Here is a 56,439-nt window from a genome sequence, read left to right on the forward strand (position 1 = left end):
GCATGCTCCGGTAGGCTACAGGCGACGGAACGCCTGGTTTCCTCCTTGCCGTTTCCGGCAGTGAAACAACAAACTATGCGACCTCACGTCGCACCGTCACGGACCCGCCCTACCTCGTCAATTTCCGCGATCGGAGCGGGCGCTCGATCGCGAACGACGTTAATGGCGACTGGCTTGCGCCGGCGTTCGCCGAAATGTTCCGCGTGCTCAAGCGCGACGCGGTATGTATTTCGTTCTACGGCTGGAACAAGGTCGATCTGTTTTTCGACGCCTGGAAGGCCGCCGGCTTTCGCGTATGCGGCCACATCGTCTTTACCAAGAACTACGCGTCGAAAGCCGGCCTTGTGCGGTATCAGCACGAGTCCGCGTATGTGCTGGCCAAGGGCCGCCCCGCGGCCCCGGAAAACCCCATTTCCGACGTGATGCCGTTCCAGTACAGCGGCAACCGCCACCACCCGACCGAAAAACCAGTCTCCGCGCTGCGCACACTCATTTCCGCTTTTACGCAGCCCGGCGACGTCGTACTGGATCCGTTCGCTGGGTCGGGCTCGACGTGCGTCGCCGCCCGCGAACTGGGCCGTCGGTACATCGGCATCGAACTGGACGCCACCTACTACGCGGCCGCCAAGTCGCGCTTGTCGGCGCCCGTCGCCGGCGCCGCATTGGCCGCCGCCGCCTAAGACCCGAACGGAGGAAATTCACCATGCGACTGATCGTTTCAGCCTATTCCGGTCTTGAGCAGCTCGACCATCCCCGCACGAACGAGAACGGTGACCCCGTCGACGTGTTTTGTGTCCGCCTCGACGCCGCGGCGCGGTTCCCGCGCCGCGCCAGCGACCTGGACATGGCCTGCATCTATCGGTACCGGAATTCGTTCGAATTCGGCGCCGGCACCTACGTCATGCACGACATTTTCCGCGAGCGCCTGGCCGAGATCGCCAACTACCCGGCCATTTCCATCGGAGCCTCGCGGATCTGCCATACGAACGGCGCGATCGCGGAAGCGTCCGGCCCGTTCAAGGAACTGATCGATTTCTCGATCACGTCGGGAACGATCGGACCGCGGGCCTGCGCGAAGCTTGCCGACGATTTCAGCCGGCTCATTGGGGCCGTCGACGCCGAACACGATCACCTGTTCGCGGAGCTCTACCGAAATTGGTATTTCGCGTTCTGCCTGGCTGAACACAACGGCGCAGTGCAGCTTTCTTGACGACACGAGCGCCGGCCGCTCGCCGCGGCCGGCATACCTGGAGAACAGTATGCCCCGATATTTGATCGACGCGATCTTGTCCGCGATCGCAGCAAACGCCTTCGGCCCGGAGATCTCGTGTGTATGGGAATCCGACACGGAAATTGAAATCCTGCCGACGTCGCTGCGTTACGCGATGCTGGAAGCGTTCCAGGCCGGCCAGTGCGCGCGGCGATAAATGCACCCGCCGGCGCCGGCTTTGCCGGTGGCCGGCCATCCACGAGATAGCCATGACGAAAAACGAAATCGAAATGTTGCTTTTCGCGGTCGCACGCATCCATCTGCATATCGACACGCTCGAAACACGCCATAGCGACCGGCTGGACTTTCACGATTGCGCGGTCTGGTGCATCCGCGACGCGCTCGCGGCCGCATTCGATGCCGGCGTCGCGCACGGCCGCCGTAACGAGGCGAAGTGACACGCGGCCGCCGGCGACCGCCTGGCGCCGGCGGCAATTGCCGCGCGACCTGTTCCACGACTCGCCTGGCCCGGCGGGCCCGGGCGGCCGCTGGAACACGGTCGCCTGGTGCTGTACCACGCAACGTCCCACCCAGTCCTGGTGAGCCCACCCCGGCCGCATCGAGCGGCCGGCGCGGGCGGCGATCGCGCGCCCTGGCGCCTCGAGGCGACCTCACACCGTTCCTCTTCGCCAGCCGGCGCGCGGCACCTTGCCCGCCCGGCTACGCCAGGCACGCAAGCCGCCCGCGTCCGCGCGCCGAACACACGGGCTGTCCGCTCCTGGGGCTCGGCCGCCGCTGGCGTCCGGCCCCGGCGCTGGCCGTCCCGCCAGCCGCGCACGCACGCGTGCGCGGAGTTCGCGCTCGGGCCGCGCGAGCGGCCCCGCGCCGGCGACGTCCGGATCTCGGTAGCCGTCGCTGCGTTCCACCTCCAGCCGTCGGCGAATCGACTGCCATCGGGGCCGCCTCATCCCGACGCATAGCGCTGCGTCCCGTCGTTGCAAGGGTGCGCTACGCCGCGTGCTGCGCCCGGTCGGTGCGCCCCCTGCGGGTTCGCACCGCTGCGGCCTTGCCCGCGCCCCTGCAACGCCTCCCCGCGAGCGCTTCCCATGCGTCGAGGCGGCTCCCAATGGCAGCAATTTTTCACCCCGACGCAATGGAGGCTATATGAACGCAGTGACCACCGAAATCCCGGCCCTCGCCCACAACGCGGGCGTTCCCCCCGCACCCCCCGAGGCTCACCGCCAGGCAGACGAATTCCGTCTGATTCCACTGAAACGTCTGGTCGATTCGCCTTACAACATCCGGCGCAAAGAGCCGTCCGGCATCGAAGCGCTCGCAAACAACATCAGGCACACCGGCGGGCTGCTGCAAAACCTTGTCGTCCACGCGATGAAGGTCGGCCCCAAGAAGGCGCAGACGTATGGTGTCGCCGCCGGAAAGCGCCGCCGTCGCGCACTGAACCTGCTGGTCGAGCAAGGTCATTTCCCGCTGGATTACGAGGTCCAATGCCGCGTCATCCCGATCACGGACGCTGTGCTGATGAGCGTGGCCGAAAACGGCATGCGGGAGCCTGACCATCCGGCCGACGCATGCGACGCCTATCGTGTGCTTGTCGACGCGGGCCGTACCGTGGGCGAGGTCGCGGAAATCTACGGCATCAGCGAGCAGACCGTGCAGCGTCGGCTGAAGCTTGCCCGCGTCTCCCCCAAGCTGGTCGAGTTGTTCCGCGACGACCAGATCGGCGCGGATCAAATGATGGCTCTCGCCCTCTCCGATAGTCACGACGAGCAGGAGCGGGCGTGGTTCGACGCGCAGCCGCATGACCGTCACGCTTCGGCGATTCGTCGCAAACTGGTCGCGGGCGAGCGCGACTTCCAAAACAGCCGCGTCGCGCTCTATGTCGGCATCGACGCATTCGAGGCCGCTGGAGGTGTCGTGCGTCGCGATCTGTTCTCGGACACCGGCACTGCATGGTATTCCGATCAGACGTTGATGGAGCGCGTCGCCGTGGAGCAGCTTGGCACCATTGCCGCCGAGGTGCTCAATGAGGGGTGGGATTGGGTCGAACCGGTGATCACTATCGACTACAACGTTCGTACCCGCTTCGCGAAGATCGCGCCTACGGCTGTCCCGCCGACCGACGAGCAACAACAGGAGATGGATGCGATCGACGCGCGCGTTGCCGCCATCAGCGAGCAGCAGGCCGAAGCCGACACCGACGAAGAAACCTACGAGCGTCTGTGTGACGAAGAGACTGCCCTGTCGGAACGCTATGCCGTCATCGAAGAATCGCTGTCCGTCTACACCCCCGAGCAGATGGCCGGTGCTGGCGTGATCGTGACCATCGAACAAGGCGGCATCCTCTCAGTACTGCGCGGCTGGGTCAAGAAGCCCGACGCGACCAGCGCAGTGGCCAACCATTCCGCCGATGACCCGGGCGACGACTCGGACGACTCCGGCGACGGCGCGACGGCGCGCAGTCCCGCGTCAGCGCCCGCACCGACGGAAAAAGGCCCGCATTCCGGTGCGCTTACGCAGCGACTGAACGCGCGGCGGACCGCCGCCATCGCCATGGCGCTTGCGCGCCAGCCGCACGTCGCCCTCGCCGCGCTTGTCCATCGCTTCCTCGTCTCCGAGTACGCGGCGGGTTCCGCGACCAGCGCCGTCTCCATTCAGTGGCACGACAAGACCGGTACCGTCGAGCGCGGCGCGTCCGAACTCGCCGACGATCTCGCCTATCGCCTCCATGGCGAGCAACGGTCAGCGTGGGCCGGGATCATTCCCGATGACAGCGCGGCACTGTTCGACTGGTGCGTCGAGCAGACCGACGAGCGGCTCATGCTCATTCTCGCGCAGTACGTCGCTGCCAGCCTCGACAGCGTCACCATTGACGAGCAGCCGCACGCGATCAACGGACTGATTCCTGCGCTCGGCCTGAACATGGCCGACGAGTGGAAGCCGACACGTGCGAGCTACTTCGATCACGTGTCGAAGGCACGTATTGCCGACGTGGTGGCTGCCGCCGTTTCTCCCGCAGAGGGTATGCGCCTCGCCAAGCTCAAGAAGGCCGATGCCGCCGCCGAAGCCGAACGCCTCACAGCCGGGACCGGTTGGCTTCCCGAGCATCTGGCGCACGCGGAAGTCCGCACGGACACCCTCTGGCAGTTGCGCCGGGGGCAGGACGAAAACCCTGAGCAAGATCCGGATGACGACGACCAGTCCGACGCAGCCGACGCCGCTCCTGTCGAGCAGACCGAGCAAGCCGAGGCGTGATTGATGCAGGAGTCCCGCGCGATGCCCCTGCGGCGGGACTCCTGTATACGCTCACCATTCTTCCCGTAAAGACTCACCGTCCCTGTCGCCTTCCCCTGAGCGCTCCCCTTCCAACGCTTGGGCGTCTCCCTCCGCTTCGCTCCGGGCCGGGCTTTCGCGCTGCGCGTCGAGCCTCGCTGCGCGAGTCTCGCCCCTGACGGGCTTCAATCCCTGACGTCTTCGCGCCGTCCCGGCGCTGCGCGCTCCGCTTGCTCGCGGGTTACGCGCCCGCTGCGCGCGGGCGAACTGCAGGTACAGCGGCCGGCATAGCCGGCCGAGAGGACGCGGGGCAGATGCGCCCCGCGCCGTGTGGGTGGTTCGGCCGGGGAAAACGTGTGGTTGCGCTCCATCCTTTTGCGCCGGGTTAAGCGCGTGGATCTGCCATTGGGTGCCGCCCCTTTTCGACGCATAGCGCACGCCGGCCAGGGTGCAAGGGTAAAGGCTTCGCCCGCGTTCTCCACCCGTTCGGTGCTCGCCTTCGGCTGCGCTCCGCATGCGGCTTCCGCCCGCGCCCTTGCACCCTGGCCGGCGTGCGCTAAACCCGCGTCGAGGCGGCTCCCAATGGCAGATCCACAACCCGACACAAAAGGATGAAATCGTGAGCGCAACCACCCCCGACCAAACCACCCACACACGCGCGGGCGTTCCCCCCGCACCCCCCGAGGCTCACCGCCTGGCAGGCATCCGTCAAACCTCAAATCGGTTGCGTGCGACGGCCGCGCACTGGTTCGGTTGCCCCGCTGACGCCTCGATTCGTGTCCTGCATCGCTGGATTCGTCCTGACGACGACGCGCGCGCGGTGCGGCTCGAAACCGTGGTCGACGGCACGGCCAAGCGCATCACCCTTTTTCGCCAACCGTCCGGCGCATGGGCGCCGGTTTGGCAATGACCGGAGAACCAGACATGACCACTCAAGCTGACGAAACGGTACTTGACGGCATCACGGAAGGATTTTTTGCGATCGCACGTCCGGAAGGTGCTGCACCGTATGTCGCGGTTCATCACGGCGACGACGGCGAACTCGCGTTCACGCTTCCCACGATCAACTGGACCGCGTGGCAAATCAATGTCGCGATCAACGTCTACGAACGCGCGTACGCGCGCGGCGAGCGCTTCGGTGCTGCCCGCGCCCAACGTGGCATTCGGGAAGCGCTCGGCATTTTCCACTAACTCGCGATAGGCGCGCCGATACGGGCGCGCTCCCCATTCTTCAATTGACGGAGTACCACCATGCGCGGCCTTGATATTCGTGTTTCGTTTGCCCTTGCCCGGATTGCCGCAATCACCGATCCGGAAAAATTCGACATGATCGAGGTTCAGATCGACACCGAAACTCTTGGGCGCAACGATTATTGGAATGGCCGTCGCGAGCTGCCGACGATGTTCGCAGACGAACCGTTTCTCCGGGAGGCATGGGAGCAGGGGCAAAGCGACTCGGCGATGTGCGACGAATTCGAAAACTGCTCGCTCTGCATTGCTGCGCGGGGCGACCCCTGCCCGATTCACGGGTGAATTCACTTCGTCGCCGGAACCCGGCGGCTCACATGGAGAATGTGCGATGAACACGACGACCACGTTGCGCATCGAGCAACTCGAACGCGCGATCAATATCTGGCGTGCGCGGCAACCGGCCGCAGATGGCGATCCGATCCTGTGCCGCGAAGCGCGGATTCTGGCCGAGCCGTACGCGCTGATGATTTTCAAGCACGAATCGCAGATCGACGCCGCGCAACTCTCGACGGCGCAGCGTGCCGCTTTCGACGGCGCGTTTTCGCAATAACGCGTCATCGACGCAACCCGCGTCCGTTATAGCGGGACTTCACGAAGGAGATTTGAGATGCACGCACAGTGGGCGATCACCTACAAGACGGAGACTGGATTCGACGTCGAGATCATCGACGCAGGCAGTTACGAAGAGGCTTGCACCCGTGCACGCTTGCGCTTCGGGTCGAACGTTATCGAGGTCGAGCGCGTGGCCTGAACGCAGGACGGGCACCGTGTGCGCGACGACGCGTGGATTTTCGCGCGGCGTCGCGAGCACCCGCCAGCCCGCGACCAATGCTTTGTCCAGTTTGCGCACAGCGCAAACAAATCGGGGCAATCCTGCTCAGCGCATACCGCGCGCTTCGCCGGATTGCCCCAACGATCACACCGACGCGCCTTCCGCCACCGCAGCAGCTGGTGCCGCCGGCGGGTCTTTGGCCTCCGGGAACGTCTCACCGGAAACCGCGAGCGCCGCTTTCACCGCATCCAGTCGCACCTTCCACTGTTCCGCCGGAATGACGTCTAGCCCTTCCGCACGCAGCAGCTCGAGCACATCTTTCTGATTACGCTCGCGATCCTTCCGCGCCCTCTCGCGTTGCTGCTCTTGCAACCGCTTCAGCTTTGCCGCAGTTCTTTCGATCTCGTCTTCGATCGATCGCGTCTTGCGCACGGTCTTTCCCAATTCTGCCGACATGGTCTTCAGTTCTCCATCGTGGCCCTCCCCCTTGCGATGGAGTTTAACGGAAACCGCCCCCTTCTACCCCGGCTCCGTTTTCCACTTATTCCAATCGTCTCCGCGTAGCGCAGCACTCGGCGCCGTCGCGCCGGGCGTCCGGGTCGCGTTCCGCAACACGTCACCGCGATATTCCTGCAGCTGCCGCGCATGCCGGCGTCGGCCCACCGCCGCGGTCACCGCCACGCGCGGGACGCCCAACCTGAGCGCAATGCACGCGTTGCGCTGTACTGGCCAGGCGGCCGCCACCGGCGCGCACGCCGGATCCTCCAGCCGCTCTCGCTTCGCGTCCTCGCGTTTCCGTCGCAGCCGCCGCGCGAGCCGGCGCCCGCGAATCTTCGCGGCCACCGGCTCGCGCGGCCAGTCCATCCAGAACGCAATGCCCGCATTGCGCTAACCACGCACGGCGGCCGCCACCGGCGCGCCCGCCGTACCGGCCACCCCTTCGCCGTATCCTCTCCCTTCGCAAATTTTCTGCAGCGGCCGCGCGACCCGCCACCCTCGAACTGTCGCGGCTAACGGCTCGCGCGGGACGGCTCTCGAGGGCGCAATGCATGCATTGCGCATGCTCACGCCCGCCGGCCGCCACCGTCGCGTCCGGCGTGACTGCCACACCCTTCGACTTACCACCGTTCTCGCGATTCTCCCGCCGTCGTGGTTTGTCCGTTCCCTCACAGCTTTTCACTTCCCTCGCTGCTTCTCGGCCTTTCCCTCAACACCAACTGTCCGTTTCCGAAAATCCACGCACGGGGGCAGGTTACCCACATTTCCACCGGCCCCCGCGCTTCATCCGTTAACCACAACACACACCGTTGTGGATAACGGCGCGCGGCCGACGCTCTTGCGATGCGCAGACATCGCGGCGTCGGTACGGACCCGTGGATATGTGGATAACCTGCGTGGCATAACCACCGCCCGCGCTCCGAATGTCTCCCTGTCCACGCCCTGCCTTCGGTCAACCTCGCTTTTCCGTTTTTTCCCTGTGCTGGACGGATCGACGCTCGCCTACCTTTTCTGCTTTTCTCGTCTGTATCTCGTGCGTTCGAAATTCTGCAAATCGCGTCTGTGCCTCAACCAGGCGAACGCCTCAACGGAGACGAAATCCTCGCTTTTGCTGGCTGCGATGCTGATCGCGACGCCTGCTGAAAAAACGGTTCCGTCCGGACGTGGCCGGTCTTCACCATCCAGATACCGTCCGTCCGGGGGGCGACCCGTGGGGCAAGCCCCACCCCCCGGCCAGACGGTCACACACCACGCAACTTCGTTGCAGGTGTGTAGAGCCTTGCTGCGCAAGGCTCTACGGTGGCAGACACCGAAACGTATTCGCGCCGACACCGAACGTCGAGTCGTATCGCTACGCGCCTTGCTGCGTATGGCCGGAACGTGGCAGCCAAACGTCGCATGACCGGGAACATTCCGTCAGACCGCTTGCGAAAAGACGCCAAAAAGACGTGCGCGTCATAAACATCGGAATCCAAAATGGCAGACACCGAAACGTAAAAAACACGATAAGCAATTGAATTGAGAGCGGAATTTTGAATGAATATCGGTTCGAATATTGAACAGCAAACGGCAGACACCGAAACCCGATTTCGTCCGCTATAATGGTGTAACTATTTGATTAGCTGGCCTCTTTAGAAGGCCGGTCGGGGAAAAATGGGGTGATGTGTCTGCTGAGGCGCACATGCCACGTTCCAGTCATGCCAGCAAAGGCAAATCTGATCGTATTACCCTTCGTTTCGACAAGCCAACCAACGACTTCTATCGCAGAAAGGCGAACGAGGCCGGAATCCCGGTAGCCGAGTTTTGTCGGCAAATCCTCGTTCGAGGCATCGTCAGCGAGAACGTCGAACAGATCGAAAAACGGCTCAACGCACTGTTGGCCACCATCCCGAATTCCGCGCAAACGTCGAACGGTGGGCCGCCACCAACAGGCGGAAGTTTTGCAGCTGAACTGCCCCTCGATCTGGTTCGAGCGGTTTTTTTCTGTCGCGAAGTCTTGACGACGATCGTCAGCGACAGAAACATCCAATTCGTACATCAGGCGCAAGATCGGGCCGAGGCTGCCACCAACAAAGCGCTGGGAGGTGACCATGGCTGATCAACGCTCGCCCAGCGGCATCGCCACTTTCTCACGTGGCACAGCGCTCTGGTGGCAGCAGGCCAAGCTGCTCACCAGTGCGATCGTCGCCGTCGTGATCGGCGCGATTCTCGTCGGCGCCATTGCCGGCGCGCTCTACGTCTACTTCGTCACTTCTGCCGAATCGCGCTATCTCGCCGTCAAACACGTCGAGGCCGAAATCCTCACCGTTGTGCCGATGGCCAACCCGAACGTTTCGTTCCATCTTGGCAACGACGATACCGAGTTGCCGCCGGCGGCTGCGCTCTCTTTTACCCAGGATGCTGCTGACGAGTTTTTCGTCTACGTGCGCAATGCGGTGCTTTACGCCGTTCTCACTGCCATCGCCGTGATGTTTCTCTCCGTCTTGTTCTGGATGGAGTACGGTCGCGGAAAACTCACCGATAAGCAGGTTCGTGGGGCAAAGCTCGTGAAGGCGAAGGAACTCGTGAAGGAGCTAGAAAGCCGGGACGACGCCAGCCCGTATCGCATCGCTGGGGTGCCCATGCGGAAAAAGGCTGAAGTGCTCGGCACGCTCTTTTCCGGTGCGCAGGGCAGCGGTAAGTCTCAGCAGTTTTTTGCCCTGATGGACCAGGTGCGTGCCCGAAAAAAGCGCGCGATCGTCTATGACCCGTCAGGCGAATTCACGGCAGCGTATTACCGCGAAGGCAAGGACATCATCCTGAATCCGCTCGATGCCCGTAGCCCCAACTGGAATGTCTGGCGCGAAATCCAGAGCGAGATTCACTACGAGGGCCTCGCCGAGGGGCTCATCCCGATTCCGCCGAACGTCCCCGATCCGTTCTTCGCCATCGCCGGGCGAATGGTTTTCAAGGGCGCTGTCCGCGCGCTCGGAGACGACAACAAGCGAACCAATGCCGCACTGTACAAGGCCATTGCCCATAGCAATCTCGAGGAATTGCATGCCATCCTCGCGAACGAGTCTGCCGCGACTTACGTTGATCCGGTCACCGAGCGCACGGGCATGAGCCTCAAGATGACCGTGCAGAACCAGCTTGATTGCTTTCGCTTCCTGCATGACGAAGGCGAGCCATTTTCGATCCGCGAATGGATCCAGAATGAAGATGAAGACGACGATTCCTGGTTGTTCATCACAGTCAACGAGGAGCAGAAAACTGCTCTACTTCCGCTGGTCAGCCTTTGGTGTGATGTCGCTATCCGCGCGTTGCTGACCCTCAAGCCGATTCATCGTGAGCGCCTCTGGGTTTTCTACGACGAACTCCCGACCCTCCAGAAGCTCGAGATCATGAAGCTTGCCACTACGAACATCCGGAAGTACGGGGGGTGCTTAGTTATAGGCATCCAGGACTACTCCCTACTCTTTCAGATTTACGGCGAGCATCTGGCGCGCACGATCATCTCTGGATGTCAGACCAAACTCCTGTTGCGCGTTACTGATGGCGATGCGGCCAAGGCATTGGCCAATGCGATCGGGCAGGCCGACCTGGATGAAAAGGAGGAAAGCCTGAATCTCGGTATTGATGAGCGCCGTGACGGAATGAGTGTTTTTGCGCGCCGTAACCTCCGTGACCTGGTCCTCTCCTCCGAGATCCTGCACCTGCCCGACATGGAGGGCTATCTCGTCACGCCGAGCGACTATCCGGTCGCGCGTGTCAAGTACGACTACGTCCCGCATCCGGAAATTGTGACGCCGTTCATCCCTCGCCAAACGTACGATTTGTGGCTTCCTGCAAGCGTTGCAGCAGAACGCCAGGGAGCGCAGACGCAACACACAGCCGTACTGCCTTCTCCGCCGGATTCCACTGCGGCCGTTGCAACCGCCGCATCCCCGTCACCCGCGCCAACCGACGCGACTGCTACGGGTTCGCCTACCGCGCGATCGGTGACTGCAGCAGGTTCGGCCCCGAACGCTTCGGATCTGGTTGTGCTGGCGACGGGCGAAGTCGTGGACGGAGCAACCGGCGAGGTTCAAGGCGAGTCTGCTCCTCGAGCACCGGATGCCGGCGGTCGTCCTGGTCAATCCGGTCTCGGTGACCTGTTGGGGTGACGCGCCATGATGAGCATGCACAATGTCGGCAGCGCCGGCCAGGCGCTCCACTATTTCTCGAAAGACAACTACTACACCACCGATCAGGGGCTTGAGCATTCCGCCTGGTTCGGCAAGGGTGCCGCGGTTCTCGGTCTGAATGGGCAGGTCGATCGTGGTCAATTCTTCAAATTGCTGTCCGGCCAGGTTGCCGATCAGCAGTTGGGTCGCGTCGTGCTGGACGAAAATGGCGACCCCGAGGTCGTGCACCGGCCCGGCATCGATTTGACCTTTTCGGCGCCGAAGAGCGTCAGTATCGCTGCGGAAGTTTTCGCGGATCGTGACGTTCGCCTCGCGCACGAGGAAGCCGTCAAGGAGGCGCTCGAGTACGTCGAGGCGTATGCGGCCCAGGCACGTAAAACCGTCGATGGCGAGACTCTCGCCGAGCCGACCGGTAACGTCGTTGCAGCCCTCTTTCGCCACAATACGAGCCGGGATCTCGACCCGGATACCCATACGCACGCGCTGGTCATGAACGCCACCCAGCGCTCAGACGGGGAATGGCGATCGCTGACCAATGACGAGCTCTACCTGCAGCAGAAGGTGATCGGTGCTGTCTATACTTCCTCGCTCGCACGCGGGCTGCAGAAGCGCGGCTACGCCATTACTGCGCCCGACAAGAACGGAAACTTCGAGCTGGTCGGCATCACCCGAGAGCAGATCGAGCACTTTAGCCAGCGTTCAGCCGCCCGCGATCGATGGCTGCGTGCCAACGGGATCGATCCGGCGAACGCCACGGCCGCGGAGAAGGAGCGCGCCGTGCTGGCCACCCGCGAACGCAAGGTTGGTGTCGACCACGATGCGCTGTCGGCGCAATGGCGCGAGCGCGCGCAGGCGGTCGATCTCGACTATGGTGCAATTCAGCAGAAAGCGCGCGAGGCGCGAGAAGCGGGAACGGATGCTCGCGTCGTCAAGCTGTCCGGCCTCGAGGCGCTGCGATTCGCCGCTGCTCACCTTGGCGAGCGCGAGATCGTACTGAACCAATACGATCTGGTGCAGACAGCGCTCGAACACGCGGTCGGACGAACGTCACCCAACCAGATCCTCGACGCATACAAAAAGCTGGTCGACCAGGGCAAGATCGTCGATCTCCCGGACGGCAACATCACGACCGAAAAGATGCTCAACACGGAACGGTGGACGGTCGAAAACGCGCTCGCCCAGCGTGGCGCGACGCCGGCGATCGCGTCGGCCGAACTGGTCAGGTCACGGATCGACCAGGCCATTGCCACGGCGCGTGTCGAGCGAGATGATCCGACCTTCGACTACACGACGGGCCAACGAGCCGCGATCGAACATGCGCTGACCACGAAGGATCGAATTGTCGCGGTTCAGGGGCTTGCCGGCGTCGGAAAAACCACGATGGTCAAGGGAACTGTCCAGGTTGCGGACGAGCAGGGATGGGTTGTTCGTGGGATGGCCGCGACCGGCCAGGCCGCGAAGCAGCTCGAAAACGACTCCGGTATCCAGGCCGATACCTTGGCGATGTTCGAGATTCAAGAGCAGCGTCGCCAGGACGATCTGAAGCTTCTGCGCGAGTACGTGCCGGATCTCGCGCGAGAGCGCGAGCTTTGGCTCGTCGACGAATCGTCTTTTCTGGCCCAGCGGCAAATGGCACGCCTATTCAAGATGGCGGAGCGCGCCGACGCCAAGGTCATTCTCCTTGGCGACCGGCTCCAGCTGCAGGGCATCGAGGCCGGGAAGCCGTTCGAGATCCTGCAGGACGAGGGGCTGGCTACGGCCCAGATGACCCAGATCCAGCGCCAGAAGAATCCCGAGCTGCAGCAGGCGGTCGCCATTGCGGTGGGCACTGCGGATCTCGCGCCGGGCGAGCAACTCGCGGAACTGAACCTCGAGCGCAACGCCCGCGCCTTCAATTTCCTCGCGCAAACTGGCCGCGTGATTGAACATGGCGATCCGAACGAGTTGATCGATCTTCTTGCGCAACGGTACGTCGAACGGGGGCCGCAGCGAAATGAAACGATCATCATTACGCCGTTCAATGACGACCGCGTCGACATCAACAGTGCGGTTCGGGCCAAATTGCAGGACCGTGGCGAGCTCGACGTCAACGACTCGTCGCATACGATCTTCACGTCCGTGGGAGACATGACCCGTGCCAAGCAAAAGGAGGCGCAGTACTACACCAAGGACATGACGGTACGCTTTGGTCGGGACTATCAAAAGATCCTCGCCTCCCGCAGCGAATACATGAGAGTTGAGAGCACCCGCCCCGACGAAGGTATCGTCGTCCTTCGCAAGGCAGACGGCTCCCTCCTGGAGTGGGAGCCGAAGAAGTACAACAGGGTGGAGGTGTACGAGTCCGAAACGCGGGCCATCGCGGCCCGGGACGTCATTCGCTTCACCCGCGGTGACGAGCTCGTCAAGAACGGCCACGAGGCGACTGTCGTTTCTGTCCAGGAGAACCGAGCGGTTTTTCGGCTCGCGGACGGCAAAGAAATTCCTTGGGATCTCGACGCGCAGCGCCACTGGGATCACGCCTATGCAGCCACGGTTCACGCTGGCCAGGGGGCGACCCGAGAGCAGGCCATTCTGCACATCCCGTCGCACAAAATGGAGCGTGATCCGGACGACGCCCGGCGCCAGTCGGACGTCGCGATGACGGTACAGAGGATCTTCGGCGATCGCAGTTTCTACGTTGGCCTCACGCGGGCCGTCGACGACCTGCAGGTCTTCACCACCGACGCTGACAAGGCGCGCGCAGCCATTTCGCGCCATCAGGACAAGACCAGCGCAGTCGAAACGTTGCGTGAGCACGAGATGGCCGAGCAGGCGAACAATCAGCCGCAGCGGCAGCGCCGTCAGCAGGCCGCGCAGCAGATGCAGATCGAGCCGGATTGAGGTCGCGGCGCAACAACCCGTACCCCCACATTTCCGCTGGCCGGCGGCGCAGGAAATATGTCGACTCGTCGCTGCCAGGTAATCGAATTGCGGTTATTAAAAAGAAAGGCCTTCGTTGGTGTATCGAAGGACTTGTTAGATAGTGGGCGTCGCGGCTGACGTTAGAATACTATTCAGTAAAGAATTTCAAATCGATGTCGATATCATCGTTTAGGATCACCAGTTGCACTATCCGTCCATGCATCTGAGATCTCGCGATGTTGTATAAATTTCAACTAACCCTACATCGTATGTCAACGAAAAATAACAAGCATGTTTGTAGAGGGCCAGGTGCGGTGATTGCACGAGTCACTGCCGTTTCAATTTTTGCAATACTTGAACTGATATTTGCTGGGAGCGTTATGGCGAAGGACAACAGTATTAGGCATGAAGAGCCCAAGGAATTCTGGATAGAGAAGCTCGGTCTTGAGGCACACCCAGAGGGTGGGTATTTTAGATATGCGTTCGGCTCGGATGTTGTCAGGAAGACGGCCAGTGGTGCTGAACGGAGAGACTATAGTGGGATTTATTTCATGGTGACCCATGATAGTCCATCGCACTTTCATCAGATGAAGTCTGATGAGATATGGTACTACCACTCAGGCGCCCCATTAACTATGCATGTCATCGACGAGGCTGGAAAGTATCGAACGGCCCGTCTAGGCCCCAACCTCGAACGCGGAGAGGTACTCTCTATCGTCATGCGTGGCGGGTGGATTTTCGGGGCATCCGTTGAGTCTGGTGATTATACTTTGGTTAGTTGTGCAGTTGTTCCAGGCTTTGATGATGCCGATTATAGGATCCTTACTCAGTCAGAGTTGTTGGGGAAGTACCCGGAATATCGAGATGTCATATTGAAGATGGCATACCAGAGTCTCCCGAGGTGAGTGAGGTGCTTAATGTGTGCCGGTAATTTTGCGGTTCTAATGTTGGCTTTTCGGATCGACCTTGGGCAGGGGCAGTTATGGTAATGGTGAACAATATCCCGACATGCCAAGTAGAGGCGATCATACCGAAGGATGGCGAAAAACGACTTTCGGTTGCGAGGGTGCGCGTAAATGACACTGGCGTATCGATGAAACTCCCCGTAGGGGAACTTCTAGAAGCCGGTTGGATTGAAAAATTCTCGGTCAATGATGTTGCATTGCTCGCCACCGTAAATGCCAACGACGTGCATATCAAGAACATCACGGAACGGATGCCGCATTTTCCGTACGGCATAATTTACCTCACCGCGCTGTTCAGTGTAATGCTGGTGACAACCAACTTGATTGGGGATAGCATCACCACCTTCACGCTGCCATTTCTTCAGGGATACACTTTTCTGTTTCCAACGGCCCTCGTTGTTTTCCCGTTAACATATTGCTTCGGTGCTTGCATAACGGAGACTTATGGCTTCGTCGTAAGCCGGCGCGTAATCTGGGGGGCGTTTTTGGTTAACATTCCCGTTGTTATGATCATCTTGTCTCTGGAGAAAGCGGGGTGGCTGGGTGGTAGTGTCCTCGGGGTTTCGCATCAAATGATGAGGGCGTTGGGCGCATCCGCCGTTGGCTACTTTGCCGGAGAGTTGTCCAATTCTCTGGTCGTGTCTCGACTGAAAATATTGCTAAAAGGCCGGGCGCTAATTTTCCGTTTTATTGCCGCGAATATCGTTGGGGCGGTTGTCGATAGCGTTTTATTTGGAACGCTTTTATTCTATGGGAACGTGCCGCATGCAGTGCTTTTCAAGATTTTGGTTGCGCAGATAACCATAAAAATACTGTACGAAATGGCGTTCTCACTCTTGTTCTCTAGAATTGTTGTCTGGATTAAATCCCGTGACGGCGTTGATCACTACGACTATAAGGTGAATTTCATAAATGGCTAGCGCCCAACTATAATTTCGAGAACCTTTCCGATAATCGCTCTCTCGTCTATCGAGAAGACTCGGCGCTTTTTGGTTGATTCGATGTCGTATCCGGTCAGAGATCCGTCATTTGTAATTTTGACGAAGATGTATGTCTGTTTGTCTATCTCTATAAGAGCTAAATCACCCGAATCAATTGATTCATATTCGCCGATGACAAGGATGGCGTTTGGTGGCAGCAGTTCAGTTCTGCTTTTAGGTGCGAGCGCAATCGCAAAGCGACTTGAGCTTGTATTCGACACCTTAATCCAGAGCTGGCCATGGTGAGGCGCGACGCTTGCTTTGCGAGCGTCGCGCAGACTAGGCTGCTCATATACCGGCACGAGTCCTCGGCTCTCCTCGCCGAAGAGAGCCGACATCGGAACGTCAAAGAACCTAGCAATTGCGGAGATCGTGCTCAGTCTCGGATCTGTTGTCTCACCGGACAAAAGGCGGCTGAGTGTCCCTCGGTCGAGATCGATCGCCCGTGACAATTCCGCGTCGTTGACTCCAGCCACATGCTGCAAGTGCTTGACTGTTGCCACAAACGTGGCCGCTAAGCTTGCAAGTTCGTCCTTTTTCTTCACGCGCGTTATCAGACCCTAATTCTTGTTCGCCAAATATGTTGAAAATTTTCAACATCCTGTTACAGTTGGTAACGCCACTTGCTGGTCGAGTGATCGGCGCTGGTCAAGGTGTGGAGAAGATTCCAAGTCTCCAAAGGGATCTTGCAAAATGTGTTGTTTTGCAATGCAAGACATGATGTAATGCCGTGCACCAAGACTAACTTTGATAGAAATTGAATCGAACCATCCGAATCGGTAGCTATCGCTTTACTATCCTCCAGTTGAGCACATTGGAGGGTGGGTTGAGCAAGATTACTGAGGCGGAATTTCGGGATGCCGCGAAGAACAACGCTATCAAGCACGCGTCCGTATTGCGCACGGACAAGGGCTATCTCTTCGTCGTCGAACTGTCTTGGAAAGAGGGTCTGCACACACTGTATACGTTCCGCAACGAGCCGAGGACGTGGGCAAGCCTGGATCGAATGATGAAGTACTTCGAGAAGCACGAGTTGAACGTAAGTGTCATCACCTTGCAGTGGAATCCGAAAAGTTGATCGGGAAGTAATCGGTAGATCGAGATAGAGCCAGTCGGCAGCAGTCCCACAGATTCTGAGCTGTTCTGGCCACTGCGTTGGTCGTGCGAAAGCGTAGTGAATGCTAAGCATCGCCCACGTATGACTGATTGTTTTGTACGCGATCTTGGCCAACTGACCGTCGTGGGTTCTGAAGTTGACCGGAAAACGTGTCGGACGCTGGACTTGCCCTCACGTCGTGAATTCGGAAAATATCCGAACTTTCATGTCTTTGGTACAAAGGTGTAGTTGATTAAGACGGACATACAGGGTGCGCCAACACCCTATATGTCCTGACCACAAGCAAATAGCTGGGAAAGCTGAGAGAGACCACTCGTGGCTACAGATATTGTACGTCAATCCTACGGGCTTGACGCGTTTGATATGCCCCTGTTTTTCACGGCGCCGCTCGGTTACCTCGCGCGTCGTGATACGCCATGTGCGAACTGGGCATGCCCACACTTTTCGCGGTCAATTACCGCGCAGAGCGGGATGTTAGCCGGCGCGCGCCCGGTCTCTCGTTTCCGTTCGGAAGCAAATTCCGATACTTCGTCGTCCCCTTTCTGGTGTGAGCTCCCCTCGCTCGCATCCCGCCTGCCTCTTCAATCTCTCAGTGCCTCGACGGCAGGCGGTCTCGTAACGCATCTGGTCTACCAGATACGTTACGCTTTTTATTTCGTGCGTCAAAGCACACCGCGCGCGTTGCGCATTTTCGCCGTAGCGGTAGTAGCCACGATCGCCCTGCTCGCGGCTTCGCCCGCAGCCGCAGACATTTGCAAGGGCAACATTTTCAATGAGGCGGCGGCTCTCTATCATCTCGATCCCGACCTCCTGCGTGCCATTACCTGGGTCGAATCGCATGGCATACCAAGCGCCGTCGGGCCTCGTTTGCCCGACGGTCACCGAGCGTGGGGCGCCGCGCAGATCAATGACGTTCATCTTCCTGAGCTCGTGAGCTACGGGGTCACCCAGCGCGACCTGCTGAATCCCTGCGTGAATCTGAAACTCAGCGCGTGGGTGCTCGCGAACTGCATTCAGGCGAAGGGCGCGACCTGGGCCGCGGTTGGTTGCTACAACACTGGGCCTGGATCCACGAATACCGCGGCGCAGGCGCGCTACGTCCGACTGGTACAGCGTGCCTATGCTGGCTACCGCGCGCAATCGGCGAGCCGCACAACCGAAGGAGGCTCGCGATGATGCGCCTTGTCCCTCTTCTTCTGGTCGTCGCTGGCGCGTTTGCGCAATCCGGCTTCGCGTCTGCCCACCTTCCGAACTACGACATCACGCAGATCGGCGAGCCCGGCTCCGGCCGCTATGTGTTCTGCTCGGCCGACACATGCCCTGAACCGACGATCAAGCACCTGGCAACGCCGGTGCCGGTTGCTCCAGACAATTTCCCGCTTCCTGTTTCCTCGGCCGACGAAAACCGGCCAACTCGCGCGTCTTTCATTCGGATCGTCAAGCGTCACGTGCCCCATCGCACCCATACCCGACAAATTCGCCGTGCCGCAAAGGTGCCGAAGCAAGGGCTCTGCACGACGGCCGCCCCGGACGCGTCGGCCTCTAAGCACCTAGCGGACCGGTAGTCCGCGCAGCTGACCGATTTCATCACTCGACCAAGGAGAAAGTTCAGTAATAAGGAATCCGTAAGAAATGCTTTGATTGTTTGCTTAACCACTCTCCCCTGAATGGTGCCCGTGCCGCCCATTTCGGTACGGGCACAACTCCTAGCCGGCGAGCCGGCTGCTTACCACGCGAGGACTAGATGACCGCCGCTATTTTCAACCAGCTCGAGATGCTCGAATTCCGAGCCGCGAGCGCCCTCCTTGACATCGAGGATCGTGTCAAGGAGTTGCTGAAGAACCCCGAGGTACGCGACACGCTCAACTTGATCGCTGCCGTGGGGCTTGCAGCCGCCTGCATGATGATCGCCCGCTACGCTTTCGGATCGGACGGCGCCGAGTTTGCCCAGGGCTCGACCACTGTTGAAGGGTGGGCACGGGGCAATCCCGGCAAGATCGCCGCGCTTTCCGGTGTGTTGTGGGGAAGCGTGCGCGCCATGTTCGCCAAGGACTACGGTGCATTCGTCATTCCGTCTGGAATCGGCATCGCTGTCGGCGTGATCATCGGCGTCATCGAAGCCAGCTACACCGCGCTTATTTAACCGGGGGCGGCGATGTCGGATGATCTCAATCACTACGTGCCCAGTCGCCTTGACGATCCGGAGAAGTTTCTATTTTTCCGAAAAGACGTCGCAGCAATCGGGCTTGGGGGCACGGTTGTTGGTGTGGCAACCAACCACACTCTGCTGGGCCTGCTCGTAGGCATTGCGATAGCAGCCGGCTGGCAGAAATTCAGCTCGGGCCAGCATCCCGGCATGTCGGCACACCTCATGTACTGGGTGCTGGGGCTGCCGGTGCCAAAGAAGCTGCCGTCGTCCGACATTCGCGAACTGAACGGGTGAAGCGATGACGCCCGGCAAAGCCAACCAATCTCGCGACGCGCTGCAGGCCGAAAACCGACTCCTCAAGAAGTTCTTGTTGGGGAACGGCGCGACCACTGTCGTCCTTGCGTTCACCTGCGCATGGCTGGTGGTTACGCAGCGCGTCGTCATCATGCCGCCTGCTGTTCGCGGCACCTACGTGATCGGCGCGCGGTACGCGAATGACCAGTATCTCGCCGACCAAGCGACGTATGTCCTGTCGCTCGCCAAGAGCGTCACGCCGAGCACCGTCGACAACAACGTGCGGATTCTGCTTTCCATGGTCGACGACGATCGGCGCGCGGCGCTCAAAACCGAGTGGGACGCCGATGCGCTGCAGATCAAGCACGACGGCCTCACGAACGTCTTCGAACCGATCGGTGTCGGCGAGGTGGACTTCCGCAACAAGGCCGTCAAGGTCACCGGCACATTCACCACCTACATCTCCGGAAAGCGCACGAGCTCCGAGCAGAAGACCTTCGAGGTCTATTTTGGAATCACCCTCTTCGGCCGTTTGGTCTTGCTCGATATCCGAGAAGCCACCCGCGGCAAACAAGGCGTCGAACCGCTGGCTCCCACGGAGACCCCCGCATCATGAAACTTTCCATTGATCGACGGTGGTCGACATCGCACACAAACGTGACGTTCCGTCTCGTGGTCGGTGCTGCGATGTTCGTGGCCGCCGCCAGCGCGCACGCGATTCAGGTGGTCAAGGGCGCGGATCGCCAGGCGCAACAGGTCTCCGTCTCCGCGGCCGAGTACAACGTCCTGTCCATGTCCGGAGGACGGAGCTTCTCGAAGATCGTACCGGTGGTGCCGGGCTCGGTCTCCTGGACGCAAGACGGCGGCAAGCTCTGGCTCATGCCGGCGAATCCCACAGCGCTGAACGAGTCGATCACGGTGTTCGTGATCGATGACGCCGGCACGACATACCGCCTCATGCTCGTCCCTGGCCCGCGCCCGGCAGAGGATATCCGCATCGAACCGCCTGCCGCACGTTCGACCCAGGCGCTCCATGCGTCGGCTTTTCAACGACGCGTGAAACTCATGATGCTGGCGATGGCAGGCGGCCAGGGCGCACCGCAACTGTCGTACACGTCGGTAGAAACAGTGGTGCCGCTCTGGAAAGAAGCCTTGCTAACGCTCGTCCGTCAGTACAGCGATAGTGAATTCGTGGGCGAAACCTACACGCTGTCGAACACCTCGCACCGAGACATGGCCATCGACGAGCGCGAACTGTACGCGCCGGGTGTGCTGGCCATCGCGATCGAGAACGCGAATCTTCCGGCCGGCGCCAGCACGATCGTCTACGTCGTTCGCCAGCGAGGCGACCATGAGTGACGTTAACCAAGCAACCAAGCGCCGCCAGCGGATCTTGACGTTGGTCGGATTCGGCGTGCTTGCCAGCCTCGTCGCGGTTGGCGCGTACTTTACTCAGGGAGGGCAATCCACGCGCCAGTTCACGACCAAGGTCCCGTTCACAAGCCTGGGTGACCAGAACGATCGCAACACTTGGCGTGCGCACTCCGAGGCCCAACTTGCCGAGCTTACGCGCCAGGTCGCGAGTACAAACACGCGCGCTGACGATGCGGTTTCGCAGATCAAAGCCTTGGCGAAGGATCAGGACGAGCTCGGCAAGCGAATTGAGGCCATGAAGAATGCGCCTGCGAGTGCGCCCGCGGCGGCGTCGGCACCGGCGACCGACCGCGCCCTGCTGGACAAGCCGATCCCGCTCAACGGGGCATCGGCCAAGGCCGGCGCGATTCTGAACCCGCCATTCGGAAAATCGGGGAAGCCGGGTGCTGGTGATCCTGCCGCCGCGCCTCCGAAGCTCGACATCATTCAGTTCAATGCACCGGGCGGCAATTCGGTCGATTGCGTCGACCCGCGCTTTTCGACGTTGCCCCCGGAGGACGCGATTCGTGCACGGCGGGACTGCCTGAAGGGCAATGGCAAGAAGAAAGTGAACTTCATCCCAGCGACGTCGTTCGTGCGTGTCGCCATGTTGAATGGTGTTGACGCGCCGACCAGCGGCGAAGCTCAGCACGATCCCCTCCCGGTGTTCCTTGAGCTGCTGGATGTGGCCAACCTTCCGAACAGCCGCAAGCTCAACATCAAAGGGTGTCGGATCTTGACGCAGGCGTATGGGGATGTGGCCAGCGAGCGAGCCCATATGCGCGGCGAAACCCTCGTCTGCATTCTCAAGAACGGTCGAACGATTGAGGCGACGATCAAGGGAAACGTCATGGGTGAGGACGGCAAAGAAGGCGTCAGAGGGCGTCTGGTATCCAAGGCTGGGTCGGCGCTGGCTATGTCGACATTCGCCGGGATCTCTTCTGGTATTGGCCAGGCATTCAGTCAGTCGGCGAACACCGTTAGCTCCACCGCCTTCGGCGCCACTTCCATTGTCAACCCGAGCCAGGTTGGACGCTCAGCAATCGGCGGCGGCATCGCCGGTGGCGCTGATTCTCTTAAGCAGTTCTACATTCGTGCAGCCGAGAAGCTTTTCCCCGTGGTTGAGACGGACGGTGGTCGCGTGGTCGAGTTCGCAGTGACGAAAGGCGCCGATTTCGACGGCGACCCTTCAGAGATCAGCAACATCAACGACGGGATCGACAACGATCTTCGCGCAACAGATGGAGGCTATTCCGATGACTAATCAGATCGAGAGTGTGACGCATCAAGCGTTCGAGGCTGCGATGCAGCGGTTTTCGGACGAAGCAGGCCACGAGGTCTCGTTTGCGCAGGATGCTGAGGGAGGCTATTTGCAACCGGAGATGCGCCGAGCGCTGACCGGTTGGCTTGGTGCGGCCTCACTCATCGCGGATCAGCTGAGCGGATTTTCTGACTTCGCTGTTGTTCAATTTCGTGGCGACCCTGCGTTTCAATCGGGGTTCCTGCAGTTTCTCGGGAAAGCCGCCGACCTGCTGGCTCTCTCCAGCGGTCAAACGGGTTCGTCGCGCGTTCCCAACGTGACGGAACCGAATGCGCCGACCGGTGCCGCCGCGTTCGACGATGCAGCCCTCGACGGATTCAACCGCGTGTTGAAGGCAAAGATGGCTGCGGGTCGAGCCAAGGGGCGTACCGGTTGGTGGGGCGCACCGGTGGAAGAACTGTCGGTGATGCTCCGGGCACACGTCGACAAAGGTGACCCCCTTGATATCGCCCTCCTCGCGATGATGCACTGGTACAAGCATGCGCCCGTAGCGCCCGCGCCGGCGCGTCCCGCAGAGATCTTCACCACCGGCGAGCTCACGAAAATCTCGAGCAGTCCCGTCATCGGCGGTCAACTCGACATCCGGACATCTGCTGGTCCTATCGGCATCACCGGCCTTCCGAACGAGCTCGCCCGAGACTGCAAGCCCTTCCTGTGGGAACAGGTCGAGATCGTGATCCGCGCCGCGAACGTTGCATCTGGCGACCCGGGCACCGTGGGATCGGTGCCGGCCTCAGCCGCCTCGCTCGAATGGCTTGCTGCGAGCCGCGCGGCATTCCAGGTCGGAGTGGACGTGGACACGGTATTGGCGTGGGTGGCCGCCGGCGAGATCGAGTATCGCAACGAGGACGGCTCCATCATGGTCCGATGCTCGTCGCTGCTGGCCCGGTCGCATCGCCACCGCATCGGCCAAAACGCAACCGGCGCTTCGGCGGGCGATGCCACGGGACGCGTTGCCGGTGTGCGGGGCGCGGTGAGGGCTGTCTCGGAGCACGAGGCATGAGCCGGCTGACGAAAGAGCAGCGCGCCCGGCTTCGCCAGAAGTACGACGGACGTTGCGCGTACTGCGCAACGCAACTACCCGATCGCTGGCACGGCGACCATGTCGACCCTGTTGTGCGCGCGGTCGAGACGAAGCTTGACTCGGACGGTCACTGGCGGCTCGTGAGTGGCCCGCCTAAGCATCCCGAGCGTCACGTCGAGTCGAACTACATGCCGTCGTGCCCGCCTTGCAACATCAGCAAGGGCGCGATGGATCTCGAGCAATGGAGGCAATGGCTGGCCGGGCACGTGGCCTCCCTCAATGCCTACCACCCGATTTATCGCCTGGCGAAGGTCTACGGGCTGATCCAGGAGACCGGTGCGCCCGTTGTCTTCTATTTCGAGCGCTACCCCGATAGCGATGCCGTCGTATGTGATGAATCACATCGTCGCCAAGCAGCGACGACGGAGGATTGACCATGCCGCGCTCCAGAAATATGCCAACCGCCGCCGACGTGCTTGCCGTCATGCGCCCGCGCGTCACCTATGCAGCGTACGCGCTGGCGAGCGAGTTCTCCCTGACCGCCGTACGAATCCGGCCGCTGCTCAAGGAGATGGTCGCGCGCGGCACCCTCTCGCTCGTGACCGTTCCCCACTCCCGTGGCTACAACGTCTGCGTAGCCGGCAGCGAGCCGCACCCTGCGGCGTCCGAGAAGTATGTCGGTAAGCCGGCCACGCCGCGACGGTATTTCGTGATGACGGGCGACTTGAATGCGTACGCAGCGGACATCAAACGCCGTGCGGACCTTTGCATGATGGTGCGGCGATGAGCAAGACCAGCAAGATCGGCTGGCGTGATCAGACATCGTCACGTCTTCCTATCAATCTCGGGCGCTACCTCCGTTGGCGGCACCCCGTCCTCAACATGCCCCAAGCTCCAATGAAACAAGTTCGATTTACCTTCGCACTTCTGGTCACTACCTGTCTCGCGTGGGGTTGCGCTGCGGAGCACAGTGCCGCTGTCGCTGCATCGCCTATCGCGACCAGCGACGTCCCGGCCGTAGCGCCCGCCGAACTGGCTACGACCGGCACTCGGGTGGCGCCGAACGTCGATCCTGGTGTCGCGGCACTCAAGGCATCGCTGCATGCGCGGTACCCGTCGACCCAGTTTCGCGAGGTTGCCGCCACCCCCTCGACGGGCATCTACGAAGTCGTGATGGGTAACAAGGTCGCTTACACCGACATCACCGGCCGCTACTTCCTGTTCGGCCACCTGTTCGACATGGTGACGCAACAGGATCTCACGGTGCCGCTCGAGCAGGCGCTGCAAAAGGTTCGGTTCCCCGCCGATCGGCTGCAGGACGCATTCGTCGAGGTTCACGGCACCGGTCAGCGCAAGCTCGCGATTTTCGACGATCCCGATTGCCCGTACTGCCTCGTCTTGGAGGATGACCTGTCCAAGCTCAAGAACGTGACCATCTACCGGTTCCTGTATCCACTCGAGTCGAGTCACCCGCGCGCGCGGGCACATTCCATCGCGATCTGGTGCGCGGAGGACCGCCTCGCCACGTGGCACGCATGGATGCCCCTCGCGCTGTCACGGTGGATGCGTGACCAAGGTCTGTCGCTGGTGGGTGGCGCCGCCAAGACCGCCGCCCCGCCCCGGGTCGAGCCGAAGCTCGTCTCGTGCGCCAATCCTATCGACAAGAACGAAGCACTGGCCGCGAGCTTGGGCATTGCCGGCACCCCCGCACTGGTGAGCGAGGACGGGCGTGTGATGCCGGGAGCGGCGAGCGCTGAGGCTATCGACCAATGGCTCGGAGCAAAGTGATCATGAAAAACAATGCCATGCTCGCGACGTTTAGCGCTGTCCTCGGCCTGACCGGCTGCAGCTTCAGCGGATACGACGCGAGTTCGAACTTTGCCTGCAAAGCACCTGAAGGAGTGCTCTGCAGCAGCATGTCTGGCATCTATGCCAACGCCATGGCGCACAACCTGCCCGACCAACGCGTCCACACCGCCGCCGGCGCGACGACGAGCATCGCACTCGGCGCCTATGCGGCCGAGCCGGTCGCGGCATCGAACGCTACGCGCGGCACGAATACCCTGCCCGCCATCGGCGCCGCCGGCATTCTCCCCAAGGCGCTCGACAGCGGCGCTCCCGTTCACACGGCTTCGAGAGAGATGCGGATCTGGTTCGCCCCGTGGCAGGACGCCGACTCCGATCTGCACGATCAGGAATACGTCTATCTGATCGTCGATCCCGGCCACTGGTCGATCGCCCACAACCAGGAGCGTATCCAGGCCGCGTTCCGGCCCGTGCTGCCGCCGACGCCTGCACCGGACGCCAGTGGCAAGCCTGCAGCCACTGCGTCCAGCACTGAGCCATCGTCGACCCAGATATCGAATGCCGACCGTGTCATGCAGGGCATTCTCACGCCCGCAGGTGCAATCGATCGCGCGGGCGCGTTGCCGGCCGGGACCGATCACTGATCCAGGAGCCATACATGAGCACCCTGCAGACCTGGATCGATGACGCAAAGGATCTTGCGCGAACAGCCATAACCGAAGCGATTCTCGGCACAGACGATGATCTTGGGCCGCCGTCGCCCGTTGCGGCGGACCGACGGCGTGTCGAGACCATCGGGCTTCACAACCTGCTGCCATACGACCAGTATGACCCGGCCACCGAGCTGTACTACAACACCGACTCGGTCGGCTTCGTGCTGGTTGTCGCCCCGCAGACGGGTGCCGATGCCGAGTTGACCCGCAGCTTGCACGGGATCTACGACTCGATGCCAGCAGGGTATGGCGTCCAATGGTTGCTGCTCGCCGACCCCATCATCGACGAGTCGCTGAACGCCTATGTCGACCTGCGCCGCCAGTATGCTGAATCGGGCGCGGCCCCTTCGTTTTACCTGGAGCAAGCCGAGCGCCGTGCGGCGTCCGTGCGTTCGAAACTCGGCCAGCCGTTGTTTCCGGGGCAGAACTACTCGATCACCGACAAGCGCCTGCTGCTCTCGGTCGTCCGCAAGGGATCATCCGATGATCTGAAGCTCCGCGAAGAAATCCAGAATCTGCGCGAAGTTGTCGGTGCGACGCTGCGCTCCGCCAGTCTCGCGAGTCGGACTGCCGAGCCGGACGATCTGAAGCGCTTTCTCTGGCCCATCCTCAATCCGGACGCCTTCTTTGGCGACGGGGCCGACACGCTCGATCAGACGTACAGCGGCGACAAGCCCATTCGCGACCAGCTGACGGTGTTCGGCCACCACATTCGCGTCAAGGGAACGCAGCTGCTGTTCGGACTGCCGCCGGAGGAGCCAGACGAGCCGGACACGCGCATCGCCGTACGCAGCTTTGGTGTCCATCAGTATCCGACAAGCAAGGAACTGTGGGAGATGAACAACATCGTTGGGTCGCTCTTCAACGATGTGCACCAGTATCCCTGCCCGTACTTGATTACCTGCGGTGTGGTGATTCTCGACCAGAGCGCCGTCGAAACGCGCGCGGCGCTGCGCGGTGCCCGTGCAACCCAGAACGCGGAATCGAAAATCGCCAAGCTGCAGCCCGAGCTCGCGCTGCAGAACCGGGACTGGAAGGCCGTCTCGATGCAGCTTACGCAGGGTGGATCGATGTGCGAGCTCTATCACACGCTCACGCTGTTCGCCCCGCGCAAGAAAATGGAACAGTGCGTGGCGGCCGCAAAAGGCATCTGGCGCTCCGAACGCTTCAAGCTGTTTCCGATGCTGACGCAGCAGCTCACGACGTTCCTTTCGGCCATGCCCATGATGCTCACGAGCGACATGCGCGATGACCTGAAGCGGTTCCGGCTGATCACCACCAAGACCACCGTGAACGCGACCGACATGGCGCCGGTGCTCGGCGAGTGGGCTGGCACCGACGGTCGCGCCAGCCTGCTGTTCTTTGGGCGCCGTGGGACGCCCACGCTCGTGGATATCTACTCGAGTAGCACGAACTTTAACGGCTTCGTTGATGGTACGTCGGGCGCCGGCAAGTCGGTGCTGATGAACGACGTCATTGGCGCTTTCCGGTCGGTTGGCGGAATCATCCGCATATGTGACGTCGGCTACTCATACGAGAAGCAAATCGACATGGCAGGCGGCCAGTACATCGATTTCAAGCCAGGCTCGCGAATCATCATCAACGCATTTTCGACTGCTGGCGCCGATGACGAAAACGGGCTCGATAGCGAGGTGAAGTTCATTCGGCCGATTATCGCGCGCATGGTTTCCCCGACCGCGCCGATCACGCCGTTCGAAGGTGCGCTGCTCGACGTCGCCACGCGCATCGTGTGGAAGGACTACGGCCAAGACGGCAGTCCCACGTTGGTGCGAGACGCGCTCCTGACACTGAAAGACCAGAACAATCAGCCCGAACGTATTGCGTACGAGCTGGCCGTGCGGCTCGAACCGTTCTGCAAGGGCGGTGTTTATGGCGAGTACGTCAACGGGCACACCAACGTTCGACTCGATAACGAAGTCGTCGGACTTGAGCTCGAGCACCTCAACAGCGACCCCCAGCTGCGCACGGTGATCATGCTTGGCCTGACCAACCAGGTCACGAACGAGATGTATCGCTTCGATCGGTCGCGTCCGAAGCTGTTTCTCCAGGACGAAGGATGGCAGATCGTCGGTGACGATCAGGAAACAGCCGACTTCATGGAAGAGGGCTATCGCCGTGCCCGTAAGTACGAGGGCAGCTTCTTCTTCGCAACACAGGGGATCACCGATGCGGCGATGAACAAGGCAACACAGGCCGCCTTCGACAACTCGGCGTGGAAGTTCCACCTCAAGCAAAGCGATGACACGCTCAAGAAGATTGAGAAGGGCGACGTGATGGACCTGTCGCCGGGCCTGAAGCGCTTGCTCAAGTCGCTGCACCCGGTGCCCGGTCGCTACAGCGAGTTCATTCTCGTCGACCCCAACGGCGGTACCCACCTGCTGCGCCATATCCCCGATGAATTCACGCTGGCCATGGCTACCACCAAGGGGCCGGACTTCGAATTCATGCAGCGTCTGCGTGCCGGCGGCACGTCCACCGAGGACGCGATTCGCGCCCTGATCGAAACCAAACGGAAGTGACCATGCGACATGACCTCGTACTGACAAGCATCGTTTCGGTCTGCGCCTCGCTGCTGCTGGCCGCCCCGCTCGTCTACTGCTGGACGCAACGCGAACGGGTTGCACCGGTCGTCGTCGTCGACGTGCAGAAGCTGATTAGCGATGAGCAGGAAACGCTGCTGAAGACCTTCAACAACGGCGATCCGGTGCACATGACCGACGACGCGAAGAACAACGCAACCCAGCATGCCGGCGATTTCGCCAAGCGCCTGTCGATCGCGCTTGACCAGCTCGGCACGCAGTGCGGGTGCGTGGTCGTCAACAAGGCCGCGGTGCTCGCCGGCGATGCGCCGGATCTCACCGACCTGATTGCTCGGAGGATCGCGAAATGACCCAACGCCAAGCCGAAGGTCTGTACCGATCGGCGAATTCCTGTGCGGACCTGGGCACTGCGGCCGTGCGATTTGCATCCGCTGATCTTCGCGACTACCTGGACTGTCCGAGCTCGACATCTGCGGCAATCGTCGCCAACGTCACGACGCGCATCGGGTTGCGTCGGCCAGTGCCGACGCACGTCGCGAGAGTCGGTACCCACGGAGAGGAACAGTGATCCTGCTCGTCGCTCATGCGTCAGGTCTCGCGCGCTATCGCCGGTTCGTCCGGACCATGGTGGCGCTGTCGGTCGTGGCCGCGATAGCGTGGGGCCTCACGCCCTGGTATGGCCTGTCGTTCAATATGTCGACGAGCCTGCCGGGCACGCTCTATTTCATCCGCAAGGGGCGGTATCAACCGCGCGTTGGCGACACGATCGTGTTTCGCTGGCACGGAGGCGCGACCTATCCCGCGGGCCTCATGTTCATCAAACACGTCGCGGGCTTGCCCGGTGATGTCGTACACGTGATCGGCCGCGACGTCTGGGTCAATCAGACCTATATCGGTTACGCCAAGCCTCTCTCCCTCGCGGGGATGGCGCTCTTCCCGACCAGTGCCGGGGTCATCCCGCCGGATCACTACTTTGTGGCCACGCCGAACCCAAACAGCCTCGATTCGCGGTATGCGATCGCCGGCACCGTTCCTCAATCCGCGATTGTTGGGGAGGCCTATGAAGTCTTCTGATCAGCGCGCCGTGTCGCGCTTCGTCGTCGCAACCGCGCTCACGACGGTAGTCCTTTTCGCACGTGCCGACGATCTGGGGGTCGTCGGCCCGACCTACCCGATCGCCGAGCACGACGCGATCGCGATGCTGAAGCATCGGCTGCTCGAGATGCGTGCCAATGGCGGGCTTGCCGCCCTCGAGCGCCGCGCCCGGCAGCGTGCCCTGCATGACATCACGTCGCTGCCGGCCGTGCCGGGTCTCACCACCGTCACCGAGTATTCGAGCCGCTTGATCGATCCCACGGTGACGTACGCGAAGCCCGTCACCAACGATGAGGGGGCGGTCATCGTCCCGGCCGGCACGCGCATCAATCCGCTCGACATCGTGACGTTGCACGAACGGCTGGTGTTCTTCGACGGCCGTGATCCGGCGCAAGTGAAGGCTGTCCAGATGCTGGCTTCTCGCGATGGCGCTGCGGTGAAGCCCATCTTGACCGGCGGATCGTGGCTTGACCTCACCAAAGCATGGAAACGCCAGGTCTATTTCGATCAGCAAGGTCGCCTCACGCAGCGTTTTGGCGTCACGCGGGTGCCAGCGGTCATCAGCCAGCAAGGCAACCAGTTGCTGCTCGAGGAAGAGCCGGCGGCTCAACTGCGATAGCCCAACCCTACGGAGATTCAGTAATGCCCGACTTCATGACCGTGGATATTACCGACGACGCGATTGCTGCACCGATCATCGCGAACCTTCGGCTCCCCAACGGCAAGGCCATCCTTGCCGCATTCAAAACGGAAGCGCTGCTTCTCGACTACCGGTTCTCGAAGCAGTGGAATCGGGCGCCCATACCAGACGGCGCCTTGCATGTGCTCGGTCGCGCCGTAGCTGCTGTCGAGAGTGGGGCGATCGGGCATCTGCTCGCGAAACAAATCATCGATGCGATCGAGTATCAGCGCGTCTATATGCACGCCGGGCCGTCGACCCCCACCCTCCTGGCTGAGGAGCAACGACGATTCGCCACGATCGCCGACGACATTCACACGATCGATAGTTTGGCAGCTACTGATGAGCCGGCGCCGTCGAGCGGTACCGATTTTCGGGCGCTTGAGCCGGTCACGTTGACGGTCGATGTCGTCGGCGACCAGGTCATCGTTTCAGGCGAGCAGCAGTTCGCGACCTTCAACTGGAAGGCGACCTTATGGGGCAATGAAGCAAAGCGCCTGTCCATTCAACCCGAGCGCCGGTCGCTCGGGGATACGCTCCCCGCAACCTACCGTGTGGTCGCCGGTGCCGGTGACGAGACAAGCGGCTCGACGGGTGTCGTTGCAAAGCACTTGAGCGAATCGGAGGCAAAGGATCTGATCCGGCGCATTCAGGACGGAGTAAAGGAGTCGCTCGGTATTGGCAACGTCTCGGACAACGTGGTTCAGGTTGAAGAACCCACCACCTCCGTGGCCGCCGTTGAGCCTACGCGACGTTCAATGGTTACCGCAGTGCTGGAGTTCGTCGCAAATGCGGCCTCGGCTGTGGCGCACATCGTGTTCTTTCTTGGCCTTGCCTTGGCAGGAACCTACGCTTTTTTATTCGGACTGTTGAAGCTTTTCATCTGGGTGATCCGATGAGCGCGCGCTCGGCACGTGTCGCGGGAGCCTTTCGGCGCTACCTGGCCATTGTCACGCTGGTGCTCGGTGCCCTCTCCGTATCGGCGCCGGCGGGCGCTGGTCAGTGCGTTGGCCGATTCGCCAATCCGATCACTGATATCTGTTGGGAATGCGCGTTTCCGATGGCGATCGGAAGTGTGACCTTCCTGAACATGGGTCAGGACGATACCCCGAATCCCGGCGGCTTCCTCTGCTTCTGCAACGGCACGTTCGGTGTGAAGTTCAGCTTCTGGGAGCCGATCCGTCGCGTCGACGTCACCCGCTCGCCGTATTGCTTCGTCTCGCTCGGCGGGATCTCGCTGAACCCGGGCATCCACGCGCCGGAGGGCGAGGTGCGGCAGCAGAAGGACGACACCAAACAGAGCTTCTATCAGGTCCACTGGTATACCGATCCGGTCATGTACTACACCGAGATCCTGCTCGACGATCCATGCATGGAGACCGGCAGTTTCGACATGGCGTACATGACCGAAGTCGATCCGACCTGGAGCGACGACGATCTCACCATGCTCCTCGAGCCGGAAACGTATCTGTTCGGCAGCCCGATCGCGCAGGCGGCTTGCGCGGGCGACTGCGTGCTGTCCAGCCTTGGATTCGGCAGCAACCTGCTGTTTTGGTGCGCGGGCTGCAACGGCTCGATCTATCCGTTCAACGGCCACGTTCAGGCGCATGTCTCGGCCATTCAGGCGTCGTCGCTGCTGGTCGAGCGCATGACCGCCAAGCTGCATCGCGAGGGCTTGATGTGGGGCACGACGGGTGACGGCGCCATGTGCGGCTATTACCTGCAGCCCGTGATGGACAAGACCCAATACAAGTACACGATGCTCTACCCGGTTGCGCAAACCGACCAGATCAACGGTCAGTGCTGCCAGCCGTATGGGCGCACGTCTGCCCTCTGGGGCGCCGGCAAAATGATCCCGTACACCGGCGAGGACTTCGCCTACGAGATCTTCCGCAAGCGCAACTGCTGCATGGGCGCCAACCTGGGAGATCTCCCGCAATGACACGTCTCTTTTCCTCCTTGGCGGCCGCGGGCACGATCGGCCTAGCTACCATGTCGGTGTCGGCCCAGACCGTCTCGAACGACGCGCTTGCACGTGAACAGCAGCAGATCAACGGCACGCGCCGTGCCACCTTCGACGCAGCCGCCAGCGGCGCGGAACGGTACCGCGGCGCGATGCCTTCAGCCGGCTCCATCGACGCGGAGATGCGCCGGATCCAGGGCGATCGTGCACGCCAGATGGATCAGGCGTCCGCGAAGGCCGCTCACGATGGCAACGCGTTCCCGAACCTTCCGACGCCGGCGCCGGCCGCTGCAGGTGCGGATCCACTCGCGGTCGCAAAACGGTACGAGAGCCGGACGCAGCGCCGGGTCACGGACTCTTTCGTTGCGTTTGCCAGCTTCTCGATGCCAGCAGCGTCGCTGGTGCGCCTGGTCAAGACCATGAACCAGGCGGGTGGAACCGTGGTGTTCCGAGGCTTCAAGGACGACTCCCTCAAGGCGACGGCCGCCGAGATGCAACGGCTGGGCATCGCGTCCGGCGGGATCGTCGTGAACCCGAAGGCGTTCACCCAGTATCGCGTCGCTCGCGTGCCGGCCTACGTCGTCACACGTGGCGGTGACGCGAGCAATCAGGTCGACAGCAGCGGCTGTGCGCTGCCGGCGTCCTACGTGTCGATCACCGGCGACGTGACCCCCGGCTACGCATTGCGTCAGATCGTTGATCACAGCCCGGTGTATGCGGACATCGCGGGCCGCTACCTGCGCTCGCTGGGGGACGTGGAGTGAGCGCGATGACGTCGACTCTGCGCCGGTTCACGCCCCTGGCTATCGCAACGGTCCTCGCTGCGATCGGCGTGCGCGCGGCCGCGGACAGCCCCTCTACTGCGTCTGCCTTTGCGGATGGGCAGTCGGTTGGCCGTTCGGGGATGAACACCGCTCACGGGAGTATCGCCAGCGGCGGCTCGAATGTACCGAACTACACGAATCAGGACGGCGACCTGACACCGCTGTATGGCGGCGGCCAAGGCAGCCTCGGGCCGGCTGGCACCGGGAAGGAAGCGGACTGCTCGACGCAGCCGGCCAACCCGAGCGCGTACTGGCGGCAGGAATGCGACGCGGTCAACTATCTGGCCAAGAAGCCGCAAAACCGCATGCCGATCACCGCGAGCGATCCGATCGTCACGGGCAGCACGGGCACGATCAACAATCCCGGCACGACGACGAGCTCGCAGGATTGTCACAACGTCACGTCGACCGTGCCGGCGACCTATCGGAAGGAAACGTGCGAACAGGCGATCGGCACGCAAACCTATACCTGCAACCGCATCAACGATCCGGTCTGCAGGGAGCCGTATCAGGGATGCGCCGCTGGCGGTGTGGTCGAGGGCAGCTTCACCGGTGGATTTGCCTCACGCCTGGCGTCGAACTCGGCGCTCTGGAACTTCGGCGCGGATACCGGCTATCACGACAACTCGGGCTACCGGGGTTTCACCGTGTACAGCTCGATGAGTTTCAGCGTACAGAACCTCGCGCAGATTGGCACTGTAGTCATCAGCCAGATCACGGCGAACAATACGCTGCGCAGCGTCGACATCAATGGTGTCACCGTCTACTCCGATTCGCCCGACGGCGGCCGCGTACTCCAGTGTGGACAAGGGACGTTCACGTCGACGACCCGCGACACCGATACCCAGATCACTGCTGGCCTTCTTGCCTCACCGGCCAAAGGAGTGGCTTTCACCAACGGCATTCGTAGCGTGTGCTCCGACAAGACCGCGTTCACGGCTGACGGGGGCCTGACCGAGTACCGGTCGTTCTTCCGGTTTGGTAGCTACTACGAGGGAAACCCGTCGGCGATCTCGCCCAACACTGATATCCGCCCGTATTTGCACGAGGGTGTCAACTCTATCGAGATCCAGGCGGCGATTGGCGGATACGGCGGTGACGGCGGTGGCCAGGCGCGTGTCCAACTGACGATGAACCAGATCTGCACTGCAATTTGTACGCCGAACTGGATTGATCAGTGCAGTTCCTTCGAGCAGCGAGCCGCGCAATGATGATGCATACCCAGACGTTCCTTGTCCGCGCGGTGAAACTGCTCGGCACCGCGATGACGGCCGCTCTGCTCGCGGCGCCTGCAGCGCATGCGACACCCACTTGCCAGCGGACGGGGTCGATCTGTATCGAGCCGGCCGCTACGCGCGTCATCAACGGTATTCCGCTCTACCAGGATTGCTGGAACTACCAAGATACCTACGAATGCCAGGCTGCCTCGGCAGTCAACGACTGCACCCCGCTTCAACAGCAAGGTTGTGGCCTCATCGGTCAGCAGTGCGTGTCGTATAACGACGCGTCGCCGGGCAACTGCGACACGATGCAATACACGTATCAGTGTCTCGATACCCCGGCGCACACCACGACCGTCACCCAATGCACCAACACGATGTGCGCGCCGGGTGCGGGATGCTTCTCGACGAGCAGCGGTGCGGACGGTGCGCTCGGCAAGGTCGTGACCGGTCTCGAAACCGGGCGGGAAGCCGGTGCCTACGGCGTCGGCGGCGGGAACGTCAACATTTTCAAGGGATACGACAGCAGTTGCACGATCAAGGTGCTGGGTGGTCTCGAGATCAAGAGCTGCTGCACGAGCAACGGTGGCGGCGCAGCGTACTCGAACAATGCGATCGGCAGCGCCGCAGTGAGCGCCGGATTGTCGATCGCCGGTACGGGTGCGAAGCAGGGCATTGCACTTGGATCGAAGTACGTCTTCGACCAGCTGTACGAAACGGTCGACAGCACGATCGTGAACTCCGGTCTCTTGCAGATGGGCGCATGGGCCGACCGGGTCTTGTCCAGCTCCGGGACGTTCGGCGCATATGGCTTCCAGTTTTCCTTCTCGCTGACGAACGGCGTTCAGCTGGCCGACTTCAATCCGTACATCTTCGGCGCGGAGATCGCCGCGCAACTGATCCAGATGTGGCTCGCATGCTCGTCAGACGAGCAGGTGCTCAGTCTGAAGCGTGGCCAGAACCTCTGCGTTCAATACAACCAGGGTTGTTCCAAGCGCGTGCTCGGCGTGTGCGTGGAGGAGAAGAAGAGCTACTGCTGCTTCAACTCGTTGATCGCGAAGCTCGTCAACCAGCAGGGCAAGGCGCAGCTCGGTGTCCCGTTCGCCGGCTGCGGTGGCTTCACGGCCGACCAGCTTCAGAAGATCGATTTTTCGAAAATCGACTTCACCGAGTTCGTCAATTCCATCCAGTCCAAGGCCGTCGACGAGGACGCGATTCTGCAGCGAGTTCGGCAGGCGATCGGTGCGAACGGCAAGGGGTCATCCCAATGAAACGCCTCGCCCTCCTCACCTGCGCCGCGGCGCTTTCAATGTGCGCCCAGGTGGCATATGCCAGCAGCTACGACGACTTCGGCACCGTGCTCGTCGACGCGATCGACCACGGCTCGGCGTTTGGTGCGCTGCGCGGCCCCGTCGCTGACTCCCTGACCACGAAGCTGCACGCGAACGGCCCGGTGTACGTCACCGCTCGGCTGATTGGCGACCTCCCGCGCCCGGGGTGCAAACGACTGGATGTCCTGGTTGACATCCGTGGCGTGCAGACCGAGGCAGGCGAGACGTCCGGCCGCCTCGACGTGAAGATGAATTACTGCCGCGATGGTGTGCCGCCGGTTGGGCTGACGTCGGGCACAGCAGCGCCTGAGAAGCACGACGCACCGTGAGTTTTTCTGACCAACCTGGAGGAATCCTCATGCCGAACGTACCCCAATCGCCGGCCTCGAAAGCATGGCCGAGCTGGGTTCATCCCCTGCTGTCGAGTGTGCCGACCTACTTGTTCCGAGCGTTCATTGTTGGCGTGATCGTGCCTTGCGCACTACCGCTGGCATTGATTCTTGTCCTCAATTTGGGCTCGCTCACGGCGACGACAGAGACCGTTCTAGAGATGGCAGCGGGTAGCGGAATCGACCCTGCGGCAATCACCTTGCAAACCTGCGACGATGAATTCACACGATCAGGGCAGGCAAAGCACGCGATCCATATGTGTGCGCACTACAAGAACGAGAGCGTCGCCATTCCTGAACTCGCGCGGCGGGCCGCGCCAACGGTTCACGTGTTCTACGTGTTGATTGCGTTTTTCACGTGGGCAATCTGCCGGGCGAGGTGGCATAGGACGCCGTTCGGGTGGTACTTGCTCGAGCGAAAAGGGCTCGCGGGCGAAGCCGCGAACGCCAATCGCCATGGAGCCGCCCAATGAGCATCCAAATCACGATCACGGGCGTTCAGGCCGCGCCCGCCCCAGATCTGCCGAGCCATGTGTTTCCGGGTTGCGGCAGCGACGGTGCGACGTTCCGGGTAACTGCTGGGGTCGCACCGTCCAAAGAAGAACTCGCCTCGCTTCTCGCTGATGGGATCCCGGACGCCCACCTTGTTCGCTATGACCAAGAGTCCGGAGAGGGATTCCTTGTTGTCGTCGACGGCGACGCTCCGGATTATGGGTCGGTCATTTCGCTGGCAGCTATCGCCGACTCGGATGCCCACCGCCGTCAGCCCTCCGAGGGCACACACGATGACGGTGCCACACCCACCATCGTGGAATATTTTGACGACCTTGATCGACACGACTGGTATTTCAGCTTCTCAGACGACAGCCGCGTATACCGAAATGGCAACGAGAACGAAAAGCGCCTGAATGCGATCGCGACGCGTCTTGGCGGCGACCACGCGGCGCTCTACGAGGCCTTCAACAAGCACTATTTCTCCGGCGGGCCGTGGTCAACCCCGATATGGGACAAGCCGATCCGGCCCGTCGACGGTGTCCTCATCCTGCCGGCGGAACCTGCGCCGATTGACGCGGCGCCTGCCACGTCGCCGGCAGTCATCGCCGCCACGTCGGAGGCCCGGGCTTCAGCGGCCGTCGCGCTTCTTCGTCAAGCACGCGAGGTCCTGTCACAGGTCGAATGGGATTTCGATCCTCCTCAGTACGTTCTCCAGCTTTTCGAAGAGATCGATGCGCTTCTTGTGCCGACCCCCACAGGCGCGGTCGTGTCGGCGACGCCCGAACGCATTGTGGTCGAAGCAGCTGTTGGTGATCGCGAGCTAGCGGTCTCAGACGTGATGGCTGCAGCGTGCGTTTGGCGGGACGCCCACCGTGCGTTGCACCGCGCGATCTACTCGCCGCGAAATGCCGCCGGCGCAGGCAGATTCAATCTTCTCGCCGTGTGGCGCCAGCGTCGATCCGTCGCGACCGCGAAGACCGTCGCAGCTCACGTCCACGCGGTAGCGGAGCACGAACTTGTCATTGCAGTGGATCGGTTGACGCTCGGTGCCCCCGTCAATTCTTCGGAGGGCTCCTAGCATGCGCGCGAACACGAAACTCGCGGTGTCGCTCTGCCCCGCCGCATTTCGCACGATGGTGTCGCGATGAAACCGATCACCAGCGCGTTGATGCTGCTACCGGGCGAGTCGACATTCGAAGCCGCTGCGCGGATCGAATCGATTCGTCACGCGCGTGGCGCCGCCCGTGCGCCCGTCGACAAGCTGGCCGAGCGCGAGCGTCAGACGAATTTCTGGCGCGCGAGCATGCCCGAATGGCAACCGGAGCTGTGCCGGATCAGTCCCTCGTTTGCGTTCGTACACGTTGCGGCGTTTCTCCCGAGTAGGAACTTCGGCCATCTGAGCCTGCCTCCCGGCCATGTCCCGCCACACATCGCGTACAGCCAACGGCTGCGCGCCAGCCTCCAGCGTCGGGCCACAGCAACGAAGCAGCTTGCCTTGTTCGAGGTGACGTCATGAGCGAGAACACGAAGATCGAATGGTGCGACCACACGTGGTCGCCGTGGGAAGGGTGTCAGAAAGTGGGCCCGGGTTGCGACCACTGCTATGCAGAGGCGCGAAACGCGCGCTTCGCCGGCGGCACGCCAGCGAACTGGGGACCGGGCGCACCGCGTCGACGCACTGCACCGAACTCGTGGAAGTTGCCGCTGCGGTGGGATCGTAAAGCGGCCGAGATGGGCAAGCGCCTGCGGATCTTTACGAGCCTCTGCGATCCGTTCGATAACGCGGTCGATCCGGCGTGGCGCGTCGACCTGTTCAGGCTGATTGCCAAAACACCGAATCTTGACTGGCTCCTCCTGACGAAGAGGATTGGCAACGCGCGTGAAATGCTCAACGAAGTCGTCGACGAGCTTTCGTGCGGCGTCAACACGTGGGACGAGTTGTCATGGCCGGGCGTCTGGCTCGGCGCGACGATCGTCAACCGAGCGGAGATGTTGCGGGACGCTGAAAAGCTTCTTGCGGTGCCGTCCCGTGTCCATTTCTGGAGCGTCGAGCCAATGCTCGGCGACCTCGGTACGATCCCTCCCGAGGTGATGCCCGACTGGATCATCTGCGGTGGCGAAAGCGGGCCTTGTGCCCGGCCAATGCATCCAGATTGGCCGCGTGTGCTGCGCGACCAATGCGCGGACGCCGGCGTGCCCTTCCACTTTAAGCAATGGGGCCAGTGGCATACCGACGCCTTTCTGATGAGCACCGGCGAACCCGTGTTTCGTCAGTTCGACTCATTCCAACAATGGGTCAACAAGGCATCGACTTGGGTGAACGGTGGCGTTTGCCTAAACCGAAACGGTACCGTGCTGCACAACGGCGGCGACTTCATGCGCGCCCGCGATGCGGGTGACTTTCCCGTGACCATCATGCATCGAACCGGCAAGCAGGCGGCCGGCCGGATGCTCGACGGCCGCACTCACGACGAATTCCCGGAGGCACGATGAAATCCGAACTCGATATTCATGGGTCTGGTGACGCTCGGTTGGCGCTCGACGTTGCGCAACCTGTGCCAGCGCTGCGCGATGACTTCAATTTTGATACGAACACCCTGATTCGCTCGATCATGACTCTGCTGGAGATGGACGCGGCCGGTGCCGTTATGCCTCCCATCGTCGCAGACCAATACCGCAAGCTGCTGTCCGCAGCGGCCGGGAGACTTGCCGTCGTGCCGCCGTATGAGCCAGGCCCGAAACAACCGCGTTGGTTTGCGGAGTCGGCCGCGGGTTTCGGTCAGGTACCGACAGACGACGCGGTAGTCGGTGTCGCGAATCCCCCGGGTGGCGAGCGCTCGCACGCGTCGGCATTTCAAGTGCGCGTGCAACGCTGGATGTTGACATGCTTCGGCACCGAGATCTCAGCCGACCGCGACGAGCGCAATGACCGCTTTTTCGAAGAGGCGGGCGAGCTCGCGCAGGCGCTTGGCATGACGCGCGAGGAAGCGCATGCCCTGGTCGACTACACCTGGTCACGGCCGGTCGGCGAAGCGAGCCAGGAAGTCGGCGGCGTCATGGTCACGCTTGCCGCGCTGTGTTCCGCGAACGACTTGGATATGCAAGCGGCCGGTGAAGCCGAGCTCGCGCGTATCAACGTCCCTTCGACGATCGAGAAGATCCGCGCGAAGCAGGCGGCGAAGCCCAAGCTTTCGCCGCTCCCGGCCGTGTCTCCGTCGCTTGTGTCGTCGGTGGACGCAAGGAACGACCTCGCCCGTGTCTATGCAGCCTTCGGAATCGGTGAGAAGGCGCGCACGATCAATACGCTGCTTGTGAACATCGGTAACGCAACGCGTCGCTCGGACTGCCTCTGGGGGATCGAAAGGCTGTTTCGCTACGAAGCGCCGGCGGACGACTGCCCGGACGAGATGATCGAGGAATGCGACCTCAACTGGGGGCAATCCCCCGCGGAGTACGTCGAGACGTTCAAAGCCGCGCTCCCGGCCTTCGTCGCGCGGCGACCCGAGCTCGCCTTGCAGCAGACGGGGTCGGCCGATGCTCGGGACGAAGATGTCCTTGTTCCGAAGCGGATGTGGGAGGTGCTGGGCACGGTCTACGCGACGATCGTCGGAGACGATCGGGTCGACTCAAATGACGGGCTTAACGCCGTCCAGCGCCTCGAGCGTGCTGCTCAGGTGCTCCGCTTTGAAGTCGAGCTTCTCCGTGCTCAAGCAGCCGGCCTTCTCGAAACCGGATCGGGCGACGGGCCTTCGCACTCAACGCACGTCACGAATCAAGATGTGACGGCCGTCGAGCGGGGGCGGTCATGAACGCGCTCCGGGGAATCGGCTTTGCCCTGCCTATCGCGCTCGCCTGCACGCTGCTGTTCTCCCCCGTCGCTGACGCCGATGGTATGGACTACCCATCCGCCTGGCACTGCGATGGACAGCAAAAGTTCAACTGGTACTGCGACGACGATGACAAGCCGGCTGTGCCTCGCGCGGCGAGCGCTGGCACGCCGGCGGATTCCGATGACTTCGACCAGATCAAGTCGGCCGACGAGATGCGCGAGGCGCTGAAGCACCGCCTCGACGTCGCGAACATGGATCCGACACCCGACCACATCAAGGCGTACATCAAGCTTTGGGAGTACGTGCAGCAAAAGAGTGCTGTCTTCGCCGATCAGTGGCGCCGCGTCGTTTGGCAGAACCCGAACCTCGACTATTCGCTCAAGCGTCCGACCAACAACGTTGCTGTCCATACCTACGATCGCACGCGGGATTCCGATCAGGACGGCCAGCTGCGCGCGCTCGCGCAGAAACACGGCCTGATTTTCTTCTTCCGATCGGACTGCCCGTACTGCCACGCCATGGCGCCGACCATTGTTCTGCTCGCCCAGCGTTATGGCATCGACGTGTTGCCAGTCTCGCTGGACGGGCGCGGCATCGCTGAGTTTCCGAGCCCGACGCCTGACCACGGCCAGGCCTCGGTCTGGGGTGTCCAGCAGGTGCCCGCACTCTTCATCGCGTCGAAAGAGACGGGCGACCACGCCATGATCGGCTCGGGAACGATGTCCCTCCAAGACGTTATCGATCGCATCTTCGTTCTGACGGCTTCGCGGCCTGGGGAGCTTTTCTAATGAAACCGACACGCTGGGTTGCCGTGCTCGCCGCTGCAGTGTTCGCCATCGCCCCTATTTATGCGCAGGCGATGTCGATGCAGCAAGTCTTTGACTCGATCAACGCGATGGGCAACGTATCGAGCCCGCGGGTGTTGCAGGGCGAGACGATGGATATGTACAGCGGCGGCAGCGTGTTCATGCGCACGCCACATAAGACCTATCAGCTCGCGAGCGCCACGGCCCCGGAATGGGGGGCTGGCTGCGGCGGGATTGACCTGTTTGCGGGCGGCTTCAGCTTCATCAACAAGGAGCAGTTCGTCGCCCTGCTGCGCAACATCGGCTCGAACGCTCTGGGCTACGCGTTCAAGCTCGCGCTGCAGAATCTTTGCCCGACCTGCGACAACGTCATGCAGTCGCTGCAGACCATCGCGCGCGACGTCAACCGCATGAACATCGACTCGTGCCAGGCTGCGGAAGGCATCGTCAACGCGGTAACTCCGGTGACTTGGAAAAAGGAGCAGGCCAACCTCGCCGACACGTTGGGTCCGTTCACGAATCTGTATTCGGATATGACGGACGCGTGGACGAATATCTCGAACAACTCTGCTCAGGCCGCCCAGACGATCAACACGGCCACCGCATCGGACGCCAACCTCGCGGCCAAGGCTCCGTACGGGAACGTGACCTGGCAAGCACTTCAGCAACTCCCGGATCTCGCGATCGAGGACCGCGAATTTCTGATGTCGCTGGTCGGTACGGTCATTTTCCTCAATCCAGCCGACTCGGGTGGCACCGAGGCGAATCCTATTTTCCTGCCGCGGATCGGTAGCCTTACGGTGCAGGAACTGGTTGGCAATGACCCTTCCGCGAACACGGGCAACACGATCCAGGTGTATGTCTGCGACGAAACCAAGAAATGCCTGAACCCTTCCGTCCAGGAGATCGCCTACACCCCCTTCCGCACGCTCGTCCAAACGAAGCTGCAGCAGATTACTGACGCGATTGCATCACGCTCGCCGATCCCGAATCCGGACGATACGTTCCGCTTCCTGAGCATGACCGACCTGCCGGTCTACAAGATGATCGCGGTCGGCACGCGCCTGAACAATTCGACCCTGGCCGAGCAGTTGCTGAGCACCTACCAATCGCTGATCGCGGCCAAGTACGCCGAGGCGTATATCCACGGATCAGCCGAAGACCTCCGGCGTGCCATCGCCCGTTACGGCACCGTGAAATCCAGCACGTCCCTGCTTGACGAAGCCACCAAGCTCAACACGAACATCGACACGGTTGAGGCCGAAGCACGCAGCGTGGTGATGCAGGCGTTCAGCCAGACGTCCAACGCGTGGCAGCTGGTCGAGCAGCTCCAGTCGATCGAGCGTGCCGTACACGCGAACGTGTCGTCCTCACTGCGGACCTCGCTGGCATTTGGCCAGACGTTGAACGCCGGGGGTACCCAATGAACATGGAAATCGACACCTACGGCAACGTGGACACCTTGTACTACGTGATGCAGGGTATCGCGTCGTTCATGGGCAGCGGCACATGGACAGGCCTCATCCGCTACACGCTGTTGAGCGGTGTGCTGATCTGGACGGTTGTTGCGCTAGGTAAGAAAGGCTACGAGATCTTCCGCTGGTTCGCCGCCGCGATGTTGATGACGCAACTGCTGTTGCTGCCGGTCGAAAACGTGTTCATCACCGACGTCAACAACGTGCAGCCGACCCGGGAAGTGGATCACGTCCCGATGTATCTGGCCGCCGTCGCACAGAGCTTCACGCTGATCTCTCGCGTGCTGACACAGTCGTACGAAACGGTCTTTTCGGTCCCGGATACGCTCACCTTGAAAAAGGGTGACGTTGGGTTCGGTATCTCCGTGCTGCAGAAGGTGAGCAATGCCGAAATTACCGATCCGGGACTGCACGCCGACCTGATGCAGTTCTTCAAGGAATGTACGGTCTACGACATCCAGGACGGCGCGATCGACCCGAAGACGATTATGAGCGGAACGGATCCGTTCAATACCGTGTTCACGTCGACCAGCCCGGCACGGTACGTCACCACCAACACGCTCACCGCAAATCCTACGACGGACACGTGCGCCGCGATCGGCACGCTGCTGCTGATGCGCGTGCAGGATGCGGAGCAAGCGGCCGAGCAGATGTACGGCAGCGAGATGTACCCGGAGATCTCCGATCCGTCGATGGCGAAAGCGGAATTCGTCAACGCAATCGGCGATTCGTACGGGTTCATCCTCCAGTCGTCGCAGAACGCGTCGTCTGCGCTGCGACAGGCGATGTTCAACAACGTGTGGCGCCAGGCGGGTGCGGAACTCCCCTCGATGCTGAACGATCCGGCGCGCGTCGCCGAGGTAAACGCGTTGATGAGCTCGGCCCAAGCGGCTGTAGCAACGAATGGTTCGCTCTCGACCATGGCGATCCTCGCGAAGAACACGTTGCCCACTGTCCGCAACTATGCCGAAGCGATCATCTACGCAGTATTCCCTCTCATTCTCGTCCTGTGTCTGATCAGTGGCGCTGACGGCGCCAAGCGCATCCTCGGGATGTATATGAAGACGGTGGCGTGGGTATCGCTCTGGCCGTTGCTCTTTGCGGTAATCAACGGGCTGTCGTTGATCCACCTCTCGCACCAGATGCGTTCGATGTCTCTTCAGGCCGGCGTGCCGTTCGGGATGGCCTCGAAGTTCGGCTCGACGTTGCTCGACGAACAGGCGCTGCTTGGGTACATGGTGATGCTTACGCCACCACTGACATGGTTGTTGCTCAACTTCGCATCGGCAGGTATCACCGGCGCGTTCTCGCAACTGACCGGCGTGCTGTCCGGGCCCGCCCAGACGATCGGTGGCCAGCAGGCACAGGGCGACGAGAACATCGGCAACGTCCATATGGATTCGTCGTCGATCGACAACGCGTCGCGGAACGTAACGTCGGCCAACAAGATGGATACCGCAATGCAGTCGCGTTGGGGATCACAAAGCGTCGATACGGGGAATGGGTCTCAATTTACGAACTTCGGCAATGGCCTGATTGCGCGCACCGATACCCAGAATAATCTCGGCGTGTCTGCGATGTCGCAGGGTGGATTCGATCGGTCGGTGGGCACCGATACGTCGACGGCCATCGCTGCGAATCGCACGAGCTCGAAGTTCTCGGGTAGCGAGAAAGTGGCATCTGGCACGACGTCATTGGCGAATAACCGGGATCGTGGAAATACGCAGAGATATTCGGACGATGCGACCTCCGGCACACGCGGCTCCACAACTCAGTCGGGTGAGCGCCGGACCTCAGTTGATCAGCAGTACGGAGTGGATCAGTCGCATTCCGTTGAAGGGCAGAAATCAGCTGGCGGAAAGATATCAGGGGCACTCGGCGGGGGATTTGACAGGTCGTTTGAAGATGCTGCGACGCCGGCTGCGAACGGTGCGGGCGGAGGTAACGGCCCGTCCGGTGGGAATGGTCGTGGCCCCGGTGGCAATGGCAGGCCGGGGAACAATAATTCGGCTGCAAATTCGCCACTTTTCAACCAGGCAGACGAAGACAAGCTTGTTCGGAAGGCCGAATCGCTCGGTAAATCACCGCAGGAAGTCCAGGCAGTCCGAGACGCGTATCGGTCGAGAGTGCAAGCAGCCGACTTTGCTACTGGAGGCGGTACCGGGAAAGGCCGGTCCAATTTAAGGATTGGCCTCGATATATCGGGCGAGGCTGGGTACACGCGACTCTGGAGAAATTCGGAGGCGCAGAAGTTCGTCGACCAATACGGAAGTTTGGGCGCCGTCACTGATAGCGACCAAGTCAGCCGCGAAGGCTCGCAGATGCATTCCGACTCCACGGGAATGGATTCCGCGCAGCATGTTCGCAGGGATCAATCGGCGTCACTGACAAGCCAAGCCTCGGCTGGGTCGCGCCAGACAGCGGACCTCTCTCGCACGACCGAAGTGCGCCAACGTGGCTCGGCGCAGATGTTCTCTCGCATTGAGACCTCGACCAATTTGATGACGCCCGAGAATCTGCAGGCAGTCGCAGCCCGTAACGGGATGCGATACAGCCAGTTGATGACCTTGCCCGCGCCCGAGATCGCGAGGTTGTTGAACGACGACGCGTCGATGAAGGACGTCGTGTCGCGCAATTCGACGTTGCCGACTACTGCACGGGACGGATCGTCCTTGCCGGCGGGGCAGAACGACGTCCTTAAACAGAACCAGCGGAATCAGGCTGGTGTCGGCGATGGTACAGCAGCGGCGTACCAGCGATACGCCGCTGCTGTGGGTCCGGTCGATACCACTCCGCTTGATATCGCAACCCCGATGCCCCAGATCGTGACCGATGCACAAGGGCGTGTTGACCAGATGCGTCAGCGCGTGGCTGAAGACGGCGCTGTGCCGATCAAGCAGGTGCGCGACAACATTGATCCGTCCACTGCAAACAAGCCGCTGATGACGCCGGAACGTGCGCCAGGACGTCCCGTTCAATCGGCGCCGGCGCAGGCGCGTGCACCAGCGGCCCAACCGGCTACGCCGCTTGATGCGTGGAGGAACGACTTGTCGATGCGTCCGGCCGCTTTCGAAGCTGGACGGGCATCTCCCGCGGCCGTCGATAAATTCCTGCGTCCAGAAACAGGAGGTAGTGGGCCAACACTCGAAGCGGCACGAACATCTACGACAGGTCTGCCGGCGACGACGGCTCCCCGTCTTTCGGAGTCAGACATCAGGATCGAGCGCGTCGATACCAACCCACCACCATCGGTTGCGCGCAACCCCAGCGCTCCTGTCACCTCCGCCTCTGGCAGCGCGACGGCGCAGCAGCCATCGGCGACTTTGATGTCGGCACCGGCTACGCCTTCTACCCCGAGCGGCCAGAGTCCGGTGAGGGCCGGAACCGCGCCAAACACACAGGGTAGACCGTCGGCGCCTGCACCCAACACTGCGTCGACTCGCCTGTCGGAGGCTGATTTCAGGATCGTGAGCCTCGATAACAACGCACCGCCGGCCGCTACGGGGAATGTCAGTGCCCCCGTCACCAGCCGTGCTGGTAGCGCGCCGGCGGCTTCGACGTCACCTACATCCGTGCAGCCCCCCTCCATGAAACGCGCGGGTGGCGTCTCGGCGATGGTGCCGACATCGGCGGCAGTTGTATCGAATCAAAATGGCAACGCCTCGCCTGCAGCGTTGCATCCGCAGCCTGCGACGGCGCGTCCCGTTGAGTCGAGCCGAGTACCGGTATCAACCGGGGTGCCGACGTCAACTTCAGTACAGCTCGATTCGGCAGCGCGAGGAAATGCCGTTCAACTCGGTTTGTCTCCTGCTGCGACCGGTGAAGCGGTGGCGCGTGCACGCACCGTACCGACTGCCCAGGTCCGACCAGCAGCGACGGCGCCCGTCGCACCAGTGTCGTCGATGTCTCCTGTTGTTCGCGGTGGCGAATCTACGGGTGGCATAGCTGCTTCGCCCAATAAAAGCGTTCCGACACCCGGTTCCGTTCGGACAGGAGCAACGACGACGCGTAGCCCTGCGTCAACAGCTGCGTCATCCCCTGTAGGTGCTCAGAGCAAGGCCGGGGCCACTCAGGCGGCAGCGTCCCGCGAAGGGGCGCCTGCGGCCGCCGGCAACGCTGCCTCAGTTTTGCCTGCTGATTCGAGCGCTCTCGGGGCTGCCTCCATCGATTCCATCGCGTCGGTCAACGACACCGGCGCAGTTGGCCCGGCGACCTCGCCGAGCGGACTTGCTTCCCTGAATCGGCCCGGCAACCAGGTCAATCAGCCATCAACCGTGGTGGCGCCGGTCTCCAACGCAGAAACGAAAACCCGGACTAACAATGATCAATAAAAAAGGGGCCGCGAGGCCCCATCGAGATATGAAGAAATCACCAATTCCTAAGCGGATCCCGGGCGCCGTAATGGATCGGGTTTGCGCTATTGCGGATGTCATCTACCGTATCGGTACGCGACCGAAAACCGTCCCAACGACTTCCGGGCGGCGTATCCGTCATGTAGAGGTGGCCAAGTTTTACGGCGATGCCGAACTGTCCAAATACGCCGAAGGCGCTGGAAATCACAGCCCCGAACGCAAGCCACTCGGCGGGCAATTGGAGAACGACTATGACCAGTGCTGCGACGACAAGCGTGGCCAGGTATCCCCACATGATTTTTCGATAAATTGTGCGACGGCTTCGCGTTGCGATGAATACCGCGAAAACCGAGTAAATCAAAGCAAAGAATCCCGCGAAAATGCTAGCAAGTATGTAATCCATAATCAGCGTCCCCGTACGCAATTATTGTTGACATTACGCCTTATCCCGCGTAGTGGCAAGTCGCGTTGCAATTCCACAATCAATCACCGAACCAATCCGTCTCATTATTCAAACAATGGATTTTGGCGGGTTGGACTGCCGCGCATCGCTGCGTTCGCCGTTTCCGCGATGCTCATGAGCGCTTGTGCGACGCATGGTTCTAGCGATCACGGGTGCGATTCAACCTATGCCCACTGTGTTCCGTGCCATCAACCAGCGGATCTCGGGAGGGCGGCATGAAGTTCCTCCTCGTACTGGCGATCTTGGCCGGTGTCGGCTACTACGTGCTGCACGACGGTCCGACGCCCGATTTGGGCAGTCTGCCGTCGTCTGTCACCCACCTGACCGGACCGCTGCGCCACCCTACCGAAGCCACTTCGCATTCTGAGAGCCCGGGCTCGGCTGATCGTGCGTCGGTGCAGTTCGCCACCTCGCCTGACGGCCAGGCCGAGGCGCTAGTGCTGAGCGTCATCGACAGCGCGCAGTCGGAGCTCGACGTCGCCGCTTACGAGCTCACCAATCGCCGCATCGTCACCCATCTGCTCGAGCGCGCTCACGCCGGCGTGCAGGTTCGTGTCGTCCTCGATCGTTCGCAGCTCGACGGCCGCGGCTCGAAGCTCGCGGATCTCGTGGCCGCCGGCATTCCCGTGCGGATCGACTTGGCCGTGCCGCTCATGCACGACAAGTTCATCGTCGCCGACGGCGACACGACCCAGACCGGATCCATGAACTACACGCAGGCCGGCGCTTACCACAACGCCGAAAACGTCCTCGTCATCTGGCACCACGCCACGGTTGCAGCCGCGGTGCGCACAGCCTGGACGCGGCTCTGGAATGAATCAAAACCGTACCCGGCAGTTTGACGCGGGATGCACGCAAGCCCCCCAACTTCACTGGAGAACAAGATGCCTCACGTTGATTACGAAGTCGCCTGCCAGACGATCGGCCAGCTGATCGCCCACCAGGTCGCTGTCATCGCTGAAGAAGAATCCCGAAGCGAGCCGGATGTTGCGCGTGTTGCGGCAGCAGACGTCGAACGCAAGGCGCTGGTTGCCGCTCGCGACGCGCTGCAGCCGGATGACACCGCTGCGATCGCCCAGGCGTTGGCCGTGTACGGCCCGCGTGCCCGGCAGCTGAACACTGATCTCGCCTGAATCCGGAGCCCGTCATGGACACCATTCCGGATTTCGTGATGCAGCGCGCTTACGCGCGCGTGGAGCGCGAGGCGATCGACGGCAGCCGCGAGCAAGCCGAACCGAAAGCGATCTTGCTCGGTGGCCAGCCTGGTGCCGGCAAGACGGCGCTCGCACGCCAGGCGATGTCTGAACTCAGCGAGCGTGGCGGTGCTGTCCTGATCGATGCAGATCGTATGCGGGAGAACCTGCCGCAATACAGCCAGCTTTTGCGCGAGGATCCGAAACACGCAGCCGACCTCACCCACGCCGACGCCGGCCGCTGGTCGGCCCGATTGACCACCGCCGCATCCGAGGCGCATCGCAATCTCGTGATCGACGGGACGATGCGCAATCCCGAGAGCCTGCGCAACCTGGCGCGGCGGTTGAACGAACGCGGCTATGAGCTGGAAGTTCGGGGCGTGGCGATGCCCGCCGAAGTGTCGCTCACGCGGGCGCAGATGCGCACCGAGCGCGAGATTGCGACGACCGGCGTTGGACGGGTGGTCAATCCCGAGCAGCACGATCAGGCGTATGCCGGCATGGTGGAGACCATCGCGCTGCTCGAGCGTGAGAAGGCCGTCGATCGAATCCAGATCGTGGATCGGCATCATCGCGAGGTATACCGCAACGAACTCCATCAGGGCGAGTGGCGTGAACCGGAAGCGGCCGCTGCGTCGATCATGCGCGAGCGCGAGCGTCCGATGACGCGCGACGAGATCGCCAGCCATGTCCAGTCGCTCGATGGCGTCCTGGCGGCCCGGATCGCGCGTGGCGCACCCGCGCCGGAGATTGCCGACGTCGCGGTGCGCCGTGAACACGCGCTGCTTGTCCAGCAGGGCGTGGCACAGGGCGAGATTGCGCGGTCGCAGGGCGAAGATCCGGGCGGCATCGAGCCGGTGCGCGAGCGCCAGCCGCTGCAGGCTGCGCGTCAGGCCGCGGAGGCGAAGGTGGAAGTCGACGTCGACGAGGCGCGCGCACCACGTCGGCGTACCGTCGACCACGCGCGCGACGCCGAGCGCGGCCGCGCCTTCGACACGCTGGGCCGGGATCAGGCGCTCGCCCTCTTCCCCGAGCTCGACGCTGCCTATCACCACCTCGAAACGCGAACTGCGATCAGCATGGTGCCGCACACCGAAATCGAGCGCGCCAACCTGTGTGAGCAGATTCACCGAGGCCAGTTGCCCGAGGGCGACGTGCCGGACGACGTGTCGCGCCGGGCGATCGGTTTGGCCGGCGATCGCCACAACCTGATTCTGCGGGACGCGCAGCAGCTCGAGCGCCACTACCGTGGCGAGGTCCTGGCCAACTCGACGCACCACTCGCTGGTCAAGATCGGCCAGACGGTTGGCATCGTCTATCCGCGCGATCGCCTGTCCCGGGATGTCGCAGTGGGCGAGCACGTGGCGATTCAGTATTCGCCCGACAGCGCGCTGCATCAGGTCAGGGAGCGCGATCACGAAGCCGAGCGTGCTGACCGGTCGCACGACCACCAGCAAGCGCTCGAGCGATAGGAGCCGCCATGTTCCGGTTCAACCGCCCCAGACGTTTGCGACCGGTATCGCGTTTCACGCGGCTCTATCGCGCCGAGCGCCGCCATGTTCGCCGCCGCATGTGGACCAGCCCCCGGTTGCTGCGCATCGAGGCGGACTGGGCAACCCGCTACGTCGCGCAGTGGCTCGCACTCTCCTGGTTGGCGTGGGCGCCGTCGCTGTTCCTCTGGGCGCAGCTGATCGCCAACGGATTCCACCTGGATAAGCAGATTGTTGTCATGCCGCGCGCGTCGCTGGCGATCTACGCGCTCACCGGCGCCGTCGTCTCGTTGCTCTACGTCTGGTGGTGTCCGTATATCAGCTACGTCGAGCTGCAGGTGAAGCGCCACATGGACGACTGGTATCGGGCGGTATGCGAAGCCGAGCGATCCGGTCGCCTGTATTAGCCGAGTTCCGAAGCACCTTGTTTTTTAACCGTAGGCCACACCACGAGGTAGACCATGAAATTTACGAAATACGCGCTCCTGAACGTCACCCTGTCGGCCGCCGCCTTACTTGCCGGTTGCGCTACCACTGGCAACGAGCATCTCGAAACCGCCACGCAGGCGAGCGTCCAGTCCCAGATTCAGCAGGGAAAGAGCACGAAGCAGGACATTCAGGATGCCTTTGGTTCGCCCAACAAGACCACGTTCACGGATTCGGGGCTCGAGATCTGGACGTACGAGCTGTCGCACGCGACGCCGCACGCCATCAACTTCGTGCCGATCGTCGGGGCGTTTGCCCACGGTGCGGACGTGCGGAAAAAGACGTTGACCGTGCTGTTCGATGACAGCGGCGTCGTCAAGAAATACACGTTTGCCGAGACCACCGATGTGGCAAAGGGAGGCATCGGCCAGTAAGCGCCACAACCGAATTGATCCCCGGAAGTGTGTGTACCCATTTCGCACTTCCTTTGACGCCAGCCGGCTGGCCCGGCTGGTCTTTTTTCCCCTGACATCGCGTATCTGCAGAGGCACCCAGGATGAATCGACGTCGTGCAATTATCAACGAGCGCCGGCAAGCCGCCGCCGCGATTGCGTGGCCTGAAGGCACGCTGATCCTCACCAACCCGAATCCCGATCCTGCGGCGCGTCGCACGCTCAAGTGGCTGGCGTTCGCTTTGGCAGCCGTGCTTTGCATCTTCGCCATCACCGGCCAGAACGGCCCGCTGCAGGACTGGGCTCGCTCGAGGGACGACCTCGACATGCGGCCGGCGATGGAGGCCGCGATGAAGGCCGGAAGCCGCGCTGCAGGTACTTGGCTCGCCGTGCACTTCCATCGCGACTATCCGGGCTTGCTGCAGGCGGAGTCGGACGCCGGCGAGCCGACCGCGATGTACCTGGTGGCCCGCATGCGTCTGCAAAAACACGCTGCATCCACCGCCGCGGCTGCTACGGCGCAGGCTCCGGATCCCGATCGGGATGACGGCATGCAGTTCATGCGACGCGCCGCGGCGGCAGGCAATCAAGACGCGCTGCGCTATCTGATCAGCCACGCCGGAATGTGATCGCGACGATGCAATCCGATATGCACAACGCGGCTAAAGGAGAAATTTCCGTGCGTACGCCACCCCGTCGTCATCCTGTCCATCGCCGGCACGTGCGGGTCATGCTCGCCGTGCTTGCACTCGGTACCTTGATGCTGATAGCGCCGATCGGTTCGATGGACGCACTCGCGTTCTGGAACAGCGCCGAACCGCTGTTTGTCGGCACATTTGTGACCGCAACCTTCTTTCTGCCAGCGGTGCGCCTGGCATGCACGCAACGTGGATCGTGGAGTGCGCTCCGTCGTGCGCAACGCGGCTTGCGCGACTTCGGCCTGTTAGTCGGTTTGCTTTGTCTGGTGGCGATGATCGCCATCGTTTGGAACTCGCAGTCGCTATCGGCCGCATTGGCGAACACTGCGTTTGACGTGTGTTTCAGCGGGATGGTGGATGGAGGAACGCTGGTCCTCTGGAGCGTGTTCGTCCTGCCGGTCTTGCGAGGCCTTGTCCTGGTCGAAACGGCTTGGAAACAGCGAGGTGCTCGATGACGGCCCTCGTGCGCACTGCGCTCCATTTCGTCGTGGCGGTGTCGCTCGCGTGCGTCCTGAGCGCGCTCATCGCGCGCCCGGCGCATGCCCAGCAATTCCTCTCTCCCGATCAAGCGTTCCGCGTTCGCATGACCGAAGAACCAGGCGCGGTCGTTCTCCACTTCGCGATCGCCGATGGCTACCGCTTGTATAGCGATCGATTTCGGGTCGTGAGCGACGACGGCCGGGCGCGCCTCGGTGCGATCCAGCGCGGCGCCGGCAAGCTCGTCGCTGATCCGAGCGTTGGGCATCCGGTAGAGGTGTTCGAGCACGAAGTGAAGTTGCGGGTGCCGGTCAACGGTCACGACATGTTCGCCCTCACCGTGACCTATCAAGGCTGTGCAATCAACCAGATCTGTTATCCGCCGATGCAGCGGACCTTCCCGGTCATCGCTGCGGCGCTGCTGGGCCAGTCGGTGGTATCGCGATGACGCTTGCACCGTTCGCGTTTGCGCTCGAGGCACGCAACCAGTGTCGCGCCGCGGGGCGGCCCGATCGCTGTGGGTTCTCGAGCGCGGTCCTTGTCGTTGCAGCAAAAAAACACCCCTCTGTTCCCGGAATCTTGGCGGAGGACAGGAACAGAGGGCTCCAGACCCTGCGCGAGCGCAGGTGCAAACGTCCCGTAGGCCGGGATCTCGATATTGAGCGGGGATTGTAATGAAAATCAGGAACAGACCCACACCAACCGGAATATCGATCGCGATTGCCGCAGCGATCGCATCGATGTCCGGCGACGTGATTGCACAGACGACTGGCGCGGGCGCGATCTCGGAAGGGAATAACGCGGCCGCTACCGGTGACTTTTCCGTTGCGATCGGAACGGGTGTCACGTCGGCGGGTGCACGCTCGCTGAGTGTAGGCTACGCGTCGACCGCGGCCGGAGCCGATTCGATCGTCATCGGCACATCGAGCACCGGGCAGACGAATGCCGTCGCCATCGGCAACACGACCGTGGCCGGCGCAAATGCTACTGCGATGGGACCTGCCGCGACGGCTGCTGGGAGTGGTTCCGTTGCGATTGGCAACGGCGCCGTCGCAAACAATTCGCAGGATGTGGCAATCGGCTCGGGGTCGGTCACGGGGGCGGCGCACCCGCTCAATAGCATCGGTATTGCTGGGCAGAACTACTCGGTGGCTGGATCGACCTCCAACGGTGTGGTGAGCTTCGGCACCCCGCAAAGCCCGAGGCAACTCACCAACGTCGCCGCCGGCGCCGTGAGTGCGACGAGTCTCGACGCAGTCAACGGATCCGAGCTGTACCAGACTACTCAGGCGATCGCCACGCTGTCGACCACCTCGGGCCAGGCGCTCACGTCGCTCTCCACGAGCGCCAACGCAGCGACCGCGGCCAGCAGCAGCGCCTCCGCCAACGCTGCGGCCGCTGTCTCGACCGTCTCGACGTTGTCGACCTCGACCGGCCAGTCGATCAGCTCATTGTCGACGGGGCTCGCGGCCAACATGGCCGCGACCAACGGCCTCTCTACGTCGGTTGGCCAATCGACGGCTTCGCTTTCCACCAGCGTGGCGGGTGTTTGGGCCTCGGTCGCCAGTTTGTCGACCGGCACGGCAAACCAGGTCGCGGCGCTTTCGACGTCGACCGAGGCGTCGGTGAACTCGTTGTCGACGGGGGTGGCCGGTAACGCGGCCGCCGTCAGCAGCCTGTCCACCAGTACGGCCGGCGCGGTTGCCTCATTGTCCACAGGCATCGCAAATAGCAATGTTGCGATCTCGAGCCTCTCGACCGGTACCGCAAACCAGATCTCGGCGCTTTCGGCTTCGACGGTGGCGTCGGTGAGCTCGCTGTCGACGGGGGTAGCCGGCAATGCGGCCGCGCTCAGCAGCCTGTCCACCAGCAGCGCGGCGGCCCTGTCGTCGCTGTCGACGTCCGCCGGTCAGGCGGTGACATCCCTCTCTGCGTCGGTCGGGCAATCGACCGTGTCGCTGTCCAGCAGTGTGGCTGGCGTTCAGGTCGCGATCGCCAGCCTGTCGACCGGTACAGCAAACCAGATCGCTGCGCTTTCGACGTCGACCGACGCGTCGGTGAGCTCGCTGTCGACGGGGGTGGCCGGCAACGCGACGGCGGTCAGCAGTCTGTCCACCAGCAGCGCGGCGGCCGTGTCGTCACTGTCGACGTCGACGGGCCAGACGCTAAGCGCCCTCTCCGCGTCGGTCGGGCAATCGACCGTGTCGCTTTCCAGCAGTGTCGCCGGCGTCCAAGGCGCGGTCGCCAGCCTCTCGACCGGCACGGCGAATCAGATCTCGGCCCTTTCCACATCCACCGTTGCCTCGGTGATCTCGCTGTCGACCAGCGCAGCCAGCAACGCGACCACGCTCAGCAGTTTGTCAGCCAGTACGGCAGGCGCTGTTGCCTCTCTATCCACCGGTATAGCAACCGGCAACGTTGCGATCGCGAGCCTGTCCACTGGCACGGCCGCACAGTTCGCCTCGATGTCGACGTCGGCCGCACAGTTGATCACGTCCCTGTCCACTGGTACCGCGTCACAGGTCGTCGCCCTGTCGACGGCAACGGCACAGTCGGTCGGCTCGCTGTCCACCGGGCTGAATGCAAATGCAGCCGCCGTCGGTAGTCTGTCCACCAGCACCGGAGCTGCCCTGGCCGCGCTGGCGAGCGATGCGGCAACGACGCGGGCTTCGTTGTCCGCCACCACGCAGTCCTTGGTCGCGCTGTCGACGGGGCTGAGCGAAGGCACGCTCGGGCTAGTGCAACAGGTCGGTGGCGTGGGATCGGGCGCAATCACGATCGGCGCGAACACCGCAGGGTCGGCGATCGATATCGCCGGCACGACGGGCACGCGGCAGATCAAGGGGGTGGCGGCCGGCACGAGCGGAACTGATGCCGTGAATCTGCAGCAACTGCAGCAGGTCGCTGCGCAGACCGGCGCGATCGGATCCAGTGCCGTCACCTACGACGATGCGACCCATACGCACGTCACGCTGGGAGGCGCCGGAGCCGCGGCGCCCGTTACGCTGACCAACGTCGCCGACGGCACGCTCAGCACCACCAGCAGTGATGCGGTTACCGGCAGGCAGCTGTATGAAGCCGAGCAGGCGACCAACAGCAACACCACCGCCATCTCCACCTTGGCCGGTGCCACCCAGGCGTCCATCTCGTCGCTCTCGACCGGCGTGACAACCACCCTGTCGTCCATGTCCACCACGATGTTCGGGGCGGTGGCGTCGCTGTCGACCGGTCTGTCGGGTGCCAGCAGCGCGCTGACTGCCCTGCAGTCCGGTCTGGCGGCCGGCACTATCGGGATTGTTCAGCAGACCGGAGTGGGCAGCGGCGCCATCACGATCGGCGCGGCCGCTGGTGGAACGGCAATCGATGTCGCCGGCACGTCGGGGGCCCGGCAGATCAAGAACGTGGCCGCCGGCACGGACGCGGGCGATGCGGTCAACCTCCATCAGCTGGAGAACGTCTCGGCTGCCGTCGGTGCTATCGGTGCGAACGCGGTGACCTACGACGACGCCTCGCACGCGCGTGTGACACTCGGCGTCGCCGGCGCACCGGTCACGCTGACGAACGTGGCGGACGCCGCGCTGACGTCGTCCAGCACGGACGCCGTGTCCGGGCGGCAGCTGTATGCCGCCGACCAGGCGATCAGCGTCAACGCGGGCGCGATCGCGTCGCTGTCGACCTCGACGAATCAGTCGGTTGTGTCGTTGTCGACCGGACTCGCCGGCACCGGCAATGCGCTGACCGCCCTGCAGTCCGGTCTGGCCGCCGGCACGATCGGGATCGCTCAGCAAGCCGGAGGCGTCGGAGGTGGCGCCATCACGATCGGCGCAGCGACGGGCGGAACGGCACTCGATATCGCTGGCACGTCGGGCGCCCGCCAGATCAGGAACGTGGCCGCCGGCACCGACGCGGGCGACGCGGTCAACCTCCATCAACTGGAGAACGTCTCGGCTGCCGTCGGCGCCATCGGTGCGAACGCAGTGAGCTACGACGACGCGTCGCACGCCCGTGTGACGTTCGGTTCCTCCGGCACGCCGGTCACGCTCACGAACGTGGCCGATGCCGCGCTCACGGCGTCCAGTACGGATGCCGTGTCCGGGCGGCAGCTGTATGCCGCCGATCAGGCGATCGCGTCGCTGTCGACGTCGACGAATCAGTCGGTCGTATCGCTGTCGACCGGTCTTGGCAGCACCGGTAACGCGCTGACCGCCCTGCAGTCGGGTTTGGCGGCCGGCACCATCGGAATCGTCCAGCAAGCCGGAGGCACGGGCGGTGGCGCCATCACGATCGGCGCCGGCACCGGCGGAACGGCAGTGGATATCGCTGGCACGTCTGGCGCCCGCCAGATCAAG

The 56,439-nt window shown here is 62.2% G+C and carries 57 protein-coding genes and 1 pseudogene (1 of these 58 only partly in view); 55 read left to right on the forward strand and 3 right to left on the reverse strand.

Features of this window, described 5'->3' with window-relative positions:
• Positions 1-95 precede the first annotated feature (95 nt).
• The 10 genes and pseudogenes from ABIC51_RS33580 to ABIC51_RS33625 form a co-directional block, all read left to right on the forward strand.
• Positions 96-680, forward strand: a pseudogene (locus ABIC51_RS33580) (DNA methyltransferase); the annotation flags it as partial.
• Between the two features lie 23 nt (positions 681-703).
• Positions 704-1,210 carry a hypothetical protein gene (locus ABIC51_RS33585; protein ID WP_354006828.1) on the forward strand — a complete coding sequence of 169 codons (507 nt, stop codon included), beginning with the start codon at positions 704-706 and terminating at the stop codon, positions 1,208-1,210.
• 49 nt (positions 1,211-1,259) lie between these two features.
• A complete protein-coding gene (locus ABIC51_RS33590) occupies positions 1,260-1,427 on the forward strand; it encodes a hypothetical protein (RefSeq protein ID WP_196319591.1) in 168 nt (55 codons plus the stop codon).
• A gap of 52 nt (positions 1,428-1,479) precedes the next feature.
• Positions 1,480-1,668: a DUF6900 domain-containing protein gene (locus ABIC51_RS33595; protein ID WP_354006829.1), complete on the forward strand. Its 189-nt coding sequence runs from the start codon at positions 1,480-1,482 to the stop codon at positions 1,666-1,668.
• A gap of 706 nt (positions 1,669-2,374) precedes the next feature.
• On the forward strand, positions 2,375-4,483 hold the full coding sequence (locus ABIC51_RS33600; RefSeq protein ID WP_354006830.1) for a ParB/RepB/Spo0J family partition protein: 2,109 nt from the start codon (positions 2,375-2,377) through the stop codon (positions 4,481-4,483).
• A gap of 637 nt (positions 4,484-5,120) precedes the next feature.
• Entirely contained in the window at positions 5,121-5,411 is a 291-nt protein-coding gene (locus tag ABIC51_RS33605) for a hypothetical protein (RefSeq protein ID WP_354006831.1), read from the forward strand.
• A gap of 14 nt (positions 5,412-5,425) precedes the next feature.
• Positions 5,426-5,692 carry a hypothetical protein gene (locus ABIC51_RS33610; RefSeq protein ID WP_354006832.1) on the forward strand — a complete coding sequence of 89 codons (267 nt, stop codon included), beginning with the start codon at positions 5,426-5,428 and terminating at the stop codon, positions 5,690-5,692.
• A gap of 60 nt (positions 5,693-5,752) precedes the next feature.
• On the forward strand, positions 5,753-6,034 hold the full coding sequence (locus ABIC51_RS33615) for a hypothetical protein (RefSeq protein ID WP_354006833.1): 282 nt from the start codon (positions 5,753-5,755) through the stop codon (positions 6,032-6,034).
• 46 nt (positions 6,035-6,080) lie between these two features.
• Positions 6,081-6,302, forward strand: a complete 222-nt coding sequence (locus ABIC51_RS33620; RefSeq protein ID WP_354006834.1) for a DUF3717 domain-containing protein — start codon at positions 6,081-6,083, stop codon at positions 6,300-6,302.
• A gap of 57 nt (positions 6,303-6,359) precedes the next feature.
• On the forward strand, positions 6,360-6,503 hold the full coding sequence (locus tag ABIC51_RS33625) for a hypothetical protein (RefSeq protein ID WP_354006835.1): 144 nt from the start codon (positions 6,360-6,362) through the stop codon (positions 6,501-6,503).
• Positions 6,504-6,668: 165 nt separating this feature from the next.
• Here ABIC51_RS33625 and ABIC51_RS33630 read toward each other — a convergent pair whose 3' ends face one another.
• Positions 6,669-6,980 carry a hypothetical protein gene (locus ABIC51_RS33630; protein ID WP_354006836.1) on the reverse strand — a complete coding sequence of 104 codons (312 nt, stop codon included), beginning with the start codon at positions 6,978-6,980 and terminating at the stop codon, positions 6,669-6,671.
• 1,723 nt (positions 6,981-8,703) lie between these two features.
• Here ABIC51_RS33630 and ABIC51_RS33635 point away from each other — a divergent pair.
• The 5 genes from ABIC51_RS33635 (at position 8,704) to ABIC51_RS33655 (ending at position 15,974) form a co-directional block, all read left to right on the forward strand.
• Positions 8,704-9,120, forward strand: coding sequence for a hypothetical protein (locus tag ABIC51_RS33635; protein ID WP_354006837.1), 417 nt, complete (start codon positions 8,704-8,706; stop codon positions 9,118-9,120).
• Positions 9,113-11,167, forward strand: coding sequence for a type IV secretion system DNA-binding domain-containing protein (locus ABIC51_RS33640; RefSeq protein WP_354006838.1), 2,055 nt, complete (start codon positions 9,113-9,115; stop codon positions 11,165-11,167). Before ABIC51_RS33635 ends, ABIC51_RS33640 begins: the two co-directional genes overlap by 8 nt.
• Positions 11,168-11,173: 6 nt before the next feature.
• Entirely contained in the window at positions 11,174-14,068 is a 2,895-nt protein-coding gene (mobF, locus tag ABIC51_RS33645; protein ID WP_354006839.1) for a MobF family relaxase, read from the forward strand.
• A gap of 290 nt (positions 14,069-14,358) precedes the next feature.
• Entirely contained in the window at positions 14,359-14,994 is a 636-nt protein-coding gene (locus tag ABIC51_RS33650) for a cupin domain-containing protein (RefSeq protein ID WP_354006840.1), read from the forward strand.
• An 83-nt stretch (positions 14,995-15,077) separates the two neighbouring features.
• Complete coding sequence (locus tag ABIC51_RS33655) at positions 15,078-15,974, forward strand: VUT family protein (RefSeq protein ID WP_318828369.1); 897 nt, start codon at positions 15,078-15,080, stop codon at positions 15,972-15,974.
• Here ABIC51_RS33655 and ABIC51_RS33660 read toward each other — a convergent pair.
• Positions 15,971-16,579 (reverse strand): helix-turn-helix domain-containing protein, encoded by a 609-nt coding sequence (locus ABIC51_RS33660; RefSeq protein ID WP_060342996.1) that lies wholly within the window; start codon positions 16,577-16,579, stop codon positions 15,971-15,973. The two genes, ABIC51_RS33655 and ABIC51_RS33660, sit on opposite strands and share 4 nt — an antisense overlap.
• Before the next feature lie 281 nt (positions 16,580-16,860).
• Between ABIC51_RS33660 and ABIC51_RS33665 the strand changes: the two genes are divergently transcribed.
• The 31 genes from ABIC51_RS33665 (at position 16,861) to ABIC51_RS33815 (ending at position 46,870) form a co-directional block, all read left to right on the forward strand.
• The gene (locus ABIC51_RS33665; protein ID WP_155643635.1) at positions 16,861-17,112 is read left to right on the forward strand and encodes a hypothetical protein; all 252 of its coding nucleotides are present in this window, start codon (positions 16,861-16,863) and stop codon (positions 17,110-17,112) included.
• 354 nt (positions 17,113-17,466) lie between these two features.
• Entirely contained in the window at positions 17,467-18,327 is an 861-nt protein-coding gene (locus ABIC51_RS33670; protein WP_354006841.1) for a lytic transglycosylase domain-containing protein, read from the forward strand.
• Complete coding sequence (locus tag ABIC51_RS33675) at positions 18,324-18,716, forward strand: hypothetical protein (RefSeq protein WP_354006842.1); 393 nt, start codon at positions 18,324-18,326, stop codon at positions 18,714-18,716. The genes ABIC51_RS33670 and ABIC51_RS33675 overlap by 4 nt, the downstream gene beginning before the upstream one ends.
• Positions 18,717-18,895: 179 nt before the next feature.
• Entirely contained in the window at positions 18,896-19,294 is a 399-nt protein-coding gene (locus ABIC51_RS33680) for a hypothetical protein (RefSeq protein ID WP_354006843.1), read from the forward strand.
• Positions 19,295-19,306: 12 nt separating this feature from the next.
• Positions 19,307-19,594, forward strand: a complete 288-nt coding sequence (gene traL, locus ABIC51_RS33685; protein ID WP_060279604.1) for a type IV conjugative transfer system protein TraL — start codon at positions 19,307-19,309, stop codon at positions 19,592-19,594.
• Between the two features lie 4 nt (positions 19,595-19,598).
• Positions 19,599-20,210, forward strand: coding sequence for a type IV conjugative transfer system protein TraE (locus ABIC51_RS33690; RefSeq protein WP_354006844.1), 612 nt, complete (start codon positions 19,599-19,601; stop codon positions 20,208-20,210).
• Entirely contained in the window at positions 20,207-20,953 is a 747-nt protein-coding gene (locus ABIC51_RS33695; protein ID WP_354006845.1) for a type-F conjugative transfer system secretin TraK, read from the forward strand. The genes ABIC51_RS33690 and ABIC51_RS33695 overlap by 4 nt, the downstream gene beginning before the upstream one ends.
• The gene (locus tag ABIC51_RS33700; RefSeq protein WP_354006846.1) at positions 20,946-22,271 is read left to right on the forward strand and encodes a TraB/TrbI/VirB10 family type IV secretion system protein; all 1,326 of its coding nucleotides are present in this window, start codon (positions 20,946-20,948) and stop codon (positions 22,269-22,271) included. Before ABIC51_RS33695 ends, ABIC51_RS33700 begins: the two co-directional genes overlap by 8 nt.
• On the forward strand, positions 22,264-23,331 hold the full coding sequence (locus ABIC51_RS33705) for a hypothetical protein (protein WP_354006847.1): 1,068 nt from the start codon (positions 22,264-22,266) through the stop codon (positions 23,329-23,331). Before ABIC51_RS33700 ends, ABIC51_RS33705 begins: the two co-directional genes overlap by 8 nt.
• Positions 23,328-23,786, forward strand: coding sequence for an HNH endonuclease (locus ABIC51_RS33710; RefSeq protein ID WP_354006848.1), 459 nt, complete (start codon positions 23,328-23,330; stop codon positions 23,784-23,786). The genes ABIC51_RS33705 and ABIC51_RS33710 overlap by 4 nt, the downstream gene beginning before the upstream one ends.
• A gap of 2 nt (positions 23,787-23,788) precedes the next feature.
• Positions 23,789-24,139, forward strand: a complete 351-nt coding sequence (locus ABIC51_RS33715) for a hypothetical protein (protein ID WP_354006849.1) — start codon at positions 23,789-23,791, stop codon at positions 24,137-24,139.
• Positions 24,136-25,140 (forward strand): DsbC family protein, encoded by a 1,005-nt coding sequence (locus ABIC51_RS33720; RefSeq protein ID WP_354006850.1) that lies wholly within the window; start codon positions 24,136-24,138, stop codon positions 25,138-25,140. The genes ABIC51_RS33715 and ABIC51_RS33720 overlap by 4 nt, the downstream gene beginning before the upstream one ends.
• 2 nt (positions 25,141-25,142) lie before the next feature.
• Positions 25,143-25,802: a type IV conjugative transfer system lipoprotein TraV gene (gene traV / locus ABIC51_RS33725; protein ID WP_354006851.1), complete on the forward strand. Its 660-nt coding sequence runs from the start codon at positions 25,143-25,145 to the stop codon at positions 25,800-25,802.
• Positions 25,803-25,816: 14 nt separating this feature from the next.
• Positions 25,817-28,411, forward strand: coding sequence for a type IV secretion system protein TraC (gene traC / locus ABIC51_RS33730; protein ID WP_354006852.1), 2,595 nt, complete (start codon positions 25,817-25,819; stop codon positions 28,409-28,411).
• A 2-nt stretch (positions 28,412-28,413) separates the two neighbouring features.
• Positions 28,414-28,782, forward strand: a complete 369-nt coding sequence (locus tag ABIC51_RS33735; protein ID WP_354006853.1) for a TrbI F-type domain-containing protein — start codon at positions 28,414-28,416, stop codon at positions 28,780-28,782.
• A gap of 214 nt (positions 28,783-28,996) precedes the next feature.
• On the forward strand, positions 28,997-29,506 hold the full coding sequence (lepB, locus tag ABIC51_RS33740) for a signal peptidase I (protein WP_354006854.1): 510 nt from the start codon (positions 28,997-28,999) through the stop codon (positions 29,504-29,506).
• A complete protein-coding gene (gene traW / locus ABIC51_RS33745; RefSeq protein ID WP_354006855.1) occupies positions 29,493-30,146 on the forward strand; it encodes a type-F conjugative transfer system protein TraW in 654 nt (217 codons plus the stop codon). Before lepB ends, traW begins: the two co-directional genes overlap by 14 nt.
• A 23-nt stretch (positions 30,147-30,169) precedes the next feature.
• Entirely contained in the window at positions 30,170-31,105 is a 936-nt protein-coding gene (locus tag ABIC51_RS33750; protein ID WP_354006856.1) for a hypothetical protein, read from the forward strand.
• Complete coding sequence (gene traU, locus ABIC51_RS33755) at positions 31,102-32,148, forward strand: conjugal transfer pilus assembly protein TraU (protein WP_060343109.1); 1,047 nt, start codon at positions 31,102-31,104, stop codon at positions 32,146-32,148. Before ABIC51_RS33750 ends, traU begins: the two co-directional genes overlap by 4 nt.
• Entirely contained in the window at positions 32,145-32,933 is a 789-nt protein-coding gene (trbC, locus tag ABIC51_RS33760) for a type-F conjugative transfer system pilin assembly protein TrbC (protein ID WP_354006857.1), read from the forward strand. The genes traU and trbC overlap by 4 nt, the downstream gene beginning before the upstream one ends.
• A gap of 5 nt (positions 32,934-32,938) precedes the next feature.
• A complete protein-coding gene (locus ABIC51_RS33765) occupies positions 32,939-34,204 on the forward strand; it encodes a hypothetical protein (protein ID WP_354006858.1) in 1,266 nt (421 codons plus the stop codon).
• Positions 34,201-35,484, forward strand: a complete 1,284-nt coding sequence (locus tag ABIC51_RS33770) for a conjugal transfer protein TraN (RefSeq protein WP_354006859.1) — start codon at positions 34,201-34,203, stop codon at positions 35,482-35,484. The genes ABIC51_RS33765 and ABIC51_RS33770 overlap by 4 nt, the downstream gene beginning before the upstream one ends.
• A complete protein-coding gene (locus ABIC51_RS33775; RefSeq protein ID WP_354006860.1) occupies positions 35,481-35,873 on the forward strand; it encodes a hypothetical protein in 393 nt (130 codons plus the stop codon). Before ABIC51_RS33770 ends, ABIC51_RS33775 begins: the two co-directional genes overlap by 4 nt.
• A 29-nt stretch (positions 35,874-35,902) precedes the next feature.
• On the forward strand, positions 35,903-36,406 hold the full coding sequence (locus tag ABIC51_RS33780) for a hypothetical protein (protein ID WP_354006861.1): 504 nt from the start codon (positions 35,903-35,905) through the stop codon (positions 36,404-36,406).
• Positions 36,403-37,506, forward strand: a complete 1,104-nt coding sequence (locus ABIC51_RS33785; protein ID WP_354006862.1) for a hypothetical protein — start codon at positions 36,403-36,405, stop codon at positions 37,504-37,506. Before ABIC51_RS33780 ends, ABIC51_RS33785 begins: the two co-directional genes overlap by 4 nt.
• A gap of 66 nt (positions 37,507-37,572) precedes the next feature.
• Positions 37,573-37,944: a hypothetical protein gene (locus ABIC51_RS33790; RefSeq protein ID WP_354006863.1), complete on the forward strand. Its 372-nt coding sequence runs from the start codon at positions 37,573-37,575 to the stop codon at positions 37,942-37,944.
• On the forward strand, positions 37,941-38,921 hold the full coding sequence (locus ABIC51_RS33795) for a phage Gp37/Gp68 family protein (RefSeq protein ID WP_354006864.1): 981 nt from the start codon (positions 37,941-37,943) through the stop codon (positions 38,919-38,921). The genes ABIC51_RS33790 and ABIC51_RS33795 overlap by 4 nt, the downstream gene beginning before the upstream one ends.
• Positions 38,918-40,237, forward strand: coding sequence for a hypothetical protein (locus ABIC51_RS33800; protein WP_354006865.1), 1,320 nt, complete (start codon positions 38,918-38,920; stop codon positions 40,235-40,237). Before ABIC51_RS33795 ends, ABIC51_RS33800 begins: the two co-directional genes overlap by 4 nt.
• Positions 40,234-41,046, forward strand: coding sequence for a conjugal transfer protein TraF (locus tag ABIC51_RS33805; RefSeq protein WP_354006866.1), 813 nt, complete (start codon positions 40,234-40,236; stop codon positions 41,044-41,046). Before ABIC51_RS33800 ends, ABIC51_RS33805 begins: the two co-directional genes overlap by 4 nt.
• Positions 41,046-42,491, forward strand: a complete 1,446-nt coding sequence (locus ABIC51_RS33810) for a conjugal transfer protein TraH (protein ID WP_354006867.1) — start codon at positions 41,046-41,048, stop codon at positions 42,489-42,491. Before ABIC51_RS33805 ends, ABIC51_RS33810 begins: the two co-directional genes overlap by 1 nt.
• Before the next feature lie 2 nt (positions 42,492-42,493).
• Positions 42,494-46,870 carry a conjugal transfer protein TraG N-terminal domain-containing protein gene (locus ABIC51_RS33815; RefSeq protein ID WP_354006868.1) on the forward strand — a complete coding sequence of 1,459 codons (4,377 nt, stop codon included), beginning with the start codon at positions 42,494-42,496 and terminating at the stop codon, positions 46,868-46,870.
• 37 nt (positions 46,871-46,907) lie between these two features.
• Here ABIC51_RS33815 and ABIC51_RS33820 read toward each other — a convergent pair whose 3' ends face one another.
• On the reverse strand, positions 46,908-47,294 hold the full coding sequence (locus ABIC51_RS33820; protein ID WP_354006869.1) for a hypothetical protein: 387 nt from the start codon (positions 47,292-47,294) through the stop codon (positions 46,908-46,910).
• A 275-nt stretch (positions 47,295-47,569) separates the two neighbouring features.
• Here ABIC51_RS33820 and ABIC51_RS33825 point away from each other — a divergent pair, with 275 nt between their 5' ends.
• The 9 genes from ABIC51_RS33825 to ABIC51_RS33865 all read left to right on the forward strand — a co-directional run.
• Entirely contained in the window at positions 47,570-48,196 is a 627-nt protein-coding gene (locus tag ABIC51_RS33825; protein ID WP_354006870.1) for a phospholipase D family nuclease, read from the forward strand.
• Positions 48,197-48,238: 42 nt separating this feature from the next.
• The gene (locus ABIC51_RS33830; RefSeq protein WP_318828489.1) at positions 48,239-48,487 is read left to right on the forward strand and encodes a hypothetical protein; all 249 of its coding nucleotides are present in this window, start codon (positions 48,239-48,241) and stop codon (positions 48,485-48,487) included.
• 14 nt (positions 48,488-48,501) lie between these two features.
• On the forward strand, positions 48,502-50,019 hold the full coding sequence (locus ABIC51_RS33835) for a zeta toxin family protein (protein WP_354006871.1): 1,518 nt from the start codon (positions 48,502-48,504) through the stop codon (positions 50,017-50,019).
• Positions 50,020-50,027: 8 nt separating this feature from the next.
• Positions 50,028-50,444 carry a hypothetical protein gene (locus ABIC51_RS33840; protein WP_354006872.1) on the forward strand — a complete coding sequence of 139 codons (417 nt, stop codon included), beginning with the start codon at positions 50,028-50,030 and terminating at the stop codon, positions 50,442-50,444.
• 54 nt (positions 50,445-50,498) lie between these two features.
• Positions 50,499-50,897, forward strand: a complete 399-nt coding sequence (locus ABIC51_RS33845) for an SEN1984 family lipoprotein (RefSeq protein ID WP_354006873.1) — start codon at positions 50,499-50,501, stop codon at positions 50,895-50,897.
• A 122-nt stretch (positions 50,898-51,019) separates the two neighbouring features.
• Positions 51,020-51,544, forward strand: coding sequence for a hypothetical protein (locus ABIC51_RS33850; protein ID WP_354006874.1), 525 nt, complete (start codon positions 51,020-51,022; stop codon positions 51,542-51,544).
• 101 nt (positions 51,545-51,645) lie between these two features.
• Positions 51,646-52,068 carry a hypothetical protein gene (locus tag ABIC51_RS33855; protein ID WP_060343094.1) on the forward strand — a complete coding sequence of 141 codons (423 nt, stop codon included), beginning with the start codon at positions 51,646-51,648 and terminating at the stop codon, positions 52,066-52,068.
• Positions 52,065-52,538 carry a protein-disulfide reductase DsbD N-terminal domain-containing protein gene (locus ABIC51_RS33860; RefSeq protein ID WP_060343093.1) on the forward strand — a complete coding sequence of 158 codons (474 nt, stop codon included), beginning with the start codon at positions 52,065-52,067 and terminating at the stop codon, positions 52,536-52,538. Before ABIC51_RS33855 ends, ABIC51_RS33860 begins: the two co-directional genes overlap by 4 nt.
• A 226-nt stretch (positions 52,539-52,764) precedes the next feature.
• A protein-coding gene (locus tag ABIC51_RS33865; protein WP_354006875.1) for a beta strand repeat-containing protein crosses the window boundary here: on the forward strand, positions 52,765-56,439 show its 5' portion. Its footprint extends 1,326 nt past the window's final position; only the first 3,675 of its 5,001 coding nucleotides appear in the window; its start codon is at positions 52,765-52,767; the stop codon falls past the right edge of the window.

This window comes from Burkholderia sp. 572 (assembly GCF_040545135.1).
GTDB lineage: Bacteria > Pseudomonadota > Gammaproteobacteria > Burkholderiales > Burkholderiaceae > Burkholderia > Burkholderia cepacia.

What these genes read in the sequence shown, in the direction of transcription:
- ABIC51_RS33630 (WP_354006836.1), bottom strand. Translation starts at nt 6,980, where the DNA reads ATGTCGGCAGAATTGGGAAAGACCGTGCGCAAGACGCGATCGATCGAA.
- trbC (WP_354006857.1), top strand. Translation starts at nt 32,145, where the DNA reads ATGACACGTCTCTTTTCCTCCTTGGCGGCCGCGGGCACGATCGGCCTA.
- ABIC51_RS33600 (WP_354006830.1), top strand. Translation starts at nt 2,375, where the DNA reads ATGAACGCAGTGACCACCGAAATCCCGGCCCTCGCCCACAACGCGGGC.
- traL (WP_060279604.1), top strand. Translation starts at nt 19,307, where the DNA reads ATGTCGGATGATCTCAATCACTACGTGCCCAGTCGCCTTGACGATCCG.
- ABIC51_RS33815 (WP_354006868.1), top strand. Translation starts at nt 42,494, where the DNA reads ATGGAAATCGACACCTACGGCAACGTGGACACCTTGTACTACGTGATG.
- ABIC51_RS33860 (WP_060343093.1), top strand. Translation starts at nt 52,065, where the DNA reads ATGACGGCCCTCGTGCGCACTGCGCTCCATTTCGTCGTGGCGGTGTCG.
- ABIC51_RS33785 (WP_354006862.1), top strand. Translation starts at nt 36,403, where the DNA reads ATGAGCATCCAAATCACGATCACGGGCGTTCAGGCCGCGCCCGCCCCA.
- ABIC51_RS33735 (WP_354006853.1), top strand. Translation starts at nt 28,414, where the DNA reads ATGCGACATGACCTCGTACTGACAAGCATCGTTTCGGTCTGCGCCTCG.
- ABIC51_RS33610 (WP_354006832.1), top strand. Translation starts at nt 5,426, where the DNA reads ATGACCACTCAAGCTGACGAAACGGTACTTGACGGCATCACGGAAGGA.
- ABIC51_RS33770 (WP_354006859.1), top strand. Translation starts at nt 34,201, where the DNA reads ATGATGATGCATACCCAGACGTTCCTTGTCCGCGCGGTGAAACTGCTC.
- ABIC51_RS33695 (WP_354006845.1), top strand. Translation starts at nt 20,207, where the DNA reads ATGAAACTTTCCATTGATCGACGGTGGTCGACATCGCACACAAACGTG.
- ABIC51_RS33750 (WP_354006856.1), top strand. Translation starts at nt 30,170, where the DNA reads ATGCCCGACTTCATGACCGTGGATATTACCGACGACGCGATTGCTGCA.
- traC (WP_354006852.1), top strand. Translation starts at nt 25,817, where the DNA reads ATGAGCACCCTGCAGACCTGGATCGATGACGCAAAGGATCTTGCGCGA.
- ABIC51_RS33780 (WP_354006861.1), top strand. Translation starts at nt 35,903, where the DNA reads ATGCCGAACGTACCCCAATCGCCGGCCTCGAAAGCATGGCCGAGCTGG.
- traU (WP_060343109.1), top strand. Translation starts at nt 31,102, where the DNA reads ATGAGCGCGCGCTCGGCACGTGTCGCGGGAGCCTTTCGGCGCTACCTG.
- ABIC51_RS33805 (WP_354006866.1), top strand. Translation starts at nt 40,234, where the DNA reads ATGAACGCGCTCCGGGGAATCGGCTTTGCCCTGCCTATCGCGCTCGCC.
- ABIC51_RS33655 (WP_318828369.1), top strand. Translation starts at nt 15,078, where the DNA reads ATGGTGAACAATATCCCGACATGCCAAGTAGAGGCGATCATACCGAAG.
- ABIC51_RS33635 (WP_354006837.1), top strand. Translation starts at nt 8,704, where the DNA reads ATGCCACGTTCCAGTCATGCCAGCAAAGGCAAATCTGATCGTATTACC.
- ABIC51_RS33775 (WP_354006860.1), top strand. Translation starts at nt 35,481, where the DNA reads ATGAAACGCCTCGCCCTCCTCACCTGCGCCGCGGCGCTTTCAATGTGC.
- ABIC51_RS33765 (WP_354006858.1), top strand. Translation starts at nt 32,939, where the DNA reads ATGACGTCGACTCTGCGCCGGTTCACGCCCCTGGCTATCGCAACGGTC.
- ABIC51_RS33810 (WP_354006867.1), top strand. Translation starts at nt 41,046, where the DNA reads ATGAAACCGACACGCTGGGTTGCCGTGCTCGCCGCTGCAGTGTTCGCC.
- ABIC51_RS33830 (WP_318828489.1), top strand. Translation starts at nt 48,239, where the DNA reads ATGCCTCACGTTGATTACGAAGTCGCCTGCCAGACGATCGGCCAGCTG.
- ABIC51_RS33710 (WP_354006848.1), top strand. Translation starts at nt 23,328, where the DNA reads ATGAGCCGGCTGACGAAAGAGCAGCGCGCCCGGCTTCGCCAGAAGTAC.
- ABIC51_RS33845 (WP_354006873.1), top strand. Translation starts at nt 50,499, where the DNA reads ATGAAATTTACGAAATACGCGCTCCTGAACGTCACCCTGTCGGCCGCC.
- ABIC51_RS33625 (WP_354006835.1), top strand. Translation starts at nt 6,360, where the DNA reads ATGCACGCACAGTGGGCGATCACCTACAAGACGGAGACTGGATTCGAC.
- ABIC51_RS33585 (WP_354006828.1), top strand. Translation starts at nt 704, where the DNA reads ATGCGACTGATCGTTTCAGCCTATTCCGGTCTTGAGCAGCTCGACCAT.
- ABIC51_RS33800 (WP_354006865.1), top strand. Translation starts at nt 38,918, where the DNA reads ATGAAATCCGAACTCGATATTCATGGGTCTGGTGACGCTCGGTTGGCG.
- ABIC51_RS33795 (WP_354006864.1), top strand. Translation starts at nt 37,941, where the DNA reads ATGAGCGAGAACACGAAGATCGAATGGTGCGACCACACGTGGTCGCCG.
- ABIC51_RS33680 (WP_354006843.1), top strand. Translation starts at nt 18,896, where the DNA reads ATGACCGCCGCTATTTTCAACCAGCTCGAGATGCTCGAATTCCGAGCC.
- ABIC51_RS33705 (WP_354006847.1), top strand. Translation starts at nt 22,264, where the DNA reads ATGACTAATCAGATCGAGAGTGTGACGCATCAAGCGTTCGAGGCTGCG.
- ABIC51_RS33595 (WP_354006829.1), top strand. Translation starts at nt 1,480, where the DNA reads ATGACGAAAAACGAAATCGAAATGTTGCTTTTCGCGGTCGCACGCATC.
- traV (WP_354006851.1), top strand. Translation starts at nt 25,143, where the DNA reads ATGAAAAACAATGCCATGCTCGCGACGTTTAGCGCTGTCCTCGGCCTG.
- ABIC51_RS33690 (WP_354006844.1), top strand. Translation starts at nt 19,599, where the DNA reads ATGACGCCCGGCAAAGCCAACCAATCTCGCGACGCGCTGCAGGCCGAA.
- ABIC51_RS33820 (WP_354006869.1), bottom strand. Translation starts at nt 47,294, where the DNA reads ATGGATTACATACTTGCTAGCATTTTCGCGGGATTCTTTGCTTTGATT.
- ABIC51_RS33650 (WP_354006840.1), top strand. Translation starts at nt 14,359, where the DNA reads ATGTCAACGAAAAATAACAAGCATGTTTGTAGAGGGCCAGGTGCGGTG.
- ABIC51_RS33615 (WP_354006833.1), top strand. Translation starts at nt 5,753, where the DNA reads ATGCGCGGCCTTGATATTCGTGTTTCGTTTGCCCTTGCCCGGATTGCC.
- ABIC51_RS33720 (WP_354006850.1), top strand. Translation starts at nt 24,136, where the DNA reads ATGAGCAAGACCAGCAAGATCGGCTGGCGTGATCAGACATCGTCACGT.
- ABIC51_RS33855 (WP_060343094.1), top strand. Translation starts at nt 51,646, where the DNA reads ATGCTCGCCGTGCTTGCACTCGGTACCTTGATGCTGATAGCGCCGATC.
- ABIC51_RS33640 (WP_354006838.1), top strand. Translation starts at nt 9,113, where the DNA reads ATGGCTGATCAACGCTCGCCCAGCGGCATCGCCACTTTCTCACGTGGC.
- ABIC51_RS33620 (WP_354006834.1), top strand. Translation starts at nt 6,081, where the DNA reads ATGAACACGACGACCACGTTGCGCATCGAGCAACTCGAACGCGCGATC.
- mobF (WP_354006839.1), top strand. Translation starts at nt 11,174, where the DNA reads ATGATGAGCATGCACAATGTCGGCAGCGCCGGCCAGGCGCTCCACTAT.
- ABIC51_RS33850 (WP_354006874.1), top strand. Translation starts at nt 51,020, where the DNA reads ATGAATCGACGTCGTGCAATTATCAACGAGCGCCGGCAAGCCGCCGCC.
- ABIC51_RS33790 (WP_354006863.1), top strand. Translation starts at nt 37,573, where the DNA reads ATGAAACCGATCACCAGCGCGTTGATGCTGCTACCGGGCGAGTCGACA.
- ABIC51_RS33825 (WP_354006870.1), top strand. Translation starts at nt 47,570, where the DNA reads ATGAAGTTCCTCCTCGTACTGGCGATCTTGGCCGGTGTCGGCTACTAC.
- ABIC51_RS33675 (WP_354006842.1), top strand. Translation starts at nt 18,324, where the DNA reads ATGATGCGCCTTGTCCCTCTTCTTCTGGTCGTCGCTGGCGCGTTTGCG.
- ABIC51_RS33835 (WP_354006871.1), top strand. Translation starts at nt 48,502, where the DNA reads ATGGACACCATTCCGGATTTCGTGATGCAGCGCGCTTACGCGCGCGTG.
- traW (WP_354006855.1), top strand. Translation starts at nt 29,493, where the DNA reads ATGAAGTCTTCTGATCAGCGCGCCGTGTCGCGCTTCGTCGTCGCAACC.
- ABIC51_RS33700 (WP_354006846.1), top strand. Translation starts at nt 20,946, where the DNA reads ATGAGTGACGTTAACCAAGCAACCAAGCGCCGCCAGCGGATCTTGACG.
- ABIC51_RS33840 (WP_354006872.1), top strand. Translation starts at nt 50,028, where the DNA reads ATGTTCCGGTTCAACCGCCCCAGACGTTTGCGACCGGTATCGCGTTTC.
- ABIC51_RS33715 (WP_354006849.1), top strand. Translation starts at nt 23,789, where the DNA reads ATGCCGCGCTCCAGAAATATGCCAACCGCCGCCGACGTGCTTGCCGTC.
- ABIC51_RS33590 (WP_196319591.1), top strand. Translation starts at nt 1,260, where the DNA reads ATGCCCCGATATTTGATCGACGCGATCTTGTCCGCGATCGCAGCAAAC.